This is a genomic window from Helicobacter suis HS1, from assembly GCF_026000295.1.
Taxonomy (GTDB): domain Bacteria; phylum Campylobacterota; class Campylobacteria; order Campylobacterales; family Helicobacteraceae; genus Helicobacter; species Helicobacter suis.
In genome coordinates, this window is the sequence record NZ_AP026771.1 from 1 (window position 1) to 43,198 (window position 43,198).

34 protein-coding genes and 4 pseudogenes are annotated in these 43,198 nt (G+C 38.8%); 23 read left to right on the top strand and 15 right to left on the bottom strand.

Annotated elements, in window-relative coordinates; genetic code table 11:
- Positions 1-399: 399 nt before the first annotated feature.
- Together OO773_RS09600 and OO773_RS09605 are read right to left on the bottom strand one after the other, a co-directional pair.
- Complete coding sequence (locus OO773_RS09600) at positions 400-534, bottom strand: hypothetical protein (protein WP_264828787.1); 135 nt, start codon at positions 532-534, stop codon at positions 400-402.
- A 129-nt stretch (positions 535-663) separates the two neighbouring features.
- Positions 664-2,670, bottom strand: coding sequence for a hypothetical protein (locus OO773_RS09605; RefSeq protein ID WP_264828788.1), 2,007 nt, complete (start codon positions 2,668-2,670; stop codon positions 664-666).
- Between the two features lie 140 nt (positions 2,671-2,810).
- On the opposite strand from OO773_RS09605, the gene OO773_RS09610 reads away from it, so the two are divergent.
- The 12 genes and pseudogenes from OO773_RS09610 (at position 2,811) to OO773_RS09660 (ending at position 12,878) form a co-directional block, all read left to right on the top strand.
- Positions 2,811-3,260 (top strand): hypothetical protein, encoded by a 450-nt coding sequence (locus tag OO773_RS09610; protein WP_264828789.1) that lies wholly within the window; start codon positions 2,811-2,813, stop codon positions 3,258-3,260.
- Between the two features lie 192 nt (positions 3,261-3,452).
- Positions 3,453-3,737 (top strand): hypothetical protein, encoded by a 285-nt coding sequence (locus tag OO773_RS09615; RefSeq protein WP_264828791.1) that lies wholly within the window; start codon positions 3,453-3,455, stop codon positions 3,735-3,737.
- Between the two features lie 50 nt (positions 3,738-3,787).
- A complete protein-coding gene (locus OO773_RS09620; protein WP_264828792.1) occupies positions 3,788-4,219 on the top strand; it encodes a hypothetical protein in 432 nt (143 codons plus the stop codon).
- Positions 4,220-4,457: 238 nt separating this feature from the next.
- Positions 4,458-4,679 (top strand): annotated as a pseudogene (locus tag OO773_RS10180) (type IV secretory system conjugative DNA transfer family protein); the annotation flags it as partial.
- A gap of 25 nt (positions 4,680-4,704) precedes the next feature.
- Positions 4,705-5,049, top strand: a pseudogene (locus tag OO773_RS10215) (type IV secretory system conjugative DNA transfer family protein); the annotation flags it as partial.
- A gap of 279 nt (positions 5,050-5,328) precedes the next feature.
- Positions 5,329-6,230, top strand: a pseudogene (locus OO773_RS10190) (hypothetical protein); the annotation flags it as partial.
- 95 nt (positions 6,231-6,325) lie between these two features.
- Positions 6,326-7,402: a hypothetical protein gene (locus tag OO773_RS09635; protein ID WP_232088951.1), complete on the top strand. Its 1,077-nt coding sequence runs from the start codon at positions 6,326-6,328 to the stop codon at positions 7,400-7,402.
- Positions 7,403-9,379 carry a hypothetical protein gene (locus tag OO773_RS09640; RefSeq protein ID WP_050780227.1) on the top strand — a complete coding sequence of 659 codons (1,977 nt, stop codon included), beginning with the start codon at positions 7,403-7,405 and terminating at the stop codon, positions 9,377-9,379. It abuts the gene before it with no gap.
- Positions 9,348-10,691 carry a hypothetical protein gene (locus OO773_RS09645; RefSeq protein WP_006564737.1) on the top strand — a complete coding sequence of 448 codons (1,344 nt, stop codon included), beginning with the start codon at positions 9,348-9,350 and terminating at the stop codon, positions 10,689-10,691. Before OO773_RS09640 ends, OO773_RS09645 begins: the two co-directional genes overlap by 32 nt.
- A gap of 51 nt (positions 10,692-10,742) precedes the next feature.
- Complete coding sequence (locus OO773_RS09650) at positions 10,743-11,045, top strand: hypothetical protein (RefSeq protein WP_264828794.1); 303 nt, start codon at positions 10,743-10,745, stop codon at positions 11,043-11,045.
- Positions 11,046-11,086: 41 nt separating this feature from the next.
- Positions 11,087-11,638, top strand: a complete 552-nt coding sequence (locus OO773_RS09655) for a hypothetical protein (RefSeq protein WP_264828795.1) — start codon at positions 11,087-11,089, stop codon at positions 11,636-11,638.
- A gap of 52 nt (positions 11,639-11,690) precedes the next feature.
- Positions 11,691-12,878 (top strand): type IV secretion system protein, encoded by a 1,188-nt coding sequence (locus OO773_RS09660; protein ID WP_034376187.1) that lies wholly within the window; start codon positions 11,691-11,693, stop codon positions 12,876-12,878.
- A gap of 14 nt (positions 12,879-12,892) precedes the next feature.
- Here the strand turns inward: OO773_RS09660 and OO773_RS09665 are convergent, their stop codons facing one another.
- From OO773_RS09665 to OO773_RS09705, 9 genes are all read right to left on the bottom strand, one after another.
- The gene (locus OO773_RS09665) at positions 12,893-13,192 is read right to left on the bottom strand and encodes a hypothetical protein (protein WP_034376190.1); all 300 of its coding nucleotides are present in this window, start codon (positions 13,190-13,192) and stop codon (positions 12,893-12,895) included.
- The gene (locus tag OO773_RS09670; protein ID WP_006564736.1) at positions 13,189-13,638 is read right to left on the bottom strand and encodes a hypothetical protein; all 450 of its coding nucleotides are present in this window, start codon (positions 13,636-13,638) and stop codon (positions 13,189-13,191) included. Before OO773_RS09670 ends, OO773_RS09665 begins: the two co-directional genes overlap by 4 nt.
- The gene (locus OO773_RS09675; protein WP_040499271.1) at positions 13,628-14,596 is read right to left on the bottom strand and encodes an ATPase, T2SS/T4P/T4SS family; all 969 of its coding nucleotides are present in this window, start codon (positions 14,594-14,596) and stop codon (positions 13,628-13,630) included. Before OO773_RS09675 ends, OO773_RS09670 begins: the two co-directional genes overlap by 11 nt.
- Positions 14,597-14,604: 8 nt before the next feature.
- Positions 14,605-14,829 (bottom strand): hypothetical protein, encoded by a 225-nt coding sequence (locus tag OO773_RS09680; protein ID WP_264828796.1) that lies wholly within the window; start codon positions 14,827-14,829, stop codon positions 14,605-14,607.
- Positions 14,826-16,061, bottom strand: a complete 1,236-nt coding sequence (locus OO773_RS09685; protein ID WP_034376206.1) for a DNA type IV secretion system protein ComB10 — start codon at positions 16,059-16,061, stop codon at positions 14,826-14,828. Before OO773_RS09685 ends, OO773_RS09680 begins: the two co-directional genes overlap by 4 nt.
- A gap of 82 nt (positions 16,062-16,143) precedes the next feature.
- Entirely contained in the window at positions 16,144-17,448 is a 1,305-nt protein-coding gene (locus OO773_RS09690; protein WP_264828800.1) for a TrbG/VirB9 family P-type conjugative transfer protein, read from the bottom strand.
- Between the two features lie 784 nt (positions 17,449-18,232).
- A complete protein-coding gene (locus tag OO773_RS09695) occupies positions 18,233-18,511 on the bottom strand; it encodes a hypothetical protein (RefSeq protein ID WP_264828797.1) in 279 nt (92 codons plus the stop codon).
- Positions 18,512-18,647: 136 nt separating this feature from the next.
- Positions 18,648-20,543 (bottom strand): type IA DNA topoisomerase, encoded by a 1,896-nt coding sequence (locus tag OO773_RS09700; RefSeq protein WP_006564731.1) that lies wholly within the window; start codon positions 20,541-20,543, stop codon positions 18,648-18,650.
- 3 nt (positions 20,544-20,546) lie between these two features.
- Positions 20,547-22,961, bottom strand: coding sequence for a VirB4 family type IV secretion/conjugal transfer ATPase (locus OO773_RS09705; protein WP_264828798.1), 2,415 nt, complete (start codon positions 22,959-22,961; stop codon positions 20,547-20,549).
- Positions 22,962-24,014: 1,053 nt separating this feature from the next.
- On the opposite strand from OO773_RS09705, the gene OO773_RS09710 reads away from it, so the two are divergent.
- The 9 genes from OO773_RS09710 to OO773_RS09750 all read left to right on the top strand — a co-directional run bounded on the left by OO773_RS09710 (position 24,015) and on the right by OO773_RS09750 (position 32,979).
- Positions 24,015-24,857, top strand: a complete 843-nt coding sequence (locus OO773_RS09710) for a DNA adenine methylase (RefSeq protein WP_232088952.1) — start codon at positions 24,015-24,017, stop codon at positions 24,855-24,857.
- The gene (locus OO773_RS09715; RefSeq protein ID WP_264828777.1) at positions 24,850-26,364 is read left to right on the top strand and encodes an AlwI family type II restriction endonuclease; all 1,515 of its coding nucleotides are present in this window, start codon (positions 24,850-24,852) and stop codon (positions 26,362-26,364) included. Before OO773_RS09710 ends, OO773_RS09715 begins: the two co-directional genes overlap by 8 nt.
- A gap of 31 nt (positions 26,365-26,395) precedes the next feature.
- Entirely contained in the window at positions 26,396-26,548 is a 153-nt protein-coding gene (locus OO773_RS09720; RefSeq protein WP_264828778.1) for a hypothetical protein, read from the top strand.
- A gap of 23 nt (positions 26,549-26,571) precedes the next feature.
- Positions 26,572-27,429 carry a DNA adenine methylase gene (locus OO773_RS09725; RefSeq protein ID WP_264828779.1) on the top strand — a complete coding sequence of 286 codons (858 nt, stop codon included), beginning with the start codon at positions 26,572-26,574 and terminating at the stop codon, positions 27,427-27,429.
- A gap of 1,040 nt (positions 27,430-28,469) precedes the next feature.
- The gene (locus OO773_RS09730) at positions 28,470-28,877 is read left to right on the top strand and encodes a hypothetical protein (protein WP_264828780.1); all 408 of its coding nucleotides are present in this window, start codon (positions 28,470-28,472) and stop codon (positions 28,875-28,877) included.
- A gap of 360 nt (positions 28,878-29,237) precedes the next feature.
- A complete protein-coding gene (locus tag OO773_RS09735) occupies positions 29,238-30,281 on the top strand; it encodes a replication initiation protein (RefSeq protein ID WP_264828781.1) in 1,044 nt (347 codons plus the stop codon).
- A 140-nt stretch (positions 30,282-30,421) separates the two neighbouring features.
- Positions 30,422-31,105 carry an AAA family ATPase gene (locus OO773_RS09740; protein WP_073115518.1) on the top strand — a complete coding sequence of 228 codons (684 nt, stop codon included), beginning with the start codon at positions 30,422-30,424 and terminating at the stop codon, positions 31,103-31,105.
- A gap of 290 nt (positions 31,106-31,395) precedes the next feature.
- Complete coding sequence (locus tag OO773_RS09745; RefSeq protein ID WP_040499103.1) at positions 31,396-31,650, top strand: hypothetical protein; 255 nt, start codon at positions 31,396-31,398, stop codon at positions 31,648-31,650.
- A 144-nt stretch (positions 31,651-31,794) separates the two neighbouring features.
- Entirely contained in the window at positions 31,795-32,979 is a 1,185-nt protein-coding gene (locus tag OO773_RS09750; RefSeq protein WP_255298860.1) for a type II toxin-antitoxin system HipA family toxin, read from the top strand.
- A 69-nt stretch (positions 32,980-33,048) separates the two neighbouring features.
- Here OO773_RS09750 and OO773_RS09755 read toward each other — a convergent pair whose 3' ends face one another.
- Positions 33,049-34,131: an RNA-guided endonuclease InsQ/TnpB family protein gene (locus OO773_RS09755; protein WP_176486573.1), complete on the bottom strand. Its 1,083-nt coding sequence runs from the start codon at positions 34,129-34,131 to the stop codon at positions 33,049-33,051.
- A 381-nt stretch (positions 34,132-34,512) separates the two neighbouring features.
- On the opposite strand from OO773_RS09755, the gene OO773_RS09760 reads away from it, so the two are divergent.
- Together OO773_RS09760 and OO773_RS09765 are read left to right on the top strand one after the other, a co-directional pair.
- Complete coding sequence (locus tag OO773_RS09760; protein ID WP_264828782.1) at positions 34,513-35,271, top strand: relaxase/mobilization nuclease domain-containing protein; 759 nt, start codon at positions 34,513-34,515, stop codon at positions 35,269-35,271.
- Between the two features lie 23 nt (positions 35,272-35,294).
- Positions 35,295-36,392 carry a hypothetical protein gene (locus tag OO773_RS09765; protein WP_264828783.1) on the top strand — a complete coding sequence of 366 codons (1,098 nt, stop codon included), beginning with the start codon at positions 35,295-35,297 and terminating at the stop codon, positions 36,390-36,392.
- 58 nt (positions 36,393-36,450) lie between these two features.
- Here OO773_RS09765 and OO773_RS09770 read toward each other — a convergent pair whose 3' ends face one another.
- From OO773_RS09770 to OO773_RS10195, 3 genes and pseudogenes are all read right to left on the bottom strand, one after another.
- The gene (locus OO773_RS09770; RefSeq protein WP_264828784.1) at positions 36,451-37,374 is read right to left on the bottom strand and encodes a tyrosine-type recombinase/integrase; all 924 of its coding nucleotides are present in this window, start codon (positions 37,372-37,374) and stop codon (positions 36,451-36,453) included.
- A 30-nt stretch (positions 37,375-37,404) separates the two neighbouring features.
- Positions 37,405-38,013 carry a hypothetical protein gene (locus OO773_RS09775; protein WP_264828785.1) on the bottom strand — a complete coding sequence of 203 codons (609 nt, stop codon included), beginning with the start codon at positions 38,011-38,013 and terminating at the stop codon, positions 37,405-37,407.
- 1,025 nt (positions 38,014-39,038) lie between these two features.
- Positions 39,039-41,462 (bottom strand): annotated as a pseudogene (locus OO773_RS10195) (SNF2-related protein); the annotation flags it as partial.
- Positions 41,463-43,198 lie beyond the last annotated feature (1,736 nt).

The window sequence follows — 43,198 nt, forward strand, 5'->3', positions numbered from 1 at the left end:
AATTCCCCGCTCCCACACTAGGCTCAAAGATTTCTTTGGTGTTGCCATCCTTGTCAAAGGCATCAAAATCATGGGTGAAAGTAAATTCTTCAAACTTCTTAAGCTGGATATTTTGGTTAGGATGGAGGGTTTTGGCAATCCTCACACCCACACTATCTATTTCTGTAGCACTGAAGTGGTAGTGAGCATTAGCTGGGGCATAGCTTAAAAAATTCCCCGCTCCCACACTAGGCTCAAAGATTTCTTTGGTGTTGCCATCCTTGTTAAACCCAAAATGCTCCAAAGCCTCATAAATGGCATCTACTATCATCTTAGGGGTGTAATAGGCATCTAGCACGGATGCGCGGGCTTGGATGTATTGCTGCACCAATGCCTCTAGACTCATATTGGAGTGTGCCATCAACTCCTTGTCCCTCTGCAGGCATTGCTCATAGAACCCCACCCACTATAAGCGCTTAGAATTTTTTGTTCCTCATGGGTGATTTCTTTTCTGCCCTCTATTCTGAGTCGGTTTAAAAGCTTAAGAGCTGCCACATTGGCTTCATAGCGCTTTTTAGGAGTGCTGGGGGCATGCTCCTCTTGGGTCTTAAAATCGCGCCGATGATTGCCTACTGCTTGTGTGCTTGCCTCTTGTGCGTCCTGTGCATGGGCACGCTCAACTCCTCACCCTATTTCAGAGGCATTTAGTTCTGGTGCACCAATGCCTCTAGACTCATATTGGAGTGTGCCATCAACTCCTTGTCCCTCTGCAGGCACTCCCAGTAATTCCTCCCTGTGCAGCAGGGGTCTATGATCAAATAGTGATAGGGATTGATTCTTGCTTCTTGGAGAATTTCCATATCTGTTATCCCCTCTGCGCGCTGAATCTGTGCCTGTGTGCGATCCAAGATCGCTAACTCCATCTGTGTTTGGTCGCGCACTATGTAGAACAGAATGTCTAGGTGCAGATGATAGATCATGTGAGGAAACCAGCTCCTCCAGCGATCCAGTAGCAAAAACTCGTAACCCTCCATTTTCTCGTGGTTGTATAGCCACATCAGTTGCTCCCAACGCTCTGGATTTGCCTTCTCTATTTTCTCCCTCAATGTCTCCAACTCCAGTGGATGGATGGGCATGCGCTCTAGGGGATAAATCCCCTTCTGGATTGCCTCCTGATAAAGCAGAAGATCCGCGCGCTCCCTCTCTTCTTTCTGCCTCTGCTCCTCTTTGTGCTCCATCACCCTCTCTAAGCCTATCTGAATGCTCAGTTTCAGATGATGCCAATCGTAATGTTGTGCTAGCTCTTATTGGGGTAGTATCCTCTGTAGCGGTTGCAGTATTATCTTGTTTTATATTATCTTGTGTAGTTTCTCCCACTTCTCCCACAATTTCTTCATCTCCAACCATGGGTCGTCCTTGTCTATCCCCATACTGCTTTGTATCGCCTGCATAAACTCCTCTATGCTCGCTTCTTTCATGGTCTTCTCCTAGTGATGTAGATTCTATAGACCCTGAGCTTATAACACGCTCATTGGGTGCTGGTGCTGAAGTTTTGGGCTTGGACTCTTGGTGAGTCGTGTATTCCCTCTGCTTTGCAGTTGCAGGTTTGTGTTCTAGGGGTTCATTAGGAGGTATTGGGGTAGTATCCTCTGTAGCGGTTGCAGTATTATCTTGTTTTATATTATCTTGTGTAGTATTGTGTGTTGCAGTGTTGTCTATTGTTGTATTCTCTTGTATGGTATTATCTTGTATTTTATTTTCAAGTGTGCTGTTGTCTGTGCCATCTGGCTGCTTTGCATTGATTACTTGCTCTGGTGTCTGCATAAAATTAACATGTTCATCAGGAAGGGTTGGGGTGGAGGGTTCTTGTGGTGCTTGGATAGTAGCTGTGCGTTCTTGTTGTGTGGGAGGGGCAAATTGTGCCACTAGCTGATTTAACTGATCTAAAATTGCTGTATTTTGAGCCTTGAGCATCTCTAATTCTTTGGTGTGCTCTTTTAAATCAGCCTCACGCTCTGCTTGTAATCTCTGCACCTCTGCTTTTAAAATATCCACTTGAGTTTGTAGATCACTTACTTCAGACATGCGTTCTGTGTTCTCTTGCTCTATTGCAGGGAATCTAGCCTGCATGTATTCTTGTAGCTGTGTGTAGTGCTCAGAACTAAGCTCATTTTGTAAATCAGAAAGGCGCACCTGCGCGCTGTGTTCTTGTCTGTGCAAACTTTGAGGATTAGGCTCTTTAAAAAGGCTGGTGTCTAAGGTAGAAAACACTTCCACATTATAGAGGTCTGTTGTGTTGAAAATAGGCTCTACTAGGACATTGCCCTCTTTATCTTTTCTCTGTAGATATGAAATACTAACCTTTTCTATGCTCCCTTGTGGGTTTTGTTTGTTTCTGGTGTTTGCCTTGATGTAGGCAAGCTCTTTGGGGTCTGCACCTAATAGCCTTGCTCTATTTAAAGAAATCCACTGGTTTTTGTTATACCCACACTCTAACATCTTAGCATCTAGAGCTAAAGCGTGCAAGTCCGTATAAAAATTGCCCGTGCTAGGGTTATAGGCTTTCTCTAAACTCTGTGCCTGATCTAAGCGGATGTGCTGGCTTTTTAAGTGTGCTACTAATTCTTGAGCCTTGAAGTGTGTGAATGCGCTCTTGCGTTCTTGTGAAGACATAGTGTGCCAATCTGACATGCTGCTCCTTATAGTTTTTATCAGTGTATAGACATAGAAGCTAAAACGAAGCAATACACACCTTTATATGTTGATAATCAAATAATGTGCGTTGTCTAGTTTTTTAAATATAGATAGGTTTTTGCCACTAGGAATAACTCATGGCATACGATCGTGGCACTATAATCTATAGCTGGTATCAAGAACTAAAAGAACGATCTAGACAACAAAGAATTGCAGAAGAATCCAAAAAGAGACAAATAGCACAATCAAAAATAACTACTCACAAACACATACATAGTCCCAATGAAGACATCTATTCCATTCCCTTGCACGAGATTTTGTTGTGCAACGGCTATAGTATCAATAAGACTAAGAGCTCTGCTAATTATCCTGTTATGCAAAACAAAGATGAGAAACTCATTATTTTCAGAAGAGATGGGCACTACTTCTATTTTAACTCTAGAAGTGATGAAAGGGGTAACATTGTAACATTTTGCAGAAATAGACATATTAGCATTCAAGAGGTTTTGCATAACTACAGGACAAAAGCACAGCAACTAGAATCATCATTACACCTAGACGATACAATTATGGAAAAAAGGGACTAGAAATACTCTTCCCTAACCTCTTGCTAGATGAACATAGCCCCCAAAGCCCTATCCACCAACTGACAAATATTATTATCACAGAAAACATCATCGATGCCCTAAGTTTCATGCAACTTCATAAACACTACAACCCCCATACAACTCTTCTCATATCAACTGCTGGGCAGTTTAGCTTAGAGAAAAACCTAAGTATTGCAAAGCTCCGATCTAATAGTCCAAGTTGGCTATTCTAAACGCCTAATCACACCGCTTATAAAAGATTTAGAGGGCAATATAAGAGAAACACCACTAAAAAGCATCCATTATGGAAAAAAGGGACTAGAAATACTCTTCCCTAACCTCTTGCTAGATGAACATAGCCCCCAAAGCCCTATCCACCAACTGACAAATATTATTATCACAGAAAACATCATCGATGCCCTAAGTTTCATGCAACTTCATAAACACTACAACCCCCATACAACTCTTCTGCGCTAAAAACAATCCTAAGGAATTATCAGTCAACTTCTCACCCACACACAAAGACAATGAAAGACCCCAAAACTCCAGATTTCCAAAAATTTAAAGTAGATCAAAGAGGATTAAGGCGCGATATCGCATTCACTCTAGCCTTTGATAATGATGCGATGGGAGAAAAATACACAACAAAAGTAAGCGCCTATCTGATGGAGAGCTTTAAAATAACGCCTACTATCCATCAAAGTTTTACAAAAGATGTTAGCGATGACTTAAAGTTGTGCCAACAAACTGGACTAAAAATTGAAAATCTGAATGTAGATACGCTTAAAAACGCGCTAAAAACAATCCTAAGGAATTATCAGTCAACTTCTCACCCACACACAGAAAAGACTCTTGCAACTAAAATTGCAAATATTGATCAAATCTTTCCACTCAAAGAAAACTTCAAACAAAAATTTGTAGAAATCCGCAGTGGCAAGAATATTGGAATGGAGCTATAAATGTACAAATATAAGCCCTACTGTTATCTCATCTCTATTTTATTTGCTCCATCTGTCTTTATAGCCATGCTCTATACATTGTTGAGTCTGCCAAGTCTGCACACAGCTATGCTCTTTAGCAAAAAGATCATGCTTAATCTACAGGACTTCAAATATTTCAAACCACAAATATACCTTGCATTTGTATGCGCCTTATTACCATTTTGCTGTACAGCCTATCTTTTCTCCAAATCATTGCGCCCCCGGAAGCGGTAAAACAGCAGCAGTTGCTATTCCTAATCTACTGACTTTAAAAAATTCTGTGGTAGTCTTGGACATCAAAGGCGAACTTTGCGATCTTACAGCCAAATACAGACAAAAAAAATTTAAAAACAAGATTTTCGTATTCAATCCACTGGGTGATGATAACACGCTAAAATTTAACCCCTTTGATAAAAAGATTGTCTCTCAACTTGATTACATTAAATTTCAAGCAGGGCGTGGTAGTGGGCAAATACGAAGCGCTGGGCAAATCTAAACCTGTCTACTATGATAGTCCGCTATCCACCCTTATCATTGCGCTCCCCGGAAGCGGTAAAACAGCAGCAGTTGCTATTCCTAATCTACTGACTTTAAAAAATTCTGTGGTAGTCTTGGACATCAAAGGCGAACTTTGCGATCTTACAGCCAAATACAGACACAAAAAATTTAAAAACAAGATTTTCGTATTCAATCCACTGGGTGATGATAACACGCTAAAATTTAACCCCTTTGATAAAAAGATTGTCTCTCAACTTGATTTTAATAGAAAAAGGCGACTTGTTGATGAAGTGGGCAACACCATATTTACTGAGGAGAATGACAACAAAGACCCACACTGGACACAGCAGGCTAGAAATCTCTTCATCTTTTATGCACTTTATGATTTGTGTGTCTATGGAGGCTCTAATTTTTTTGAAATCGCCTCCTGCCCTATTAAGAACTATGTTCCACTCATCCATCCTAAAAGTCGCCAGTATGCCGAACTCTTTGAAGTGAAACGGGATGAACAGGGTAATGCAATTAAGGATGCAAATGGCGCTTATATCCAAGAGTTAGATAATAACAATGAGCCGATACAAAACTCCGAAGTTAACGCAGAGGTGTTGTGGTATAGACAGGTAGCCGAACAGGTTTACTTAGATGTAGAAGACTCTAGAAATTACGATGGCACAGTTCACAGACTAGAGAGAGATACAGAGGGCAATATTATTATCAAGGAGGGCATGTTAGATCCGTAAACTTCCCTTTCTTTTAGAAATGCCCGCTCTAAGTAGAAGCTATGGAGTGGTGATTCTATTTATCACCCAAAGCAACTATGCAAGTCTTTACCAGTTATCAAGTCAAAGAAGCCACTAGTTCTATGAGTTTTGCCTACGAAGATTTAAGGCGCGAAAATATTAGTCTTTATATCAAAATTGCCCAAACAGATATTAATACACTCGCTCCCTTAATTAGAATTCTTCTAGAAAGCATGGCTAAAAATCTACTCCTAAGAGAAAGCCAAAAATTTGAAGAAAGGGTTTATTTTATTTTAGATGAGTTCGTACGCTTTGGTAAACTTCCCTTTCTTTTAGAAATGCCCGCTCTAAGTAGAAGCTATGGAGTGGTGATTCTATTTATCACCCAAAGCAACGCTCTAATAGAAAAATACTATGGAAAAGACGATGCAAAGATCGTCAATGGTACCGTAGCCTATAAAATAGTCTTTAAAATGGATGATCTAGAGTATGCCAAACAGCTTAGTGAAGAAATTGGCAAGATGACTAGAAAAACACGCTCTCACTCTACAGAAAAAGGCCAACTTGTTTTTGGAGGCACGAGCTCTATAGGCAAAGAAGCATGGGATTTACTCAGCCCACAAGACATCATGAATATTGATAGCGATGAAGTCATTATCTTAGTAAGTGGACATAAAGCCAAACCACTTAAGCTCAAGGCAAATTACTACTTTAAGGACTCTGCCATGATGAAAGGTCTGAAAGATTGTACATAATTTTAACAAAGCATGGAAAAAATGTGCGTTGTTTGGTTCTTACAAAAAAGCTAGTGTTTTGACATGAAAACTAAACTCAATAGAGGATTATGATGATTGCAAAAATCCGCAAAACGCTTAAAGAATATAAAGACAACTTCCTATGGTTTTACTATATGTTTGGTGGCAATGCCAAATCTATGGAATTTCTCAGATCTTATTGCAAAGAACTAGCGCATGCAAAAAATCCTAGTGAACTAGAAAATTCTAAAACGCATTGTATACGCTTCCTAGAAGCTCTTAGAGATTTAGAGCAGGAGGAGATAAAAAACCAAGAGCGGCTTTCCCCAACCATAACAGCACCATTGATGGATATGTTTATAGAAGAGCTTCAAAGTTTGAATGTACCATCAAGTCCAAGGATCGAAGCTCAAATCTCAAACACTAATCAAGAAAATACAATACAATTCAATACGAAAATAGACAATACAACACAAAACAACACCATAAAACAAAATACGATACTAGATAATACAATAAAAGAAAATAATTTACAAATTTACATCACAGCGCTGATAAACTTCATTCAAAGAAAAAAGCAAGAATACGAGAGTCAAAACAAAAGGCCTTTTGGAGATGAAGACTTTAAGCATATACTCTTAGAGTATGCAAGAGATGGCATGAATGCTAAAGAAATACAGGTCCTGCTCCTATTATTACACAAAAATCCTAGTAAACTCAAAGAAGAACATAAGGAATTTCTCTCAGCTGTGTTGCTCAAGAGTCTTGAAAGCACCAAATTACTGCAAGGCGATCCAACAAGAATAGCTATTAAACTATCGTTGGGAGTTGAGAATGTAAGCCCTGAAGAGAAAACAAACCTTATTAAAGAGATTCAAAATAAAACGCTAGATAGGCGTATTTTAGGTGGCACCTATGAGCATTTAGCGCTAGAAGTGCAACAACAAAATAACATACAAAAAAATACCACAACAGACAATATTATACAAGACAATACAATAAAATCTAATACTATAAAACAAAATACATTAATAGATAAAACAATATCAGACAATAAAGAGCAAAAAGCAGAGATTAAGAAAATAGGAACAAAAAACCCAAAAATAAAGGCTAAAACAAACAACCGCTCTAAGAAAAACCGGCAAAATCAACATGACATGGATATGTAAATGGGCATACAAAAAATCTTAACAATGCTATGTCTTGTAATTTTCTCTCCTATGTCAATCTTTGCTTTAAGCATCCTGACAACAGACAATATTAATCTCAAGCAAAGAATAGGTAGTTTGCAGGGGAGAGTGGTATTTGGCGAAAAAGTCTTTCTTGTCCAAGCTATAGGTCAATACCACATAAGAGGAAAAGCCCTAGAGCTAGAGATCACTGATCTTATCAGGAATAACCAAAAACTCCACCTATCACAAAATGCAAGAACCACGCAAAATATCCCTCCTAACTTGTGGATCAGAAAGGGTTCTCTTCTCCATTTTAGCTGTGAAAATGCAGATGAAATTGCTAAAATTTTAGGTGTATCTAGTGAAGAATACAAACAATTAGAAAATTCAACAGATTGTGCTAATGCCACTAGTAATGCTAGCACAGAAAACAATAAACCTAGCGGTGTAGGGGCTGGAATAGACAAACAGGGCGTGATTGGTGTGGATGGCTCAAGTGGCACTAGTAGCTATACAGATGGGAATGTGGGAGGATTCAATAATAATTCTTTTCAAAATAGCAGTAGTGGTAGTAGTAACGATGGTAGTAGCCTACAAAACTTCTCCAATGGTGGCTCCCTCAACAACGGCATATACCCTCTGCCACTGCCAACTGAAAGCGGAGGAAACAACTCAAACACAGATTCAGGTATTCCCTCCAGTAGCGCTACAGATTCTACAAATCTTCCCTATTCCATGCAATATTGTAAGGTCCCTGAATTTGATGCAGCTACAAACCAATTTAAACTTTTTGTGATAGGCAAAGACGGGACATGCCAAGAAATGAATGCCTACAGAGATGATACCAAATGCAGTTATCGTTATGATTTTGAAAAAGGTAAGGCCATTAAACAGACGCAATTTTACTATGTGGATAAAGAGAACAAAACGCAATACATCGGCGGGTGTGTAGATCTCCATGGAGCACAATATGCTATGCAACTTTACAAAGACGATAGCAAATGTACGCTGAGCCAAACAAGTGATAAAGGCTATGGGATGGGGCAATCTCAAAGTTTTCAAACCCAAATCGTCTTTAGAGGCATGGACAATTTACTCCATGTTGCAATAGATTGCGCAGACTACGCTAGGGTGCAGGATAGGATTGTGCGTTATGAAAAGAATTCTAATACCAAACAAATGACGCCTATTGTGGATCAATACTACGAAGATCCTATTACTAAAAAACAGGTCATTCTCAACCGCGGAGTAGAAAGCAAGTTATCCAGCCAATACCAAGAATATGCCTGTGGAAAGTGGGTTTATGATGATGCAAAATTACAAGCTTATAGACCTACTATGTTAAAAAGCTATGATGCCATCAACGGCGTTTATGTAGAAGTTACACCTTGTGATTTTGAATCTGGAATCAAGAGTGGCAAAATTACCGTGCCCTATGCCAAATTACCCGCCACAGAAACTACCTTAGATACAAAAACCACCAGCCATCAATTCTTCTTGACATTAGCTAGAGAACACAGCGGTGTTTGTTATAATGTAAGACAACATAATTGTCCCATCATCGATTCTAATGCCAATCAAGCATGGGCAAGCACCTATGTAACCACAACAACAGAGATCAAGCAGCCCTACCAAAGACCCGCACAAGATGGTGAAACCCCAACTATCTACACCATCACCACGCAGACAAACGCTATCAAACGGAGTACGCAAGTCAGCGATGCGAGCATTGGTCTTAGTGATCTCTACATGCAGTTTGTAGAAGTACAAGAAGGATACTACAAAGATAATACCATCAAGACTTCAGAAAAATTTTTAAAATGGCAACAGGCAAGTGTTAGACCCGGCAATGGAAGTTGTGAGCAACTTGAAATGGTAGGAGACTACATGGGTAGCAGGGTTAAAGAGTGGGTACCAAACATGTACACCAGATGTAGTAGGCATGGCCAGTATGTTTATGATAGCACATGGTAAAAAATACTTACTTGCTTGTATCTTAGGTATAGTCAAGTTGGGTGCTGTAGGGATGCTTGTAGAAAACCCAAGCCAAGACGCTGCTTCTGCTTCCATGCTATCTAGGATGGCAACTCAAATCAACCAAGCAGCAGACATGATCAAAAAATACCAAGACATGTTAGAAAAGGCTCAGGCAACAATCAATCAACTCAATCAAGTCAATAAGGTTTTGAGTGGTACTCAAGACTTCCTCAATGGCTCTATTCTTAACATCGCTAACCCAAAAGACCTAATAGATAATGCAATCAACATTGCCAAACAAATCAAAACCAATACACAAAATCTAGCCGAGCAAGTAAAGGATTATAACATTGCCAATGCTCTAAAAGTGCGCACCATTGCCTCTAAATGCCCTGAAATTGATTATGAACACCTTTCTCCCTCAGCTAAAAGGCTTCTTTTTAGCCAAAAGGGCAAAGAAAGCGAAGCACTCAAAGCATTAAAGAATCTTTCAGATGCAATGGGAAATACCATGATTGAAAATGGTGGCTATGTCTTTGGACAAATGAGTGGCAAAACTCTAGCACAGTACATTTGCATAAAACGCGATAATAGGGCTTTAGCCATAGACATCCAAAAAGAAGACATGCGCGCAAGATTAGCCTTGCTCAACAATGACTACAAAGGATACAAAGAGGCCATTAGAAAAAAACAAGAGGCGCAAGACAAATTATTTTACAGCACACAAAAAGAAATAGAAAGGCTTAGCTTCCCCTTACTCAGGCGTGTGGAAAAACAACTCTCTACTCTTGGCGTAAAGGATCTCAAATACAAAGGTAAATATTGCATACAACAAACAAGTTCAGATGGTAGAGAATTTTGTGAACCCATGGACTTTGAAATCAATAGGCTTAATGCTGACTTTCTAAAATTGCAAGGCGATTTAAGTGAGCAACTAAAAGCTGCTCCAGACAAAAAAACACAAGCACAAATCTATGCCAATATGAAACAAAAATTTGACACATTGGGCTTAGAATTTATTAAAGACATTGCTAACAATTTAAATTTTATGAACTCTACACTCTCAGCTGTTTCAGAGATCATTTTGAGCGTTTATAAAAAGGATAATGACCTTGAGCCAATCACTCTTACTAAAACAGAACAAAAAGAATTTCAGAATTTACAAAGCTCCATCAATATGGCCCACAAAGCTAATCTGACAAAATATGGATTTCCTGTCAGTGGTAGTAGTAGCAAGGCATTACCTAGCAATAGAAGTTGGCTAGATAAGAAAAACTTTGATATGAACTATGATTTAGACGGAGATTAAGTAGAATGCGCCATGTTATAATGTCGCAAAAATGTATTGAGTGTGATTATTATGAGACTTGTCCAAAATCTTGTGTGTATTATTGCCATGATTTTATTATCCTGTGCCCTAGTAGCTAAGCCTCTTAAATTTGTCCCTATGATGAAAGAACATGATCTACTACGGCTGTTTTACCTCACAGAAGCCCAGAAACCCTATGCCTTAAATTGCAATCAAGAAATCAATGCCCTTGATTATTTAGATCCAAACTCCAAAGAAAAGAAAATTGAAGTCCCTTTATCTTGGATTGATGACAGTCTGAGATCAAAGCTAATATTCAGTTATGGGAAAGTGGAAGAAGACACCACACTTTAGTTAGTAATAACTACCTGTTTGAAAACTTCCATGCAACTGCTGTGCGGACAATTGATGATCCTATCTATGGATCAAAATCTATAGAGGAGTCTGCTAAGACTACTAGAGTCTTTAGTAAAAAGGTCAAAGAAATTGCAAAACAATGCAACGAAAAATATGGTAGACCTGCTGGAAGCGCGCACACGCCATGGCAACAAAAGGAAAAGATGATTAAGGATTGGATGCACGAGGTGTCATCTTGTATCAATAGCAAGCAGTCTGAGATCAAAGCTAATATTCATTTAGACGATCAGAGTCGTATTATAAGTATGGACGAACATAATTGTCGTGAATGGCAGAAAAGTTACAAACTAAGTGAAGATCAACTTAGAGATCATTTATCAATCAAATTGCGCTTTTATTGCCAAGTAGAAAACACCATTGCAAATGGAAGGATGGATATACTTACTGCTATCTTGCAGATTCTAATCAAACTGGCCATTCTGCAGAATACATCTACGAACATTCACCCGATGCCAAGCAATTCAAACTCTATAGCACAACCAATACCCCCGAATATGAACGGTGCAAGAAAGATTATGGCATCCAAATAGGACCAGAGCCAAGATTAAAATAGAGTAAAATTAATCACATAAAACAGCGCTAATGCAAGAGAGCCAGTATACAAAATTCATAGGTCTATTTGAAAATTTTATCAATCAAATTGCGCTTTTATTGCCAAGTGGCCTTAGTTCAGCACTACAGGCAAGCGGAAATGTCATTGGCGTGCTTCTCATCTTATTATTTGTGTTTAGCAAGCTTAAGAAAGACGATCTTTTTGAGATTAGAACCCTTATAGCTATAGGTATTTTCTTTGGCTATTTAGCCTTTTTCAATTGGAGCATGAATCATCCAAAAGATTCGCAATCTTACTTTAGAAGTTTTATTGAATACCCAGCAGATCAAGTAATGGGTGCTTTAAGTACACTCAAATTTGAAGGCTATCAGGAAACCAACAAAACAGAAACCATTAGTTTTAAAAGTAGAACTATTGATACTTTGATCTCAGAAATTTTTCATTCCACAGGAAATCTAGTAACCCGCACTTTTCAGAGTCTAAAGACAGGCACAATCTTATACATGATTCCTATCGTTTTAACCATCCTAGTCATAGCAGTCCTAGAAGCTTTGTTTGTTTTCCATATTGTCTATTTTATTTGTGTAACTTTCATAGAAATTACCCTGTACTTTGCACTCTACATTCTATTCATTCCATTGGTATTTTTCCAACAAACAAGAGGCTTTGCCTGGTCCTATATCAAAAAAGTTGTGTCCTTAACTTTTTATGCCCCATTTATCACTTTAGTTTCACTCCTAGACTACAACATCTTGACTTTCATTAAAAGCGGGACCACTAACATGGAAGCTCTGCCACAACAGGGGTTTTTAGAAAGCATTTTTAGCACAATACATGTCAAATTTTCAGATTATGTAGATTTTCTCTTAGATCTAACATTCATCGCACTGGGTGCTTATTTTTGTCTCAAGCTTGTATCTAAAATCCCAGAAATGATCAACGCTATCTTTGGCACACAAGGTGTAATGAGCGATGCAAGCCACTTTGTTAGTTCTGCCATTTCTCTAGTTCAAGCTCCCATTGCAGCAACAGCTGGACTTGCCAAAGGAGGCTACACACAAGGAGGAATTGGAGGAGCTCTAGCCAACATAGCCACTATGGGAGGCTATAAAGGTGTATCTGATCTAAGAAACCATGCAATACTTTCAAAAGAAACAAGTAGTAACAGCACAGCTAATCTAGGTGGAAAAGTTGGCACAACTACGGTAGAAACTTAAAAGATGGTAATGTGTCAATTGTTGTCTTTAAACACCATCTGTTCTCCAATCTCTTCTAAAAAATCTTCTACCATCGCGTCTAAAACTTTTTCACAATCCTTTAAGTCTTGAGAACTTGGTTTTTCTAGCTTTTGCAAACTTTCTAGAATATATGGAAAATGTTCTAGAATTTGGGTGAGCCTTTCATCATAATAGCCTGTATCTGCATTAGGAAGTAGTTTTGAGTCGTTAGCAACTTGTCTTAAAAACAACACTTCTTCTTGCATCCTTAAAAGTCTTTCTCTAATCTCTTCGAGGCAAATTTTATCATTCATGATCTTCTCCTTGGCATTTTATTACCCAATAAAGCCATGTTTTTTAAGACTAAAATCCTCAAAAACCCTATCTGTTTAGTGCAATTTTGCACCTGTGTCTGTATCTCTATTAAAAGCGCTTCATGGATACCATCCCCTGCAAAAGCGTTCATGTTAAGATGGCGTGCAATCTGATTGAGATTAGAAAAAGTTGCATTCAATCCCATGTAGAGATTCTTGTGCTCCTGCATAAGCGCAATACTCTTTTTAAGCCACTTGTTTTGGCTATCAGAGGGCTTCTCATGCTCTAAAATCATCGCCTCTAACAACTTAGTCATGCTGGTTTTATTCTCTGAGCTTAGCCTTTTTAGTGTTTGTGCGCTCTTAGCTTCTAGCACAAAAACCATGCGTCTACCTCCATTCTTAAGCTTGGATTTTCTGTAGGGCTGGGGATTTTTAAGACGCATGTGTTCTCACCATAAGTTTTCTTAAGTCTTTTTTGACATCTAGGACATCTTCAATCACCCTGAGATGATCTTTTCTAATAATTTGGATGATCACATCTATGCCGGCAATGAAAAAATCTAACAACGCTTCCATACTGATGTCCTTACCACTACCAATTTTGATATTCATGCCAATGGCCAAGAAAGCGTCTTCTACACTATTAGCATGTAGGGTAGAGATCATGCCGCTATGTCCGGTATTGGCTAATCTTAAGAATAAAGCCACATTTCTAGTGTCAATCTCTCCTAATAAAAGCCTGTCTGGACTCATGCGCATGGCACTATTGAGCGCGTCTTCATAGGTGTAGTGCGTGTCTTCGTTCTTGCCAACAATGATACTAACCTTGTTCTCATTGGATATTTTAAGCTCTGGAGAATCCTCAATACTAATTACTCGTTCATGAGAAGGGATGCTTTCTATGAGGCAATTGACAAAACTTGTCTTACCGCTAGCTGTCCCACCGCTCACTAAAATATTTTTGCCTTGTTTAACCAAATTTGTGAAGTCAGCGTAGTTGATCTGGCGCTCCAAACATTTCTTACCCAATTGGAAAGCATCTATGGGAAATTTAAATGCATGGGGAATTCTGATATTAATGGCAATGGTGTGGTTAGCTGTTACACTAGGATGGATGGCATTTACTCTATATTGTGTGAAAGGAATAGAAGTGGAAAGTTTTGGGTGGTTTAGATCAAATCTTTGGTGTCTGTAGGTAGCTAATTGTTCGCAAAAATTAAGTAAAAAACGCTCATCAAAACGCGCGTTCTCTACCCTTTGTGTCTGTGAACCCTTCACCAGATACAATACATATGGCCCATTAAAAATAATTTCATTGATCTGCATTTCTAGAAATGGACGGAGTTCTTGGATAAAGTGTTGCAACATTAACGATAAATCTTGTTGTTTAGAATGAACCATGTAAACTCCTAAAAATATCCTAATTCTTTGCCTAACTTTTTCACGATCTCCTCATACTTTAAGGTCTCTGCACGAAACTTTTTCAGCTTCTCAACAGCATCTTTATAGGCCTGTATTTTCTTGAGATTACTAGGCTTACAGAAGCTCTCAAAAAACTCTATAGAATCCTTAGATTTTGCCTCTTCCCATGTTGTTTGCCAGAGCAGAGGTAATGTCTCTAAGTCTTGGCTCATGGCTTCTCCTTATCTTGTGATTTTTCTTCTTTAAAAAATTGTGCTAAAACTTCCCCATTCTTGGGGATAGGAAACCAAATGTCAGTATTGGGGGAGATAAAAATACGGCTACCCTCTCTAATAGTGATAATAGGCTTGATTCGTATTTGCTCCCTTAAGATTTGTTGTACAATGTTATTGATTGACTGTCCTGTTTGCTGGGTCAATCGCATAAGCATGTAATCTCCAAAGTAGGGATTGGTGTTTAAATATTTGCCTCTTCCCATGTTGTTTGCCAGAGCAGAGGTAATACCAATTAAAAGTCCATTAGAAAGAGTAGACATGCTCAAGGGCAGTCCGTAGCGCTCCCAGTATTTATTATGCAAGGTTCCTACAAGTCCATTGTACCCCTTGACATCTGCTCCCTTAGCATCACTTAGAATAATATTAACCCCTTGTGGCGTTAGAATGCGATTCCACACCACTTCCAAACGATACTCTCCAATCTTGTTATTAGAATTGTAATACCCAATGGCCCTACTCCCTTTAGGGATAAGCACAGCTCTACCCATAGTGGCATAAATATCACTCTCTATCTGGGCTACAATTTTGCTACCACCAATTTCAGAGCTAATAGGTGTGATTAAAATCGCAGGGATCATTCTATCCGCAGTGATAGTGCGCAAGAGTCTATTCTCATTGCTAGCTACATTTTTGCGCTTAAAACCCTCAAAGCCACTAGAACCGTAATCTATTTCTGATGGGTGTTGCTTGTCTTTGGTATTGCTATCACCATTACTTTCCACTTTCTCAAGTCTTTGGCTTAGCAATGTTAGCCTGATCTTTTCTAGGGAATCAGCTTTGCTATAATCAAAGCTATTAAAAGAATATTTGGACACGCTAGAAATTTTCTGTTTCTCTAGCAGTGGGAGTTTAGGGACTAGAGTTTGGTTTTTCCTTTGTATAAGCTCTTCTAATGCTTTTCTGTCTGGAAGTTTTGCAATCGCCTTATAAGTGGCAATGATATGGCCATTTTTATCTATCAAATTGCCATCTTTATCATAGAAATAACCTTTGGGAGGCACAGACTCTGCGCGCTTGATTAAATTATCAATATCTTTTTTAGTGGCATCAAAATTATGCGCGGAAGTTCTGGTACTGCTAGATTCCTTGTCTTGTAAATCTTTAGTATTTTTAAATAAGTAATCTGAGAGAGGAAACTTAGTTTTAATGGGTTCTAATTTTTCCTCCATCTCTTCTTCATAAAAAAACCAGATTACAAGGAGTCCAAAAGGGATTAAAAGAAACCAGACAACTTTGAGTTTTAATACTCCTCTAATGTTTGCCATTGTTCTTTCTTTGTGTTGACTCAATGGGGATGCAATACTTGTATTTGCGTTTAAATTTAGGACGCCTTTTAACGGCCGTGAATTTAGGAGCCACAAATTTTTTGATGTTTTCAAGTGCCTTTGTTTCTTTTGTAGATAAGGGCGTGCATGTTTGATTAGAATCTGGTTTAACTGGAGTGGACAAAATGAGTTGTGGTATATTTTCTTCTTCAACTAGATGCAAATTGTTGCGTCTAGCCTTCATTGCTTCGTCTTTTTCTAGGAGTTCTTTGAGCTTGGCAAAATCTTTAGACTTTTTAAAAGCTTTTTGATTTTTCACCACACAGACATACTCTGCGCCCAGTCTTAGAGTCCATTTTCTGCCTACATCCTCTGCAATGATGTAATTACCCACCACCCTAGAATTAATGGGGTTATCATAGCCATCTACAACCTTGTAAGTGTAAGGAAATTTTGAAATAGCTAAGTCCCTATCAAATCTAAAGTAAGTGTATTTGCTATCATCAAAAATATCTAGGGCCTTCATAGCGACAGCATCGTCGTTAGGTTTCTTGTACAACCATAAGCTCCACCATTTGCGCTTTGCCCGTGGTTTTTGTACATATCCGCGTGAAATTTTGGCCTTTTCTATGAATATATGATTGACAGGATCACCAATCTTGATGTACTTTCCATCATCGTATTCTTTTGATGAATAATCTAGTTTTTTATAATCAGTAAAAAGAGTGGTCATAGCATAACGCAACCGAATTTTATTAGTGTTACCAGCCACATACAAGATATTAAAGTTATTATCAGAAAGCTTCCTATCCTTTTTAAAAAATGTGAAGTGTACACTGAAAATATAAAAAGTATAAATCCTTCCACTGGCTCCTATAACCGTTAGGTTTGTATCTACTCCAATTAAAAGTGGCTTGATAACTAGAAGGTTGTTTAAACTATAGTGCTCGTTAGTAGGATAGGAAATCTCAAAACCACTCGGATCGCCTAAGCTCACATAAACGATCGGATCGTTATCAAAAATAAAAAGAGTGGTCATAGCATAACGCAACCGAATTTTATTAGTGTTACCAGCCACATACAACTTCCTAGAACTATTAACCGAAAGCTTCCTATCCTTTTTAAAAAAAGCCCACTGGATGGCTTTTAAATCCATAAGTTTTTGGACTTTTTCTGAATTTTCTTGTTCTTTGAAATCTTTAAGAGAGATAGATGGAGCTGGTTTGAGTCCGCCGGTCGTGTCTGTACTTTTGCTAGTCTTAGCATTGGCATCTGTGGGATTTAGTGGCATAGAAGCAAAATTAATTTTGATAGGCAAAAAATCATAAGTTAGAATCACCCTATAACGCTTCTTGCTTTCTAAAAGGCCTCGATCATACAAGTTTACCTCAATATCTGCATTGGCATAACCTTTCTTAATAATGGCAATATTAATAATTTTGAGGTAGTCTCCTTGTGTAGGAGCTAAAGAAGGCTTTTCTTGAATTTTACTCTTAGGAATATCTAAGACTTTATGCTGTTCATCTAACTCTTTGAGTGTTGCAATCTCTGTAACACTATACCCTTTGATTTCAAAGCCTGTGGGATTTAGTGGCATAGAAGCAAAATTAATTTTGATAGGCAAAAAATCATAAGTTAGAATCACCCTATAACGCTTCTTGCTTTCTAAAAGGCCTCGATCATAAGAAGTTGCAAAGGTTACTAAATAGGGCTCTTTTTCTTTCAAAGGAAGAAATACAATCAGACAAATAATTAATAGGCATGTAGTGATGAAGAAAAAAATAGAGATGATTAACAAATAATCTAATATCTTGCCCTCCATCTTAAATACTAGGCTGCTCTCTTGGACTTTTTCAAAAAGTACAGAGGTTTCTAACTTTTCTTTCTTTGTAAGAAAGCGTGAAAAGAAATTCATGAGTTGGGCGTGGCGTTTATCAATGGGTTCTTGTTGTGTATTCTGTGGATTAATCTCTTGGGATACTTGTTGCTCTAGGGACATTTGCTCACTCTCTTGAACTCTTCCCCAGATTTGATGCCTTTCAAATGCCACAGCTTGCTTTCCTATGTGAGTCTGTTTATTCTATAGCTTTGATCCACCGCACAGGGACTTTTAAGTTGCCCTCCATCTTAAATACTAGGCTGCTCTCTTGGACTTTTTCAAAAAGTACAGAGGTTTCTAACTTTTCTTTCTTTGTAAGAAAGCGTGAAAAGAAATTCATGAGTTGGGCGTGGCGTTTATCAATGGGTTCTTGTTGTGTATTCTGTGGATTAATCTCTTGGGATACTTGTTGCTCTAGGGACATTTGCTCACTCTCTTGAACTCTTCCCCAGATTTGATGCCTTTCAAATGCCACAGCTTGCTTTCCTATGTGAGTCTGTTTATTCTATAGCTTTGATCCACCGCACAGGGACTTTTAAGCATTTCATAGCGCTTTTCAGAACAGGCGCTTAGAACGAATACAATAATCAATATTGCGCCTAACCTAATTCTCATTGCTTGGCCTTGGAATAAAAAACATCTTTATTTTTTTCAATAAACTCGCTACACACTTTCCAATCAAGCGCGTAATTTTCAGGCAAATCTAGGTGCAAAGTATTTGCAATGTCTCTAGCAAAAAGAATAGCCTTAGGGCTGGGTGCTTTTCTGTTTTGCTCACCGGCTTTATTGTCCACACTCCTTCCATCATACAATCCAGCAATCTCTACACCTAATTTATCTTTGATCAACTCCATAAATTCTGTATAAGAGACTTCACCCTCTACAATCTTGTCTAACATTTCTTCGTTTCGCTTGGTAAAGGCTACATCTAAAATAAAATGGCTCTTGGTATCGTTTTGGAAAAAATCCACAATGCTTTTACCAAGTGGTGTAGGCTCAATGACTCTTTTTGATCCAGTTATAGTAATGTGATTTTTTCTTTCCAATTCAGGGATGTAGTTAGCATAGGTACTAGGTCTACCAATGCCATTTTTTTCTAAGACGCTAATAAAATCTGCCTCCATATAGGGAGTAGGAGCGGATTTTATCTTCTCTTTGAGAAACACTCCTGATAGTGGCACACTAGAATTTGGCACGAGATATTTAGTATCTATGCGAGATTTTAAGCAGTCATCGCTTTTTTCTTGATCAAAAAGACCCAGGTAACCTTTAAATTTTAGATACTTCGCATGGGCTACAAAGTCTATAGTTTTGATTTTAAAGAATATAGTAGTATTCTCATATACAGCACTTTTGCCTTGACTCTCTAGTGTTCTTTGAAAAATAAGCTTGTATAGAGCTTGAGCCTGACTATCTGTCATGCCTGCTTGGTTTAAAAACTCTTGTGTGTCTTCAAATCTGTGGCAATGGGTGATTCTAATGGCCTCATGGGCTTCTGCTTGGCTATTTTTTGCCTTGTAACTCCTGCGCTCATAAAAATTTGGATAAATAGACTTATAAAAGCTCTCTGCTTTCTCTAAAAACTCTTGGCTGAGCGTCTCTGCATCGGTTCTAATGTAGGTGATCAACCCTGCTTCAAAGAGCTTTTGTGCGTATTCTTGGACTTTCTTAGTGCTTAAAGCTAATTGGCTACTGCCTGCCTTTAAAAGGCTAGAGGTGATGAAGGGTTTAGGGGGGATTTCTTGTATTTCCTGTGTTGTTATGTTCATCAGAAGGGCTTTATAAGACAGATTTTCTAGAAGATGTTCTAAGGCTTTTTTAGCCTGTTCTTGATCCTCAAATTGATATGTCTTGTTGTCTTTGGCATGCTTAGCAATGACTTCTTGATCGCCTAACATGATCTTAGCTTGGAGCTGGTAGCTTAACTTTTGGTACGCTGGTAAGGCGTTGAAGCGCTCTATCTCAAGCGTTCTTTTCACAATAAGACCCAATGCTGGAGTCTTTACTCTACCTGCACTCTGCATGCTAGAGAGCTTTAATCCTTGTGTTAAATAGGGAGAAAGCGTGTAGCCTATGAATTGATCGGCTACTCTTCTTGCTAAGAAGCTATCATAGAGCTTAGTATTAGAACGCACAAAGAGTATAGCCTCTTTCATTCCCTTATGGATGCCGCTTTGTGTGATCTCATGAAATTCTGCCCGGTAAATTTCCTTAGCTAAATTTTTGATCTTCTCATAGAACATGTAGCCAATAGCATAACCCTCTCTGTCTGGATCTGTTGCAATGTAGACAACTTTGTTTCTACAAGCATTAATGATTTGGTTAATGCTTTTTTTCTTAGAGTCCTCCTTGTAATCAAAAATAGCGTGGAATTTTTTCTCTACCTCAATACTCTTAAGTTCCATAAAATGCCCCACAGTAGCAAAGACATTAGCCCCGGTGATAGTTTGGATTTTTTTGATTTTATTAGGAGATTCAATGATGATAATTTTGTCTTTGTATTCCATTACCTATCCTTTCAGAAACCTTTCTTTGTAATCATCTGGATATTTCTCTTTCATCTCTTGTAGTTTTGCAACGGATAGAGCTGAGGAACTATAGATTTTAAGTAAATGATCTAGCTTGTTTAAGTTGATGTCTAGAAAATTAGAGCCATTGTCTATCTTATTCTTGAGTAGAATTTTTCTAGCGTTAGAACTCGTGTTTTTAAGAAAATTGATCTCATTCTCACTGAGTTCTATGCCATATTCTAGTAACTTTTGAATATTTGTAGTGGGAAAAATGATCAGAGTAGCGATGTTATCTACAATACTCTTAGAATTAGAAATTTCATCAAGTTGGTTCATATCTTGAAAAGCTAGAGCCAGTACACCATTAACCTTTCTAGCCTGAGTGAGCACTAGTTTGATTTTTTCAACCATGATATTGTTGTTTACATAGCTTCTGGCCTCATCGATAAACATAAAAAAGCCTTGATTTTGCTTTTTAGCCTGATAGATCATCTTGTGGAAAAGATACAGTGCAATCAATGAAGCGTTTTTATCATTCTGCACCACACTGTCCATATTGACTATAGTGAGCTTCTTAGAAAAACTTAGGCAGTCGTGGATTTGATTAAAAAGTTCGCTCTTAGCGTATTTTTGTAAGCGTAGTCTAAGGTTTGAATCGCTCTCTTGGATGGATTTTACAATTTCTAGCAAACCAAAAGAGGTGGTTGTGCTTTTCAGATACAGGAATGTATCCTCAATAACCTTGTCCATATCCTCTTTGGTGCGAACTTGCGTAGCGTGGAAATTAAATAGGAAGACTAAATAACTCAACCATGATTTTAAAAACTCTTTGTTTTCACTATCATTCTCTAAACTGAAAGGATTGATATAAAAGTTGCTTCCATCATTGTATTCTGCGTCCAAAAAGTCAGCCATCACGCGCATGCCGTTGAGACGATCTAAAGCTAGAATATTGAGGTTGTGATATTTGAAACAATTAGTGATAAGAAATTCCATCAAAGTAGTCTTACCGGCTCCTGTTCCACCAATGATAAGCGTGTGCCCTAAAACCATATCCTCTTTGGTGCGAACTTGCGTAGCGTGGAAATTAAATAGGAATGGCGAATAGTTCTGGTTTTTAAAAATTGTCAAGGGCATATCACCCCATGAATTTTTGTCTCTACCTGTTTCCTCTTTCTCTAGCATAATCATGGATGCAATGTTTTGTGAGCTCTGTAATCGCTTTCTGGCATTTAAATGGTTTCTACCCGGGAAAAAACTAAAGAACGCACACAGCATATTAATGCTCTCATGAACAGCTACTAAACCATGGCGTTTAAATGTATTGACGATTTCTAAGCTTTTTGTATCTAACTCCTCTTTAGATCTAGCTTGCACATGCACCATCAAAGAGACATATTGCATCAACACCCTATCTGTCTTGATAAGGTTATTAAGATGCTCTAGGGAAGGTCTGATGATCTCATTAACCCGTTTGCGCTTTTCCTCTATTTTCTTGATGCTCTTAGACTTAGGCAAGGTATCTATACTTAAAATCACATCAAATTCACTCTTTAAATGCAAAATACTAGAAATGGGGATACTTGAGATCGTATCGCTGTCATAGGCCTTAATCGCAATGATGCGTTTGTAGATAAGATGTCCGTTATAATCTTGGATGAGATGATCTTTCTTAAAAGTAACATGGCTAGCTATATGCCCATCATTAAGCACTTTATCACTAAATGTTAATGGCAAATACACGCCATTACTATATTCTGCATAAAACCTCAAGAGCTCTATGGCGTCTAATTTTTGAGGTGCAAGTGGAGTAAGAATTTGCACCAGATTATCTAGAATACTATTGAGAACAACCTCTTTATTTAGGTGTGTGTGGGTGGTTCTAAGTATTTGCTTTTTTTCTTGCCCGTTGTCTTTATGTGGATCACTAGAATCGTTTATATTCTCATCTTCTAGTGCGTCAGTGGTGATTGCCTTTTTTTGCCTCTCTAAAAATCCTTTTAAATTATCACTCTTGGTTTCAAGAAGGAGCAAATAGGTATTTTGATAAACCTCCTCATTTTTCTCCCAAGTATTAATGATTTTGCGTGCGTAATGGTTTTGGACATGGCCATAGGTTTTATTGAATAAGAGTTTCCTTCTTCTAGCAATGACTTTAAGATGTATGAATTCACTGATCTCATTTAAAGCTAGAATGCGTTCACTTAAACATCTAGAAATAGCCTCTTCATTCAAACTTGAGTAGGGTACACCTTCTAGGCGGATGCTACCAACCAGATTCCCCTTCTTTGTCAAGAGGAAATAATCGTTATAAGCTCCTAAAATATTATTCTCTTCAGCCATAGAGTACATGGTGGGCAAGAATCCAAATCCAATTTTTTGTAATCCTCGCTTGAGAGCTTCTAAGCTAAACATATTTATACCCAGAGCTAAGCATAGTATGTCCTGGTATCATTCTTGAGCGTGAAGGTGTTTAGTAAAATAGCGGTGATATCTTCATCAAAGAATTCTAGAAATATACAGCCACTCCAATGACAATAATTGCTCCTATTGTTTTCATAAAATCGTTACTGACAAAGTTAACGATTTTTTCAAATTTTTCCTTCCAAGCTGAGGCTTGGAGTGTATATGGCAACAAGATATACATAACGCGCAGATTGTGTTTGAATTGCAATACCGATCCTTTCAATCCAATAGATAAATTATTTAGATAATCCTCTAACTATAACTCACAAAGACTGCAAAGTCAATATAACGGCAGTTATTGTTCACTTTGTGCAATCTCTCCTAATCTATCCATATTCTTTAATGCATATACAGCCACTCCAATGACAATAATTGCTCCTATTGTTTTCATAAAATCGTTACTGACAAAGTTAACGATTTTTTCAAATTTTTCCTTCCAAGCTGAGGCTTGGAGTGTATATGGCAACAAGATATACATAACGCGCAGATTGTCCCACCCTTAGATACAAAGATCCATCCAGCTCTAGATACAAGGTAACAGTTATGTTAAACTCCACACAATCGCCCTAACAAGCGATAAAAAAGCCCTATAGGAATCAGATGAAAATCGTTATAAAAGCCACACCAAAAACCCTATTTGAAACCCAAAAACCCCCTTTAACCTTACGCTCTCCGGATTATCTAAATAATTCGTCTGTTAGTAGCTCAACGGCGGTCTGTATGGGTCTGCTTGGCATGTTCTTTATGACTGATTCTGTAATGGCCGTTAAGGAAAGCAATTAGGTATGTCCCACCCTTAGATACAAAGATCCATCCAGCTCTAGATACAAGGTAACAGTTATGTTAAACTCCACACAATCGCCCTAACAAGCGATAAAAAAGCCCTATAGGAATCAGATGAAAATCGTTATAAAAGCCACACCAAAAACCCTATTTGAAACCCAAAAACCCCCTTTAACCTTACGCTCTCCGCTTTTTTATGTGGGTGATAAATATAAACTAATGCCCCAGCTAAAGCCTTTATTCCCAGCTCATATTAAAAGATTTATTGAACCCTTTGTAGGCGGAGGGAGTTCGTTTTTAAACACACCAGCCAAAGAATACCTACTTAACGATATAAACCCCTATCTCATTAACCTCCACCAGTCCCTAATCACTCAAGATTTTAACAATTTTCTAAACTCAATGCTTACAAAAATCCAAGCCTATGGGCTTTCTTGCTCTTTTATAGGCCATCTCCCCCCACTCCCTCTGCGTCAAGATCACAAAAAAACCTACTTTGCAAAATATAACAAAAATGCCTACAAGCGATTGCGGGCAGATTTCAACGCTCACAAACAAGACATGCGCTCTCTTTACTTACTCTTGATCTATGGCTTTAACCACATGCTACGCTTTAACTCTAAAGGGGATTTTAACTTGCCCGTTGGCAATGTGGATTTTAACCGCAATGTTGTGGGGGCTTTAAAAGCCTATTTTGAGCGCACCAAAACCCAAAAACTCCTATTCTCTTGTCTAGACTTTAGAGACTTTCTAGGGAAAATTGCGTTTCAAAAGGGGGATTTTGTATATTGCGACCCGCCCTATCTTATCAGTGGAAGCGAGTATAACAAGCTTTGGAGTATAGAACAAGAAAAAAATTTATATGCCATTTTGCGGGCTTTGGATGCTAAGGGTGTGGCGTGGGGATTTTCAAACCTAGCCACACATAAGAGGCAAGAAAACCCACTATTACTCGCATTTGCAAAAAATTACAAAATCTTTGAAATCCAAAGCAATTACATCAGTTTTAAAGATAATAGCATTAAAAAAGATTCTAGAGAAGTCTTTATCACCAATGTCTAAAAAACCCAAATATAAAATCCTATCCTTCAGCACAACCATGCGCAACCCCAAGCGTATTGGAGCGTTTTTAGAAGTACTTTCTAGATTTGAAAATTACCCTCTAACACATGCCGTGATTATAAGGATTGTTGCTACTTTGATTAAGGAAAAGCTTTATGAAACCGAGTATGAAAGACGCACTTATAAAGAGAAACTAAAAAATGACTCAGAATTTAGCGATGCCCAAATCCAAGAGATCATCACAAATTCGCCCCAAAAACACAAAGAAGCGGGCTTTGAGCGTGGATGGGAAAGCCGTTTTGACACTTGGTATAAACTCTCAAAAGAATTTGGCTTTTGTTACTATAGAATGGGTAAGCCAATTTTGATCTCTAAAACGGGGCATATGCTTATTAAAGCCATAAACACAGAAGGGGAAAATGGAGCTAGAGTTGCAAACATTTTCTTAAACGCACTAATTAAATACCAACGAAATAATCCCTTTAGGTGTGTGCGCAATGACAACGCTCCTCTGCCCTTGCTATTAAACACCATGCACACTCTTAAAGAACAAATAGGGGATTCTAAAATCCACACTCAAGAAATCCCCTTTTTGCTATGTTGGAAAGACAACGACCATAAGGCATTAGCAAACTATATACTAGACTTCAGATACACAAACCCACATTTTCAATACAGCGATGATCTTATCTATGAAAAAGCCCTAGAGCTCTTAGAGAGTACCAATACACGGCGCTTTAAAAAAGTACAAGTATGTGGGGAGGGTGTAGATGATTATATCCGCAAGATGCGCATGACACAGCTCATTACATTGAGGGGTGGGGGATTCTTCATTGACCTTAATGCCTTTGAAAGTACAAAGACTGATTATGTGATCCAGCACTATACCAACTATCCTAAGCACGGCGATAATGCATCTTATTTTGCCTACATGGGGACAATTGATAGCTACATTTTAGACATCCCTCCTAGTGTGGATAACACCACAAGAGAGAGCATCAAGATCCAAGCTCTAAACCATTTTGCCAAAACTTACACGCAAGAGCAAATCTTTAGCGAATTAAAAATCCTTGCTACTAAAAAAGCGAGCAAAGACACACTTTTAAAAAATATTCCTGAGCCGACACGGCTTGAGTTTCTTACAAGTATTGCCTTAAAGAAAATTTATAGAGATTTGGAAGTTTTGCCAAATTACAGTGTTGATGATGAGGGGCTACCTACAAGCCATGCAAGTGGAGGCAAACCCGATATTATTTGTGATGATTCTAGTTCTCATGCTATCACAGAAGTAAGCTTATTATGTGGACGGGCACAACTTTCTAACGAACTCATCCCCATTGCAAGGCACTTAGATGAGGAAAGCAAGCAACATAAAGATAAACACAACTTCGCCCTTTTTATTGCCCCTACAATCCATGGCGATTGCCAAAGATACGCTAGATTTGCCAAGCAAGATGAAAACCTAGAGATTTGTAACCTAGAGAGCCTTTCAATGCAGTCCTTTTAAACTCTCTTTGTACATATTGCTGAGCTCTTGTATGTTTAATCTTTCTAACCGCAGATATACAGGGGCTAAAACAAAAATTCTAAATGAAATCGGCGCAGTGGTAGCGGGTATTTCAAGTATAAAGAACAAACCATACAAGGTATTCTTAGATGTCTTTGGAGGAACAGGCGTAGTTGCTCTCTAGCCTACTTTTTAGTGCAGATAAAATTGCAAACACCGAATGACTTTTTACACGCTAACCATGCGATCTATCAAGCCTTTTTAGCACAAGAGCCTTTCAATGCAGTCCTTTTAAACTCTCTTTGTAAGCGCTACAACGCCCTTGAAAACCTAGCAGATAACTATTACTCTGAAAACTTTGGGGGTAAGTTTTTTAGCCCTCTAGATGCTAAAAAGATTGGTTTTATCCGCGACGATATAGACCACTTACTAAACAACCATGTTATCACTCTAAAAGAGTTTTATATTTTGCTCTCTAGCCTACTTTTTAGTGCAGATAAAATTGCAAACACCGTAGGGCACTATGATGCCTATAGAAAAAACACACCCTTGCAAGATAGGTTTAAGTTTGGACTAATTCAGCCCATACAAACCCCATATGCTATAGACATTCACAAGATGGATGCCAATACTCTAGCCAAAAACCTAAACATGCCCATTGATGTCGCTTTCGTAGATCCACCTTACAATTCAAGGCAGTATTCAAGGTTTTACCACCTTTTAGAAACGCTCACTAAAAATGACCAACCCAAACTTTATGGACAAGCTCTAAAGCCACAGCCTGAGAATATGAGCACTTATTGCAAAGTGAACGCAAAACTTGCCTTCAAAGACCTGATCCAAACTTTAGCGCAAAAGACAAAAGTTCTTGTTGTAACCTACAATAACACCTACACTTCCAAATCCAGCTCTAGCCAAAATAAAATCACACTTCAAGAGATTAGTGCGATTTTGCAAAGCAGTGGTAAACTTTCCACCTACGAATTTCCCTTTAAAGCTTTCAGTGCAGGCAAAACAGAGTTTAAAGCCCATAAAGAGTATATTTTCGTGTGTGAGGTGGTATGAGTTTTTTTGGTTTATTATTCAAGTTGTGGCACATATATTTGCGTGTGAAGTGCCCAAATGCTAAAGACATTTGGGCTTCCTAGGCTGATGTTGCCCGTAGGGAGAGTTTGGTTCTCACTCTGTGTCCCTATAGTAGGGATTTTACAGAGTTTGAGCTCCAACGCATTCCCTACAGGTCTCACACATCATATCTCCAAAGGCGTAACTTCCGACACTTCCTGCCGTAGATACGAATGTATGGGGACATTATACCACAAATTAGTGGCATTCATCCCACCCGCTAAAGACGAGTGGGATTTCTGCCAAAGAGTTTTTAAATACCCATTAACCACTTAAGCAAACCCCAACCATACTTTGATACTCCCAACACCCAACCTTTGCCTTACAAGCCATTTTAAAGCGATTTAAACGCTATCTTTGTTCTATTGCTTTGTCTTTAGCTTATCCTTGCTTATTGTCTTACTCCTTATCTCATCCATTGCCTTGTTTTTTTCTTGCCTATCTCTCATTTGTCCTAATCTCTGTCTCTGTCCGTTGCTTTTCTCAACACACCACTTTGTCTTCCTCTCATTCCCTCCAAAGATTTGAGTGCTTCCTGATCGTGGACATTTTCGGACAACCTATCTAATCACTTCCACTTCAAAAGCCCTCTCTTGGGGGGTTTGGGGGGCTTGCCCCCCAAGATAAATCCTCATAAATGCCAAGCGTCAGCTTGGCTTACCTAGGCCTTTTGTGAGGAGTTTTCCTGATTTTTTTAGTTTTTAACCTTTTTAAAAGAGCTTTGCTCTTTTTAACCTTTTAGACCCCTTGAAAAGCCCGTGTGGAAGGGAGTTCGTTAGGGGTATTGATGGATTTTTTCGCACTACTGATGGATTTTTTCGCACTACTGATGGATTTTTTCGCACTACTGATGGATTTTTTCGCACTACTGATGGATTTTTTCGCACTACTGATGGATTTTTTCGCTGATTAAAAATGTGATTTAATATAAAATTAATTATTACCTACTAGAATACTAATGTAGAAAGGCTGAACAGATTATGGATATAGCAAAGCAAAAGCAACTTTTGATGGAGCAACTTAGTACTCTCCAGACACTCATCAATGCTGAAACAGATAACACATTTAAGGAGATGTTGAGGCAAGAAAAGGCTGATTGCCTTAAAGACTTGAAGATGCTGGTATCTTTGATGTCTGTACTTCCTGGAGATCAACAAGATAGAACAGAAAATATCATACAAGAAAGTAAAACACAAGAACATACAATAAACAAGAATACCATACAAGAAAATACAGGAGTAAACAATAACATACAGAAAAATATAATAGCAAACAACACTATACAAGAAAACACTATAGCAGACAATAACAGGCAAGAAAATACAATACAAGATATACCAATAGAACAAGCAAAGTCTTATACAAGAAAACACTATAGCAGACAATAACAGGCAAGAAAATACAATACAAGATATACCAATAGAACAAGCAAAGTCTTCACAACAGATTCAGGAAAATCAGGTTTCTATACCTCAAGAGGCTAAGTCCATACAGCATCAAGAACTTCAAGGGATAATTCCAACACAACAGGATCAAAACATCTCACATCCAGTCATTTCTGAAAAATACATCGCCTTCCACAACGATGTGAATTCTGTTAATCTAGGTAAACTAAGTGCATTGGAAACGAATTTACTCTTTGCTATTTTTAACAAACTCAAAGACAGACAAGATGAGCTCTTGGTGTTTGATCTTGATTCAGAGTGGCTAATTTCTGGATACTCTACCCTCGTGCTGAAGAGAACATCATGCTCTTTAGGAAGTTTCGCATTAACTACCATGACACCCAAAAGACCCAAGTTAAGAGCATGGAAATCCAAGTAAACATGCCCTACTTTGGCTACTTACTTAACTTCTTGAATGCTAACTTCACTTCCTTTGAGCTCTTGGAGTTTCAAAATATCAGAGGGAAGTATGCTAAGACTCTTTATAGACTGCTTAAGCAATGGAAAAGTGTAGGTGTACCTCCTAGAATGGAGTGGGGCAAGTTTAGGGAATTGATGGGGATACTCAGAGATTACCAAGTAGGTGAAATTGAGATGCATATCCTCAAACCCGCTATCCAAGAACTCAAAAAGCTCCCTCAATTTGAATCTCTTTGCTATGAAAAACTCAAAACCAAAGGCATGGGCAATCGCATCACCCATATTCAGTTCTACTTCCAGCCCACCACTAAAACAAGCAAAGATAAAGAACAAGCCAAAAGAGATTTAAAAACCATTGCTTGGAAAATCAAAAGCCAACAAGTGATTGAACAAATCAAACGCTCTAAAAAGCAACGAGCAGAGCAAGCCAAACAAGAGGATAGTGTTATGGAAATCTTAGGGGCGGCTTTTAGCAAACCCCAAGATCCTAGTATTGTGCTTGTCATTGATAGCATACACCCTACTCTAAAGGGCTATAATTTTTTAGCCAAGTTCTACCAGAATGGCCAACAGATTGATGAGAGAAGTGCCACCCTAGCTAACAAAGAAATCTTACTAGAGAGTTTTGCTAGAGCTGGTTATCAAAGAATAGACTTAGCTCAGCAATCACAGCAAGTTGATCAAACACCACAACAACCACCAGATTTAAATCCTAAAGACGATCTGACAGACTACATTGGACGCAATCTTTACATGAGCAAGAATGGTGTACCTGCTAGCCTTAAGATCAAAGACATTGCTAGATTAAAAAATGGAACGATCCAAGTAGAGGTGAAAGATGTGGACAAACCCCGCAAATCTTTAAATCCTTTTAAATTTGAAAACGCAGCGCATTTTAAAAATTGGTTTAGAAAGTTTGCAGAATAAAAGTATTGTATGGTAATGTGTTTTTAAATATTGTATGGTAAATACATGTATTGTATTTTATGTTATATAATTTTGTTGTAAAGTATGGTAATTTGTTGTAAAGTATGGTAAAATATGGTAAATACAAGTAAGGTAATTCTATGATCATCACCATTGCTAACGAAAAAGGTGGGAGTGGAAAAAGCACCCTATGTATTAACTTAGCCCTGCAGTTTCTAGCAGAACAAAAAGACATTGTGGTACTAGACACCGATCCCCAACAGAGTGTAGAAGTATTTGTTAATATCAGAAGCGAAACGAGTTTGCCTATCTTTCCTCTATTTAATAGAACTGGCAATATCACAGATACCCTTAAGCAGATGGTTGGCAAGTACCAAATTGTTATAATTGACACTAAGGGCGAGCACTCCAAAGAAAGTCAAAGAGCAATTTTACTTAGCGATCTTGTTTTAATCCCAACAACACCTAGTCAACTAGATAGCGCTGTGCTTTTGGACATGTTAGAAAGAGTCCAAGATTTACAGGCACTCAATGAAAAGCTAAAAGCGTTGGTTCTTATCAATAGAATACCGCCAATCCCCACTCTTAAAGAAAAACAGGCTTTAGTAGAATTCATTGAGCAAAACAACACTAACAACAGGGTGCTTCTTTTAAAGAACCACTTAAGTGAGCGCATCGCCTTTAAGCGTAGCATATCAGAGGGGCTTGGTGTGATGGAATGCGGCGATGTCAAGGCAAAGAGAGAATGGGAGCAGTTTTTTAACGAACTAACATCCCATCTACCCCAGTCTATGCCAAATAAGGATAAAAGCCATGCGTTGTGAAGTGCCCAAATGCTAAAGACATTTGGGCTTCCTAGCCTGATGTTGCCCGTAGGGAGAGTTTGGTTCTCACTCTGTGTCCCTATAGTAGGGATTTTACAGAGTTTGAGCTCCAACGCATTCCCTACAGGTCTCACACATCATATCTCCAAAGGCGTAACTTCCGACACTTCCTGCCGTAGATACGAATGTATGGGGACATTATACCACAAATTAGTGGCATTCATCCCACCCGCTAAAGACGAGTGGGATTTCTGCCAAAGAGTTTTAAAAATACCAAAAAAGGAGACTCTATGGAGATAGAAAATTTAGAATCTTTAGATGCAGCATTTGAAGCCAAAAACCAAAAGAATGGTGCTAAGAAATATTACACCTTATTTTTATCCCAAGCTACAATGTCTAAATTGGAGCAATACTTAAAAGAATTTGGACACTTCAAGGAAAATAAGAGCACCTTTATCCAAGAGGCTTTAGAAGAGCACTTAAAGAGAAAGAGAGAACATATCAAGCAAGAGTTATCTGAGAAATTGAAAAAATTGCAGGATTGAATGCCCACTTGTTACCCAATTGCGCCGTAAAGCCCCTAGTTTTAGCTATGGGAGTACAGCACTAGTACCAGGATAAGCAAAAATTTTAAAAGTCTAGTACAGGAGAATCTAACCCTGAAGTCATCAAAAAATATTAATCAAAGTATTGAAGTTTATAGCAACACGGATCAAGTGGGGGTTTTAGAAGTCTATGCTACTGGGAGAAATGAAACCTATTACTTCACATACGATGCTAATTGGATACAAAATGGATTTGAAATAGACCCACAGCTACCACTACAAGAAACTAAAGTTGTTTCTAAAGAGCTATGGGGGGCTTTTTGTGATATTAGTCCTGATAGATGGGGCAGATTGATTCAAAAAAGAGAAGCCAAGAGTGAACTCACTGATAGCGAATACATGCTAGGGGTGAGCGATTACTTCAGAGTGGGGTCTTTGCGTCTTTTTAAAGAGGGTTTGTTTGTATCACCTAGTACAAACCATCCTAAACTTGCCAACATCAACCAACTTTGTGTTTCTGCACACAGAGTGGAGCAAGGAGAAAGTTTAGAGGATGATCTAAGAAAGTTACTTGCCCCCAGTGGTAGTTTAGGTGGGGCTAGACCTAAGGCCAGTGTTTTAAAAGAGGGCGTACTCTACATCGCTAAATTTCCCTCCCTTAAAGATGCCGATAAGCAAATCTCTAGATGTGAAAAAACCATGCTAGATGTGGCTAAACTAGCAAAAATACAGGTTTGCCAAACAGAATTACTTGAAACTTCTAAGGGCACAGTTCTTTTAGTTAAGAGATTTGATAGAAAAGAACAAGAGAGAATCCCTTTCAAATCAGCCATGACTCTTCTAAGTGCACGCGATGGAGAACAGAGGAGTTATTGCGATTTAGCAAAGGTGCTAGATCAAAAGAACAAGAAGGAGTTATTCCGTAGAATGGTGTTTAATGGGTTATTTGGAAATTGTGATGATCACTTAAGAAACCACGGGGTACTCTATGATCAAGAAAACAAAACTTGGAATTTAAGCCCTGCCTTTGATATAACACCTGAAAGCATTGTTTATGCCAAACAAACCCATGCTCTTAACTTCATAGACTTAGAAAATCTACCCTCTATTGAGCTATTTGATCGAATCAAGCACCATTTTAGTGTAACAGAGACTTTATTTAAAAGTATCTTAAAAGACATGTGGGGTGCAAGAGAGCGGTTTGAAATTCTTGCTAGAAAAAATGGGATCAATAGGGATAATTTAATCGCTCTTAAAAATAATTATCAGCATGTAGACTTTGAAAAAGTCCAACAAATGTTTAGTGTGAACAAAGGCATTGAGTTTTAGAGGATTGGAAAGTTGACATACTCCCCATAGCTAAAGCTAGGGGATTCTGGGATCATCAAAGCTTGCCCGCTAGGCGGGTCTTACAGCTTCTCCTCCAAGAGTGGATGCCCCCACTCTATGAATATTTATACTTGTGTTCAAATCTCTATCCAAAGAAAAGCCACAAGAAGGGCAATGAAAAAACCTATCTTTTAGGCTTAAATCCTCTTTGAGTGCTCCACAATTAGAACAAGTTTTAGAGCTAGGATAGAATCTATCAATCTTAACCACTTGGGTTTTTCTCTCCAAGATAGCCACAAACTCACCAAAAGCCAAATCATTAATCTTGCGCCCCCAAAGTTTAACCATACCCTTCAGGTTCAAATCTTCAATGAAAATAGTGGCGTATTGTTTGGCTAGGCTATTAGCAATCTTGTAGAAAAAGTCTTTTCTAAGATTTTGGACTTTGCGGTGCAATCTAGCAAGTTTTAGCCTAGCCTTTAGGCGGTTATGACTGCCTCTTTTCTTTTTGGATAGGGAGCGAGAGCAAGCACGGATCAAAGGCAAGAATTTAGAGAAAAATAAAGGCGATGGGATTTGTGTGCCATTAGAGCATGTGAGAAAAGTTTTTAACCCAAAGTCAAGCCCCACGCTGTTACCGCCTGCGGGCTTAAGGTTATCCTCTGTTTCGCACACCAAGCACAAGAAATAATCGCCTAGATTATCTCTTTTAATGGTTAAGGTCTTGGGTTTGCCTGCAAGGTCGTAGGTTTTGACAAACTTAAAGCGATAGCCATTAAAAGAGATAATGTTGTCTTGGATTTTATAACCACATTGTGAAAATGTGAAAGACTGATAGTTGGCCACCTTTTTAAATCTAGGCGGTCTGCCTTGTTTCTTAAAAAACTTTTTATAAGCCTTGTCTATCCTCCCTACTAGCTCTTGCAAGGTTTGAGAGCCTAGAGTTTTCAAAAAAGCAAAGCGTGCTGTTCTCTTTAGCTTGGTGATGTGCTTTTTCAAAGTGTAGAAATTCAAGTGCTTCTTATAGAGCCTATAATACCGCTTATGCAAAGCGATACAATGATTGTAGCAAATGCCATAAAGACGCAAGAGTCTGTCTATCTGCTTGTTCTTGCTTGAATTGTAGAGTTTCTGCTTGTAGGCGATGAGCATAGAACTATATTATACACACTTTGCTTGAAAAACGACCAAACATGCGCCTTATATCCCCATAGCTAAAGCTAGGGGGTTTACGGCGCGGTTGCTAAGTGAATCACCCCACCCGCTAAAGACGAGTGGGATTTCTGCTAAGGTATTTTAAACAAGTACGCTTCTAGCAATCATAAGCCAAAAACCCCAAAACTCATTAATCAAACTTTAAGCTTCTCACAAGTCCCTATTTTAGCCACCTGCAAGGTCAAAATGACAAAAACATGTGCATGTTTTTGTGTTATCCTGCCCATTTTTGCAACTAGATTTTTCTAGGGCTATTATGCTAACTTCTTGAGCATGCATACAATCAAAAGAAGTCTTGCTAAATCATTGCGTTTTTTCATGGATCTTGAAGAAGAACCGCTATTTGATTACGTCAAGGTGCACCAAAGAAAAACGCCAAAGTCTAAAAAAACTTACATAGAATTCTTCCACCAAGCCATTGTTGATTACACCAAAAATTTAATAACTTCTACTACTAGGTCTAAAAGAAAACAAGTTGTGATCAAAAACATAGCTAATATGACTACCGGGCATTTACAAAGAGCTCTGGATTATTTGCTCAAAAAATCTGAGGATCAGACAGTGGTAGACGAATTTTTTGCCACAGTGAAAGCAGAGGAAGTTTTAGAGCAATGGAGAGAGGACTTTAGATCTTCAAAGAGCAGAGCTAAGAATGTTGCGATGCATTTGGTTTTCTCTATTGATGAGCCCATTAACAAGAGAAACTTACAAATTTTAGAATCCTCCGTTTATCAAACACTTATTGACAGTCTAGGCTACAACTATGCTTTTATTCTTAAAGTCCATAGCCATCAGAACAAACCCCATGTTCATGTACTTCTTAACAAGACACACAAATTCACAGGTAAGAAGTTACGCTTTACTTCTAAAACAGATTGCAAAGAATTTTTCCATTCCATGCGTGAGGATTTTAAAAACCATCTCTTCATTAACTCTAATGCAGAACTGGAATATTCCAATACGCCTAACATTGAAAAGCACTTAAGAAGTATTGAGAAGGAATTAGAAGAGATTCAAAAGATGGCCAGCAACAACAATACCAAGCTCTGCTCAAGCAGCAAGCTAAGATATGTGTAAATTTAGATAGAAACATTGTTGCCATGCAAAAACAAAAACAAGCTCTGCTCAAGCAGCAAGCTAAGATGCAGCAAGAATTTGAAAAAGAGGACCCCAAGTTTTTTCACTTCATTAAACACCTTAAACCTGAACATGTCAAACGCAATATCAAAGGTAGTCAACGGGCGATTAAAATTGTTTCTGCAAAAATACAATTTGCTAACAAAGTACAACACAAATATCTTAAACAGCAAAAGGAATTGTTGCAAAGAGAAAATAGATTTTTGAAAAATGCATTCAAGATTGATAAGCTTGATCAACAAATCCATCTCTTGGGCAAGGATTTAGATCAATTCCTAGACCATGAAAACAATTTCACAAAGTGGATAGCAGGATATAGCCTTCTTTCACAAAAACGCCAACTCTTAGCCTCCCTAAAATCCATGAGCTCTGGCTATGGATCAAATAGACTGGCTAAGAATTTAGAAATGCTACAAAGAGAGATCAGAAATGATCAAGCACACTTCAAAGACGACATCTTTGCTCTCAATAGATTTTTAGATTTCCAATCCCTCTCTGGCCTTAAAAAAGCCAGCGTGTTTTTCTTGAACAAGCGGATCAATAGATGCCAGAGTATCTCAAAAATTGTAGAAAATGAATTAAAACACACAACAGCACAACAAGATGGATGGCCTGCCCTGCAAGCACTGCTTGATCAAAGAAGAGTAGAAGCCTTAGACCTAATAGAAAAGAGAAAATTCTTTCTTAAGAAACGCTTCATAGAGCTCCAGCAAAACTACAATCATCTTAAAAGCGAATACAACCAAGCTCTATTTGATCCAAATAAATCAAAAGAAAGCCAAGCGCTCTTCAAACAGCTTAATAGAATCACAAGGAATTTGGCTTTCATGGCTAAGGAGATTAAGCTAGCACAGCATATCAAACAAACACAGGGCAAAGAGCAGACAAAAGAGAAACAGCACAAGGTGCTTCAGGAGAGCCAAGAGAAAGAGCTTCCAAACACCACTAAAACTAACAACAAACTATCTAGCATCAGTGCTAACAAACAACACACAAAAACTTCAAATCACAGAAGAAAAGATGGCGGCTCAGGATATACCCGCGCTCTAGAAGGCTTCTAGAGCTTAAGTTTTTCTTATATAGAAATAGTTAGCCTTTAGTGTAGGACATTCCACACATTTATTTACTCCATAAATCCGCCACAATCTTTCCATAGTCGCTATTGGTATGGATGTAGATCTTTGTGGTTTCTATACTGGAGTGTCCTAGAACATGCTGTGTGAGCACAAGGTCCTTAGTTTCTCCATAGATATAGCTCCCAAAACTATGCCTTAACATGTGTAAACCCGCACTTTTGAAATTGTCGGTAAATCCTAAAGACACCAACATCTTATTAATAAAACGCTGGGATACTATAGATTTAAACAAGATTCCAGATCTGTCATTTTGCTTAGTCTTAGATTGAAGCCATTCCAAAAGATATGGTTCGATCAATTGTCTCTTAATCGTTACTAACCTCTCCTTATTACCCTTCCTCAATCCACTATAGGCCACAATCAGAACAATCAATCTATCCCGTTTCTCTAAATCACTCTTACATTGCATATTCTTTAGATATTCAATACAAGCAAATAATCTCTCTTTGAATAAAAATTTAGGTAAATGCGCGTGGTTTCCTAGAGAAATTTTTAGACTAAAATTAAAATGAAATCCTTTTTTACTATCTAAATACCTAAAAAATATCCCCAAATTTACCTTAAAAACACAGATAGATGATGGTCTGTATGTCAAGCTCATGGTGTATAAAAAATCTATTATGTGAGATTCTTTTAAAAACCTAAGGTGTTTAATATCAATTTTTGTCCTTTCAAAATATCTGAATAAGTGGATCAAAACCGCTACATTGTGCATAGACTTACAACCTAGTCGTACTAGCTTACTCTTAATTGCATTCAGTTCTTCAATGGTCTTGGCATCTAAAATTTGTGCCTGCATAGCTTGGTAAGTTTTTGTGTCTTTTACCCAATGTTTAGAATAAGATTTAGATTTAAAATCTATAAAATCCTTAATTTCAATAAATAACTCTCGTATAAATGTGCTCATTTGTTGCTCCTAAACTAACCTGTGTCGAGTTTAACACATTTCAATAGTATTACTGCCCTCTTGTCTTTCTCTACTTTTCTTTAAAGGGCGCGGTGTTTTTGTGTTTCGCTCCAAAACCCGTCTCCCCTCCTCAATGCAGCGCTTAGTCTCCTTGAGATGTTGTTTCATGATGCCTCCATGCATAAAAAGAACATTGTAGGTTTCAAAAAGTTTAGGCTCTGCAATCTCAAACATCAATTTGGCTAATTTTTCTGTTTTAGCTTGGGTGAGGGAATTTTGTTCATAGCCCAATAAAAGATTGTCCCGCTCTTGTTTGTAGATTTCTTGGCGCTGTTCTGCCTGCTCTAAGATTTGTGTTATTTTGTTGCGCTCTGCATCAGAACAATTATGCAGAGCAGCGTGCCAGCTCGCATTGTCAGAATGTTCTGGTCTAAAGGTGCTAATGTAGGTGGGGTCTTCTTTAGTGCGCTCTATTTCTGCCAAGATGGCTTCATGATCAGACTTGAGACCTTTTAAATAGCGTCCTCGTGGGTAGCTTTGCTCAATTCTTTTCTCATCATAATGCATGTCTGCAAACCTCACATGCTCTTTGAAGGCTTGTTCATGCTTACTTGCTTCTTGTCCAAGCCGAAACCCCATAGAACTACATTGACGCCAAAGCTCCCAATATGCCTCTTGGTGATTGAATGCCTTTTGCATCCACGTCTCATAAAGTGGCTACATTGACGCCAAAGCTCCCAATATGCCTCTTGGTGATTGAATGCCTTTTGCATCCACGTCTCATAAAGTGGCTCTTCTCTCTTTAATTCAGCTCTCAAGCGCGCCTCTTCTTCTAGCAAAAAGGCATTCATAGTTTTAATTTCCTCTAAATAATTTTCTTGTATGGTGTTGTCTGCTCTGTTTGCCCTAGATGCGCTGGGATGTTGGGCTGCTTCTTGCTGCATCCTTGTTTCTAACTTCTCTTTACTGGCTAGAGTGTCCTCTTTCTCTGACTTCTCTGGGGTATTGTCTTGTATAGTATTGTCTTGTGTATCCTGTTGCATTGCTTTACTAGCAAATTGTTCAGACTTAGCCACAAACCCACTTTTATAATTTCTATCTGCACTGCATTTAGCAATCTCTTTTAAAAGTTCTTGGTGATCCTCTTTAAGGGCTTGCAGATAGGTTAACTTAGGGTATTCTGCTGTCTTGTCTAGCAATGCCTCCAAGCTTTCAATCTCTTGTTGTGCCTTTTCTTGGTGTTCTTGCTCTCTGAGCATTTCTTTGTCTAGTCTCTCTAGGGCATTATCACACTTGCGCAAGAAGCCTTTAAAGTCTATGTCTGCAAAACTCCCTGCATCTAGCAAGTCTTGTTTGTCTTTGCTGTAGCTTAGATTGTCTGGTTGGATATAGCAATTAGAATCATCAGGGTGGCAAATGTAAAACTCCAGCTTGTTGTGATAGCGCATCGCTTTAAAACATAAGCCCCTATAGTTCATCACATCTATCTCTGTACCTTCATTTTCTAGGGCATTTTGCACACAAGCTTTAAAAATTGCCTCCATACGCTCTAAACTCTGTTTGCTTGACTTATCAGATTTAGAGAGATGAAAAACCTGTGGCTGGCCTGCCTCATCATAAAGCCCAATGCTTACAGATTCTTTCTTGGGCTCTCTAAGCTCTAAAAGAGTGTTTAGAATACCTATACGCTCCTGTGTATACTGCAATGTGCTTTTGTTTCTTTGCAAACTCTCTTGTTTGAAGTGCTGTTCTTTTAAAAAAGCCTTGTAGAGATTCTCCTCTTTTCTAAGAGTTTGTCTTAATTGCACCTCTTGGACTATCAAGGGATTGCCTGTGGCTAAGGCTTTCATCTGCCCAGCATCCGCACTCCCCATTGTGATGTCCTCTAATTCTCTTAAGCCTAGTTTGTGGGCATTTCTAAATTGCTCTAAACTTTTGCTTTTAGTCTCAATAATCTGCCACATACGGCTATCATAGGTTTGTTCTGTGGCGTATCTAAAGAGTTTGATAGTGAAGTGTTCTGGGTCTCTTTCAAAGAGCACATTGCCCTGTCTAATCAAGCGCCCCTCCATTTGTAAGAGCTCATCAGGTCTCCAAGGACAATCCAAAAAATGCCCTGCTACTAAGCGTTCTTGTACATTTGTGCCCACTCCCATCTTAGCAGGACTACCCAGCAACACCCGCACTTCTCCAGCATTGACTTTTCTAAAAAGTTCTTGCTTTTGTGCCTCAGTCTTGGCATCGTGGATAAAGGCGATTTCACTTTGAGGGATGCCCAGTTTGACCAGTTTTCTTAACACATCGCTATAGACATCAAAGGAAGCACTCTTAGCTACTTCTGTATCTAAATCTAGGGCTTTTGCCTGTTGTTCTGCTAATGCACTCTCTAATTCCTGCTGGCTAGGGGTGATGGCTTGCCCCTGCTCATTGTATTCTGTTAGACTCTCTAAAAATTCTTGCACGCTATCTGGGGTATTCTCTTGAGTATTCTCTTGGGTGCTCTGCTCTAATTGCACCCTTTGGCTATGCACTTTAGGGGTGGACAAGCTAATAAAGACTAACTGCGTGCCCTTGTCCTTATCCCACTCTTTATATTGCTCATAGATTTGCACAGCCATCGCTGCACTCTTAGAGTATGCATCTTGCACTTTTGCATTTGGATCAATCAAACGATAATCTAGGGCTGCTTTTCTAGCATCTGTGGTGCAAGCTAGGATATTGTCCTCTCCTATCTCTGGCTTTTTGCCCTTGCACTTCTCCATGCGATCTACAATGCTGCCTTCATTGAATTTGCCACTCTCATCCTGCACCCCAATAAAGCGCGCCACCTCCTCACTTCTTGGCACAACAATATTGATAGGCTTGCCCCCCTCTATGGGTGGCACAAAGTGGGGATTAAACTTTTGGATGTCTATATTGCTAATGACATCGGCAAAACTCCTATAGAGTGTGTTCAACTCTTGCACATTATTAAACTTAGAAAAACGGCTCACCACCTTGTAATTCTGTGCGCTGGTGTCTAGTTCTAAATCTGCTTGGATTTGTCCAAAGGTCTGTGCCCAGTCATCAAAGGTATCTATGCCCTTGTCTTTGAGAACCTCTGGCTGTAAGTATCTTTGTAGATGGTAGAGCTCTGCAATGCTATTAGCAATGGGTGTGCCAGTTAAAAACATGATCTTAGCCCCTCTGTTATGCAGGTATTGGGTCTTGACAAAGAGATCGGTGGCGCGTTTAGAGCCTTGTTTGTTGCCCAGTCCTGCCACACCCTGCATATTAGTGCTAAAGCCTAGATTCTTAAAGAGATGGGCTTCATCTACAATCAGATTGTCAATGCCCATCTGGCTAATGTCTATGTGGCTTTTGTTTTCTGCCAACAACTTAGAATACCTCACCCCTATGTGCTTGATAGCCTGCTCTTCAGCGCGCACACTCATCACAGCAGATTTATCTAACAACCCGTCCCTGACCAGTTTTCGCAAATATTCATTGCCATCGCGCAATGCCTGCTCCTCCTCAGCCCACATATCCGTAATAGTCTGTTCAGGATTAGCCAAAAACTCCAACTGGCTATGGGCAATGATGACTGCATCATATGCATTGTTGGCAATCTGGTTATAGAGTTGCTCGCGTTGCTTAGGGCTAAAGTCCTCACTCTCCACCACTAAGACATTGGCATTGGGGTAGGCTCTATAAAACTCTTGTGCCCACTGCTTGGTTAAATGATTGGGCACAGCAATCAAGCTCTTATTGACTAGACCCATACGCTTTTGCTCCATACAACTCGCAATGGCTACTAAAGTCTTGCCTGCGCCCACTTGGTGATCTAAACAAACTACCCTTTCTTGGATGGCTCTAAAGATAGCATTCTTTTGGTGCGCTCTAAGTTCAATATTTTGATTAAAGCCCTCCAAGCGCACATGCGATCCATCATAGCTTTTAAGCACATTAGTATTAAAGGTGTCATTATAGATTTGCTCTAAATGTGTGCGCCTATCATAGTCTGCATAAATCCACTCTTTAAAGGCTTCTTGGAGTTGTGTAGCTCTCTCTTGAGCTAGGGTGCTTTGTTCCTCATCTACGACCATAATGGGCTTGCCATTCTCATCTGTTTTATTGGGGTCGGGGTATTTAATCTCAAGAGGGCTGTTGTTCAACACACACTCTAGTAAGCGCGCCCCACTCATTTTTATTCTGTCAGAATGGTTTTTGTCTCTAATGCCTAAGAAGTCTAATTCTTCTGTGTTATTTACATGAAAGCCTCTAGTTTTAGCCACACAGAGGCACTTTTCTACATACTCTTTATAAAAAACCCCCTCTTTGCCTGCTTGTCTGTAATGCTCTCTAACCTGCTCTAAGAGGAATTGCTCATAGTATGTAGGGGGAATCCAAGGCGTGCCTAAATGCAGAGCAATGTCTATAGCCTTGATGTCTACAGGGATGATAGCCTCTAGGGCTTGGACATTTTCTATTAAGTCCTCTCTGCCTGCCTCTATGGCTTGTTTGGCTTCCTTGAGCTTTTGCTTGACATTCCCACTCAAATAATCACTGGCTAAGACATAGCTAGAGTTTTCTAAATGGCTCTTAAAAATCAATTTTTGCTCTAAAAGTTCCTCTAGTGTTTTCTCTATACTTTGACTTACAAAATGCTCAGCAATAAAGGCTAAATCTAATCCCCCCGTTTGGCTCACACTCGCCATTAAAGCCTCTTTGGCATTGTTGATCGTGAATGTTTTTTGAGGGGCTAGGGTGCGCTTGAAAAAAATGTCTGCTTTTTGAGCGCTGGGTTTTCTAAGAGATAAGCCTTGAGCCTGTGCTTGGGCTTTGTTAATGCCCTTATCAAAGTCTCTTTCTAAGCCCAAGACTCTAAAGCCATACAAGTCCCCTTTAAGGTCTTTGCGGTTTTTGTTTTCATTCAAATAGCCAAAGGTTTTCACAAACCCATCATAGAGAGCATTGAGCTTTTTTCTCTTGGTTTCTAACTCCCCATCGGTGCTTAAAGGGTTGAGCTCTGCTTGGATTAAGTCATGGAGCGCATCTCTTAGAGGGATGAAAGCTTGGATGCGCTTTTTTTGCATTTTTGTTTTGATGGTGGGGACTTGTTCTAAGAGGTAAACTTTATCTAAGGTATCCACATCCCAATCTGCAGCCTTGAATCTGTAAATCTCTCCTTCAAACTCTACATAATTGCCCGCTTTTGCGTTTGCACAGATTTGGGCATATTGGGCAAACTTGTGGTGTGAGCGATCTAAAATCACAAGCCCTTGAGGATACTCCGTCTTTCTATATCTGTAAATGTCCTTTGGCAAAGTAGAGATGAGAGAAGAGATGGCTTGCTTTAAATCTAAAGAGGCTGGGGGGGTGTTGGTGAGCTCCATACCCTTGTTAGCCACGCGCGCCTGCAGATTCCCCAAGATGTGCTCAGGGTGGTTGATAAAATACTCATTGAGGCAAAAACCCAAGAGTTCTTTTTTATTCTTTTCAAAAAAAGCGTGTATTTGCTCCTTTTGTGCCTCATCCCAATCTGGGACAACTAACTCTGGCGTGCTAGCAGCCTTGTTAATCCCTAAAAGTTTATCAATGTCCTTAGCTAGTCTAAGATGCTCGTGGGCAGTTGTGCCTTTGATCAATTTTTTGTGAGCAGTGAGCACATCTAAATCTAGCTTTTCACCTACCCTGTAATAGGGGGCAGAGCGCATAAAATCTTGGTTGAGCTCTGTATCTTGTCCCTTTTTAAAGAATATGACATCTGTCGTAACTTCCGTGCCTGTGCCCTTGAACACATTACTAGGCAATCTAATCGCTCCTAAGAAGCTAGCTTGCTTGG

Bases quoted from the DNA above. Each gene is read 5' to 3' on its own strand.
- OO773_RS09700 (WP_006564731.1), bottom strand. From the start codon at position 20,543: ATGGAATACAAAGACAAAATTATCATCATTGAATCTCCTAATAAAATC.
- OO773_RS09670 (WP_006564736.1), bottom strand. From the start codon at position 13,638: ATGCGTCTTAAAAATCCCCAGCCCTACAGAAAATCCAAGCTTAAGAAT.
- OO773_RS09640 (WP_050780227.1), top strand. From the start codon at position 7,403: ATGGGCATACAAAAAATCTTAACAATGCTATGTCTTGTAATTTTCTCT.
- OO773_RS09770 (WP_264828784.1), bottom strand. From the start codon at position 37,374: ATGAGCACATTTATACGAGAGTTATTTATTGAAATTAAGGATTTTATA.
- OO773_RS09675 (WP_040499271.1), bottom strand. From the start codon at position 14,596: ATGGTTCATTCTAAACAACAAGATTTATCGTTAATGTTGCAACACTTT.
- OO773_RS09710 (WP_232088952.1), top strand. From the start codon at position 24,015: ATGCCCCAGCTAAAGCCTTTATTCCCAGCTCATATTAAAAGATTTATT.
- OO773_RS09645 (WP_006564737.1), top strand. From the start codon at position 9,348: ATGGCCAGTATGTTTATGATAGCACATGGTAAAAAATACTTACTTGCT.
- OO773_RS09705 (WP_264828798.1), bottom strand. From the start codon at position 22,961: ATGTTTAGCTTAGAAGCTCTCAAGCGAGGATTACAAAAAATTGGATTT.
- OO773_RS09635 (WP_232088951.1), top strand. From the start codon at position 6,326: ATGATTGCAAAAATCCGCAAAACGCTTAAAGAATATAAAGACAACTTC.
- OO773_RS09775 (WP_264828785.1), bottom strand. From the start codon at position 38,013: ATGGGGTTTCGGCTTGGACAAGAAGCAAGTAAGCATGAACAAGCCTTC.
- OO773_RS09745 (WP_040499103.1), top strand. From the start codon at position 31,396: ATGGAGATAGAAAATTTAGAATCTTTAGATGCAGCATTTGAAGCCAAA.
- OO773_RS09760 (WP_264828782.1), top strand. From the start codon at position 34,513: ATGGATCTTGAAGAAGAACCGCTATTTGATTACGTCAAGGTGCACCAA.
- OO773_RS09740 (WP_073115518.1), top strand. From the start codon at position 30,422: ATGATCATCACCATTGCTAACGAAAAAGGTGGGAGTGGAAAAAGCACC.
- OO773_RS09715 (WP_264828777.1), top strand. From the start codon at position 24,850: ATGTCTAAAAAACCCAAATATAAAATCCTATCCTTCAGCACAACCATG.
- OO773_RS09690 (WP_264828800.1), bottom strand. From the start codon at position 17,448: ATGCCACTAAATCCCACAGATGCCAATGCTAAGACTAGCAAAAGTACA.
- OO773_RS09660 (WP_034376187.1), top strand. From the start codon at position 11,691: ATGCAAGAGAGCCAGTATACAAAATTCATAGGTCTATTTGAAAATTTT.
- OO773_RS09755 (WP_176486573.1), bottom strand. From the start codon at position 34,131: ATGCTCATCGCCTACAAGCAGAAACTCTACAATTCAAGCAAGAACAAG.
- OO773_RS09735 (WP_264828781.1), top strand. From the start codon at position 29,238: ATGCTCTTTAGGAAGTTTCGCATTAACTACCATGACACCCAAAAGACC.
- OO773_RS09620 (WP_264828792.1), top strand. From the start codon at position 3,788: ATGAAAGACCCCAAAACTCCAGATTTCCAAAAATTTAAAGTAGATCAA.
- OO773_RS09650 (WP_264828794.1), top strand. From the start codon at position 10,743: ATGAGACTTGTCCAAAATCTTGTGTGTATTATTGCCATGATTTTATTA.
- OO773_RS09665 (WP_034376190.1), bottom strand. From the start codon at position 13,192: ATGAATGATAAAATTTGCCTCGAAGAGATTAGAGAAAGACTTTTAAGG.
- OO773_RS09765 (WP_264828783.1), top strand. From the start codon at position 35,295: ATGCAAAAACAAAAACAAGCTCTGCTCAAGCAGCAAGCTAAGATGCAG.
- OO773_RS09730 (WP_264828780.1), top strand. From the start codon at position 28,470: ATGGATATAGCAAAGCAAAAGCAACTTTTGATGGAGCAACTTAGTACT.
- OO773_RS09605 (WP_264828788.1), bottom strand. From the start codon at position 2,670: ATGTCAGATTGGCACACTATGTCTTCACAAGAACGCAAGAGCGCATTC.
- OO773_RS09610 (WP_264828789.1), top strand. From the start codon at position 2,811: ATGGCATACGATCGTGGCACTATAATCTATAGCTGGTATCAAGAACTA.
- OO773_RS09685 (WP_034376206.1), bottom strand. From the start codon at position 16,061: ATGGAGGAAAAATTAGAACCCATTAAAACTAAGTTTCCTCTCTCAGAT.
- OO773_RS09720 (WP_264828778.1), top strand. From the start codon at position 26,396: ATGTTTAATCTTTCTAACCGCAGATATACAGGGGCTAAAACAAAAATT.
- OO773_RS09680 (WP_264828796.1), bottom strand. From the start codon at position 14,829: ATGAGCCAAGACTTAGAGACATTACCTCTGCTCTGGCAAACAACATGG.